This is a genomic window from Embleya sp. NPDC020630 (assembly GCF_044334985.1).
Lineage (GTDB): Bacteria > Actinomycetota > Actinomycetes > Streptomycetales > Streptomycetaceae > Embleya.
On the sequence record NZ_JBIRUB010000005.1, the window covers coordinates 1 to 57,671 of the forward strand.

The 57,671-nt window shown below is 70.5% G+C and carries 47 protein-coding genes (1 of these 47 running past the window's edge); 20 read left to right on the top strand and 27 right to left on the bottom strand.

The genetic code is table 11. From position 1 onward, the window contains the following. Positions 1 to 349, bottom strand: a 349-nt coding sequence (locus ACH4XV_RS18850; protein ID WP_395791129.1) for a transposase, incomplete at its 3' end; no start/stop codon positions are given. A gap of 333 nt (positions 350 to 682) precedes the next feature. Here ACH4XV_RS18850 and ACH4XV_RS18855 point away from each other — a divergent pair. Next, positions 683 to 955, top strand: coding sequence for a hypothetical protein (locus tag ACH4XV_RS18855; protein WP_395791980.1), 273 nt, complete (start codon positions 683 to 685; stop codon positions 953 to 955). Between the two features lie 92 nt (positions 956 to 1,047). After that, entirely contained in the window at positions 1,048 to 2,685 is a 1,638-nt protein-coding gene (locus ACH4XV_RS18860) for a BCCT family transporter (RefSeq protein ID WP_395791131.1), read from the top strand. A gap of 198 nt (positions 2,686 to 2,883) precedes the next feature. On the opposite strand, the gene ACH4XV_RS18865 is transcribed toward ACH4XV_RS18860, so the two are convergent. Continuing rightward, positions 2,884 to 3,384, bottom strand: a complete 501-nt coding sequence (locus tag ACH4XV_RS18865; RefSeq protein ID WP_395791133.1) for a hypothetical protein — start codon at positions 3,382 to 3,384, stop codon at positions 2,884 to 2,886. Positions 3,385 to 3,586: 202 nt separating this feature from the next. On the opposite strand from ACH4XV_RS18865, the gene ACH4XV_RS18870 reads away from it, so the two are divergent. Continuing rightward, complete coding sequence (locus ACH4XV_RS18870) at positions 3,587 to 3,964, top strand: peptidase inhibitor family I36 protein (RefSeq protein WP_395791135.1); 378 nt, start codon at positions 3,587 to 3,589, stop codon at positions 3,962 to 3,964. Between the two features lie 19 nt (positions 3,965 to 3,983). Here the strand turns inward: ACH4XV_RS18870 and ACH4XV_RS18875 are convergent, their stop codons facing one another. Together ACH4XV_RS18875 and ACH4XV_RS18880 are read right to left on the bottom strand one after the other, a co-directional pair. Next, positions 3,984 to 4,349 (bottom strand): hypothetical protein, encoded by a 366-nt coding sequence (locus ACH4XV_RS18875; RefSeq protein ID WP_395791137.1) that lies wholly within the window; start codon positions 4,347 to 4,349, stop codon positions 3,984 to 3,986. 901 nt (positions 4,350 to 5,250) lie between these two features. Then, entirely contained in the window at positions 5,251 to 5,772 is a 522-nt protein-coding gene (locus ACH4XV_RS18880) for a hypothetical protein (RefSeq protein ID WP_395791139.1), read from the bottom strand. 69 nt (positions 5,773 to 5,841) lie between these two features. On the opposite strand from ACH4XV_RS18880, the gene ACH4XV_RS18885 reads away from it, so the two are divergent. Continuing rightward, entirely contained in the window at positions 5,842 to 6,381 is a 540-nt protein-coding gene (locus ACH4XV_RS18885; RefSeq protein ID WP_395791141.1) for a hypothetical protein, read from the top strand. On the opposite strand, the gene ACH4XV_RS18890 is transcribed toward ACH4XV_RS18885, so the two are convergent. Further along, positions 6,343 to 7,905, bottom strand: coding sequence for an MDR family MFS transporter (locus tag ACH4XV_RS18890; RefSeq protein ID WP_395791143.1), 1,563 nt, complete (start codon positions 7,903 to 7,905; stop codon positions 6,343 to 6,345). The two genes, ACH4XV_RS18885 and ACH4XV_RS18890, sit on opposite strands and share 39 nt — an antisense overlap. Before the next feature lie 83 nt (positions 7,906 to 7,988). Next, complete coding sequence (locus tag ACH4XV_RS18895) at positions 7,989 to 8,483, bottom strand: hypothetical protein (protein ID WP_380042770.1); 495 nt, start codon at positions 8,481 to 8,483, stop codon at positions 7,989 to 7,991. Positions 8,484 to 8,725: 242 nt separating this feature from the next. Here ACH4XV_RS18895 and ACH4XV_RS18900 point away from each other — a divergent pair, with 242 nt between their 5' ends. The 3 genes from ACH4XV_RS18900 to ACH4XV_RS18910 all read left to right on the top strand — a co-directional run bounded on the left by ACH4XV_RS18900 (position 8,726) and on the right by ACH4XV_RS18910 (position 12,817). Beyond that, the gene (locus ACH4XV_RS18900; RefSeq protein WP_078974902.1) at positions 8,726 to 9,148 is read left to right on the top strand and encodes an ATP-binding protein; all 423 of its coding nucleotides are present in this window, start codon (positions 8,726 to 8,728) and stop codon (positions 9,146 to 9,148) included. Between the two features lie 764 nt (positions 9,149 to 9,912). Beyond that, a complete protein-coding gene (locus ACH4XV_RS18905; protein WP_395791145.1) occupies positions 9,913 to 11,838 on the top strand; it encodes an IucA/IucC family protein in 1,926 nt (641 codons plus the stop codon). 34 nt (positions 11,839 to 11,872) lie between these two features. Beyond that, entirely contained in the window at positions 11,873 to 12,817 is a 945-nt protein-coding gene (locus tag ACH4XV_RS18910) for a hypothetical protein (RefSeq protein ID WP_395791147.1), read from the top strand. A gap of 137 nt (positions 12,818 to 12,954) precedes the next feature. Here the strand turns inward: ACH4XV_RS18910 and ACH4XV_RS18915 are convergent, their stop codons facing one another. Then, on the bottom strand, positions 12,955 to 14,160 hold the full coding sequence (locus ACH4XV_RS18915) for a DUF4073 domain-containing protein (RefSeq protein WP_395791149.1): 1,206 nt from the start codon (positions 14,158 to 14,160) through the stop codon (positions 12,955 to 12,957). 340 nt (positions 14,161 to 14,500) lie between these two features. On the opposite strand from ACH4XV_RS18915, the gene ACH4XV_RS18920 reads away from it, so the two are divergent. Further along, positions 14,501 to 15,286 carry a hypothetical protein gene (locus tag ACH4XV_RS18920; protein WP_395791151.1) on the top strand — a complete coding sequence of 262 codons (786 nt, stop codon included), beginning with the start codon at positions 14,501 to 14,503 and terminating at the stop codon, positions 15,284 to 15,286. Between the two features lie 38 nt (positions 15,287 to 15,324). Here ACH4XV_RS18920 and ACH4XV_RS18925 read toward each other — a convergent pair whose 3' ends face one another. From ACH4XV_RS18925 to ACH4XV_RS18945, 5 genes are all read right to left on the bottom strand, one after another. Beyond that, on the bottom strand, positions 15,325 to 15,879 hold the full coding sequence (locus ACH4XV_RS18925) for a methylated-DNA--[protein]-cysteine S-methyltransferase (RefSeq protein WP_395791153.1): 555 nt from the start codon (positions 15,877 to 15,879) through the stop codon (positions 15,325 to 15,327). Beyond that, complete coding sequence (locus ACH4XV_RS18930; RefSeq protein WP_395791982.1) at positions 15,876 to 17,336, bottom strand: AlkA N-terminal domain-containing protein; 1,461 nt, start codon at positions 17,334 to 17,336, stop codon at positions 15,876 to 15,878. Before ACH4XV_RS18930 ends, ACH4XV_RS18925 begins: the two co-directional genes overlap by 4 nt. Before the next feature lie 87 nt (positions 17,337 to 17,423). Beyond that, on the bottom strand, positions 17,424 to 18,794 hold the full coding sequence (locus ACH4XV_RS18935) for a DUF2252 domain-containing protein (RefSeq protein WP_395791155.1): 1,371 nt from the start codon (positions 18,792 to 18,794) through the stop codon (positions 17,424 to 17,426). Between the two features lie 181 nt (positions 18,795 to 18,975). Next, the gene (locus ACH4XV_RS18940; RefSeq protein WP_395791157.1) at positions 18,976 to 20,070 is read right to left on the bottom strand and encodes a hypothetical protein; all 1,095 of its coding nucleotides are present in this window, start codon (positions 20,068 to 20,070) and stop codon (positions 18,976 to 18,978) included. A gap of 89 nt (positions 20,071 to 20,159) precedes the next feature. Next, complete coding sequence (locus ACH4XV_RS18945) at positions 20,160 to 20,669, bottom strand: SigE family RNA polymerase sigma factor (RefSeq protein WP_078974894.1); 510 nt, start codon at positions 20,667 to 20,669, stop codon at positions 20,160 to 20,162. A gap of 239 nt (positions 20,670 to 20,908) precedes the next feature. Between ACH4XV_RS18945 and ACH4XV_RS18950 the strand changes: the two genes are divergently transcribed. Beyond that, positions 20,909 to 22,009, top strand: coding sequence for a PLP-dependent cysteine synthase family protein (locus tag ACH4XV_RS18950; RefSeq protein WP_395791159.1), 1,101 nt, complete (start codon positions 20,909 to 20,911; stop codon positions 22,007 to 22,009). Between the two features lie 48 nt (positions 22,010 to 22,057). Beyond that, positions 22,058 to 22,432: a PH domain-containing protein gene (locus tag ACH4XV_RS18955; RefSeq protein WP_078979150.1), complete on the top strand. Its 375-nt coding sequence runs from the start codon at positions 22,058 to 22,060 to the stop codon at positions 22,430 to 22,432. Between the two features lie 9 nt (positions 22,433 to 22,441). Here ACH4XV_RS18955 and ACH4XV_RS18960 read toward each other — a convergent pair whose 3' ends face one another. Further along, a complete protein-coding gene (locus ACH4XV_RS18960) occupies positions 22,442 to 23,467 on the bottom strand; it encodes a Gfo/Idh/MocA family protein (protein WP_395791161.1) in 1,026 nt (341 codons plus the stop codon). 353 nt (positions 23,468 to 23,820) lie between these two features. On the opposite strand from ACH4XV_RS18960, the gene acnA reads away from it, so the two are divergent. Beyond that, entirely contained in the window at positions 23,821 to 26,538 is a 2,718-nt protein-coding gene (gene acnA / locus ACH4XV_RS18965; protein WP_395791163.1) for an aconitate hydratase AcnA, read from the top strand. A 445-nt stretch (positions 26,539 to 26,983) separates the two neighbouring features. Here acnA and ACH4XV_RS18970 read toward each other — a convergent pair whose 3' ends face one another. Further along, positions 26,984 to 27,982 carry an asparaginase gene (locus tag ACH4XV_RS18970; RefSeq protein WP_395791165.1) on the bottom strand — a complete coding sequence of 333 codons (999 nt, stop codon included), beginning with the start codon at positions 27,980 to 27,982 and terminating at the stop codon, positions 26,984 to 26,986. 131 nt (positions 27,983 to 28,113) lie between these two features. Between ACH4XV_RS18970 and ACH4XV_RS18975 the strand changes: the two genes are divergently transcribed. The 4 genes from ACH4XV_RS18975 (at position 28,114) to ACH4XV_RS18990 (ending at position 33,886) form a co-directional block, all read left to right on the top strand. Then, on the top strand, positions 28,114 to 28,581 hold the full coding sequence (locus tag ACH4XV_RS18975) for a hypothetical protein (RefSeq protein ID WP_395791167.1): 468 nt from the start codon (positions 28,114 to 28,116) through the stop codon (positions 28,579 to 28,581). Positions 28,582 to 28,932: 351 nt separating this feature from the next. Next, entirely contained in the window at positions 28,933 to 30,063 is a 1,131-nt protein-coding gene (locus tag ACH4XV_RS18980; protein ID WP_395791984.1) for an ROK family transcriptional regulator, read from the top strand. 121 nt (positions 30,064 to 30,184) lie between these two features. Next, positions 30,185 to 32,134: a 1-deoxy-D-xylulose-5-phosphate synthase gene (gene dxs / locus ACH4XV_RS18985; RefSeq protein WP_395791169.1), complete on the top strand. Its 1,950-nt coding sequence runs from the start codon at positions 30,185 to 30,187 to the stop codon at positions 32,132 to 32,134. Positions 32,135 to 32,416: 282 nt separating this feature from the next. Further along, a complete protein-coding gene (locus tag ACH4XV_RS18990; protein ID WP_395791171.1) occupies positions 32,417 to 33,886 on the top strand; it encodes an amino acid permease in 1,470 nt (489 codons plus the stop codon). 98 nt (positions 33,887 to 33,984) lie between these two features. Here the strand turns inward: ACH4XV_RS18990 and ACH4XV_RS18995 are convergent, their stop codons facing one another. The 3 genes from ACH4XV_RS18995 to ACH4XV_RS19005 form a co-directional block, all read right to left on the bottom strand. Next, positions 33,985 to 34,779, bottom strand: coding sequence for a hypothetical protein (locus ACH4XV_RS18995; RefSeq protein WP_395791173.1), 795 nt, complete (start codon positions 34,777 to 34,779; stop codon positions 33,985 to 33,987). 106 nt (positions 34,780 to 34,885) lie between these two features. Continuing rightward, positions 34,886 to 36,004, bottom strand: a complete 1,119-nt coding sequence (locus tag ACH4XV_RS19000) for an LLM class flavin-dependent oxidoreductase (protein WP_395791175.1) — start codon at positions 36,002 to 36,004, stop codon at positions 34,886 to 34,888. 140 nt (positions 36,005 to 36,144) lie between these two features. Further along, a complete protein-coding gene (locus ACH4XV_RS19005) occupies positions 36,145 to 36,954 on the bottom strand; it encodes an SDR family NAD(P)-dependent oxidoreductase (RefSeq protein ID WP_395791177.1) in 810 nt (269 codons plus the stop codon). 982 nt (positions 36,955 to 37,936) lie between these two features. Between ACH4XV_RS19005 and ACH4XV_RS19010 the strand changes: the two genes are divergently transcribed. Then, entirely contained in the window at positions 37,937 to 40,888 is a 2,952-nt protein-coding gene (locus tag ACH4XV_RS19010; RefSeq protein ID WP_395791179.1) for a hypothetical protein, read from the top strand. Between the two features lie 4 nt (positions 40,889 to 40,892). Here ACH4XV_RS19010 and ACH4XV_RS19015 read toward each other — a convergent pair whose 3' ends face one another. Beyond that, positions 40,893 to 42,011 carry an LCP family protein gene (locus tag ACH4XV_RS19015; RefSeq protein ID WP_395791181.1) on the bottom strand — a complete coding sequence of 373 codons (1,119 nt, stop codon included), beginning with the start codon at positions 42,009 to 42,011 and terminating at the stop codon, positions 40,893 to 40,895. 49 nt (positions 42,012 to 42,060) lie between these two features. Then, positions 42,061 to 42,567 (bottom strand): GNAT family N-acetyltransferase, encoded by a 507-nt coding sequence (locus ACH4XV_RS19020; protein ID WP_395791182.1) that lies wholly within the window; start codon positions 42,565 to 42,567, stop codon positions 42,061 to 42,063. A gap of 2,056 nt (positions 42,568 to 44,623) precedes the next feature. Here ACH4XV_RS19020 and ACH4XV_RS19025 point away from each other — a divergent pair. Further along, positions 44,624 to 44,851 (top strand): hypothetical protein, encoded by a 228-nt coding sequence (locus tag ACH4XV_RS19025; protein ID WP_395791184.1) that lies wholly within the window; start codon positions 44,624 to 44,626, stop codon positions 44,849 to 44,851. 87 nt (positions 44,852 to 44,938) lie between these two features. Here ACH4XV_RS19025 and ACH4XV_RS19030 read toward each other — a convergent pair whose 3' ends face one another. From ACH4XV_RS19030 to ACH4XV_RS19045, 4 genes are all read right to left on the bottom strand, one after another. Next, positions 44,939 to 47,056 carry a 3-hydroxyacyl-CoA dehydrogenase NAD-binding domain-containing protein gene (locus tag ACH4XV_RS19030; RefSeq protein ID WP_395791186.1) on the bottom strand — a complete coding sequence of 706 codons (2,118 nt, stop codon included), beginning with the start codon at positions 47,054 to 47,056 and terminating at the stop codon, positions 44,939 to 44,941. Further along, positions 47,053 to 48,300: a thiolase family protein gene (locus ACH4XV_RS19035; RefSeq protein ID WP_395791188.1), complete on the bottom strand. Its 1,248-nt coding sequence runs from the start codon at positions 48,298 to 48,300 to the stop codon at positions 47,053 to 47,055. The genes ACH4XV_RS19030 and ACH4XV_RS19035 overlap by 4 nt, the downstream gene beginning before the upstream one ends. A gap of 61 nt (positions 48,301 to 48,361) precedes the next feature. Then, a complete protein-coding gene (locus ACH4XV_RS19040) occupies positions 48,362 to 48,535 on the bottom strand; it encodes a hypothetical protein (protein ID WP_395791190.1) in 174 nt (57 codons plus the stop codon). Then, positions 48,532 to 49,872 (bottom strand): amino acid permease, encoded by a 1,341-nt coding sequence (locus ACH4XV_RS19045; RefSeq protein WP_395791192.1) that lies wholly within the window; start codon positions 49,870 to 49,872, stop codon positions 48,532 to 48,534. The genes ACH4XV_RS19040 and ACH4XV_RS19045 overlap by 4 nt, the downstream gene beginning before the upstream one ends. A 326-nt stretch (positions 49,873 to 50,198) precedes the next feature. On the opposite strand from ACH4XV_RS19045, the gene efeO reads away from it, so the two are divergent. Together efeO and efeB are read left to right on the top strand one after the other, a co-directional pair. Continuing rightward, a complete protein-coding gene (gene efeO / locus ACH4XV_RS19050; protein WP_395791194.1) occupies positions 50,199 to 51,338 on the top strand; it encodes an iron uptake system protein EfeO in 1,140 nt (379 codons plus the stop codon). A 98-nt stretch (positions 51,339 to 51,436) separates the two neighbouring features. Further along, positions 51,437 to 52,717 (top strand): iron uptake transporter deferrochelatase/peroxidase subunit, encoded by a 1,281-nt coding sequence (efeB, locus tag ACH4XV_RS19055; RefSeq protein ID WP_395791196.1) that lies wholly within the window; start codon positions 51,437 to 51,439, stop codon positions 52,715 to 52,717. A 111-nt stretch (positions 52,718 to 52,828) separates the two neighbouring features. Here the strand turns inward: efeB and efeU are convergent, their stop codons facing one another. The 4 genes from efeU to ACH4XV_RS19075 all read right to left on the bottom strand — a co-directional run bounded on the left by efeU (position 52,829) and on the right by ACH4XV_RS19075 (position 56,877). Further along, positions 52,829 to 53,680 carry an iron uptake transporter permease EfeU gene (gene efeU, locus ACH4XV_RS19060; RefSeq protein ID WP_395791198.1) on the bottom strand — a complete coding sequence of 284 codons (852 nt, stop codon included), beginning with the start codon at positions 53,678 to 53,680 and terminating at the stop codon, positions 52,829 to 52,831. Between the two features lie 226 nt (positions 53,681 to 53,906). Beyond that, a complete protein-coding gene (locus tag ACH4XV_RS19065) occupies positions 53,907 to 55,187 on the bottom strand; it encodes an HRDC domain-containing protein (RefSeq protein ID WP_395791200.1) in 1,281 nt (426 codons plus the stop codon). A gap of 245 nt (positions 55,188 to 55,432) precedes the next feature. After that, positions 55,433 to 56,101: a response regulator transcription factor gene (locus tag ACH4XV_RS19070; protein ID WP_078974877.1), complete on the bottom strand. Its 669-nt coding sequence runs from the start codon at positions 56,099 to 56,101 to the stop codon at positions 55,433 to 55,435. A gap of 179 nt (positions 56,102 to 56,280) precedes the next feature. Beyond that, positions 56,281 to 56,877: a DUF3000 domain-containing protein gene (locus ACH4XV_RS19075; protein ID WP_395791202.1), complete on the bottom strand. Its 597-nt coding sequence runs from the start codon at positions 56,875 to 56,877 to the stop codon at positions 56,281 to 56,283. A 92-nt stretch (positions 56,878 to 56,969) separates the two neighbouring features. Here ACH4XV_RS19075 and hemE point away from each other — a divergent pair, with 92 nt between their 5' ends. Next, on the top strand, positions 56,970 to 57,671 hold the 5' portion of the coding sequence (gene hemE / locus ACH4XV_RS19080; RefSeq protein WP_395791204.1) for a uroporphyrinogen decarboxylase. Its footprint extends 363 nt past the window's final position; the window shows 702 of its 1,065 coding nt (coding positions 1-702); its start codon is at positions 56,970 to 56,972; its stop codon lies off the right edge, out of view.

The window sequence follows — 57,671 nt, forward strand, 5'->3', positions numbered from 1 at the left end:
GGAGCGCGGGGTCCAGGGCCATCCCGGCCGCGTGGTGGTGCGCGCGTGCGGTGGTCGAGTCGACGCCGACCAGGCCCAGGTCCACGTCGCCGCGGGCCGCGGCCTCCGCGATCATCGCGTCCATGACGGACTGGAAGATTCCCGTGCGGGCCCACATCCGGAACCGGTCGTAGATCGTCGACCAGGAGCCGTAGCGATCCGGGACGTCCCGCCACGGGCTGTTGGTCCTGAACCGCCACATCACCGCGTTGAAGTAGCTCCGCAGGTCAGGGATCGGTCCGGACACCCCCAGTGGCAGGTGCGGCTCGACCAACTCCCATTCGCCATCCGACAGATCACCCCGGGTCATGCCGTCCGGTCTACCGCATTTCCCCGGACGCCGAGGCCGGAATGACCCGATCGTGATCCGAACTCAGAACAGGCCCTAAGCGCGGGGGTCGGGGTGTGCGCCTGCGAGCGCGTGGGGGTGGATGCCGTTGTCGATGGGCGCGGAACCCGCGACCGACATCCGACCGCAGCCACCAGCGCATCTTCCACAGCCCCTCCCGCACGCGCAGGCCCGCCTGCGGGCGCCGGCGGCTGCCTCGGAGCCCGCCTCGGCGACACCCCTCATGTGGGTGAGGACGCGGTCGAGGCCGCGCGCGCCGGCGCGCCTGTGTCCGCAGGCGCAGGCGCAGATTCGGTGAGATCGACGGACGCGGTCGCAGGGTGCGGACGGCGCTCGCGACGGATGCTCGTCGCGATCGAGACGGATCGCAGCACGGTCTACCTCGCGACGCCATCCGCGCGCGAGCGCGAGTGGCTGCGGACAGCCCGCCTGGAGCGGCGTGGTTGGGCTGTGTACCGCCTCTGGAGCGGGGACTGGATTCGCGACCCGGACAAGCAGGTTCGCAACATCGTGGCGCTTCACCGGTCGACGGCGGAGGCCGTGCGGATGGCTGCGACAAAGGAGTGACACCGGCGTTCGACCCGGCGCGTCCCCCTCCTCCCGATTCGTGAGCCCGCACGATGTGATGCGAGGCATACGCGGACGAAAAGGATGACTCAGTGAGCGGATCGAGCCGGGACGCCGCAGCCGCGCCGCGCGTGGACCCGGTCGTCGCGGGCATCGGCTTCGCCGCTGTTCTCGCCGTCGTCCTCTGGGGCGTCTTCGCGAAGGGTTCTCTCGATACGGCGGCATCGACCGGCCTCGACTGGACGATCCGCAATTTCGGTTGGTTGTTCGTCGTCGCCGCCGACCTCTTCCTGGTGCTCGCGGTGTTTATCGCCCTGTCGAAGTACGGCCGGATCCGCCTGGGCCGAGACGACGACGAACCGGAGTTCGGCACGGGAGCCTGGGTCGCGATGATGTTCAGCGCGGGCATGGGCATCGGGCTGATGTTCTACGCGGTGGCCGAGCCCATCCAGCACTTCACCACGCCGCCACCGGCCTCGGGAGCGGTTCCGGAGACCCCGGGCGCGGCCGGGGCGGCGCTCGAATGGACTTTGTTCCACTGGACGTTGCACCCGTGGGCCATCTACGCGATCGCCGGCCTCTCCCTCGCGTACGCGACCTTCCGGCGTGGTAGGGGAAATCGGGTCAGCGCGGCGTTCGTACCGCTCCTGGGCCGGCACGCGGACGGTGCGGCGGGCCGGGCGATCGACCTGCTCGCCATCTTCGCGACCGTGTTCGGCTCGGCCACGAGCCTCGGTCTCGGTGCCCTTCAGGTGGGCAAGGGCCTCGACCTCACCACCGACATCGAGGACACCTCCACACTGCACGTGGTGATCATCGTGGCCCTGACTGCCGCGTTCGTGGTGTCCGCGTTCAGTGGGATCCATCGCGGCGTCAAGTGGCTCAGTACCGCGAACGTGCTGCTCGCGCTGATGCTCATGTTGTTCGTCTTCGTGGTCGGCCCGACGGTGTACGTCCTCGGCGTGTTGCCGGCCTCGGTCGGCAGCTACCTCAACGACCTGCTGACCACGGCGACCCGCACCGGAACCTTCGGCGGCGACGCGTGGATGGGCTCCTGGACGATTTTCTACTGGGCATGGTGGCTTTCCTGGGCCCCCTTCGTAGGGACGTTCATCGCACGCATCTCGCGCGGCCGGACCGTCCGCCAGTTCGTGATCGGCGTACTACTCGTACCCAGCGGGGCAAGCACCGTCTGGTTCGCGGTGATGGGCGGGACCGCGCTGCGGATGCAACAGACCGGCACGGCCGACTTGGTGGCCAAGGTCGCCGAGGGGCCCGAATCGGGGCTGTTCGCGATGCTGGACGCACTGCCCCTGTACGGCGTCACCGCGACCGTGACGATGGTCCTGGTCGGGCTGTACTTCGTCACCGGGGCCGACTCGGCGTCGCTGGTGCTCGGTTCGCTGACCAGCCGGGGCTCGCTCAGGCCGGGCCGTCTGCTGGTGGTCGTATGGGGCACCCTGATCGGCGCGGTCGCGGCCGTACTCCTGGTCGCGGGCGGGCTCAAGTCCCTCCAGCAGGCGACCATTCTGGTCGCGTTGCCGTTCGTGTTGGTGATGATGGCGTTGTGTGTCGCGCTGTTGAAGGACCTGAACAGCGATCCGATGGTCGCCGCGGGTCCGCGACGGATGCGGGCGCGCGGTCTGTCGGACGCGGTACGCACGGCGGTGGGCGCCGAAGACGACGGTGTCGAGGCGGAGGCATTCCATCGACACCACGGCGGGATCTGAGCGCGCCCGATCCGACTTGAGGGCGGGGCCGTGGCGGGCACGCGGGCACCGTCCGCCGAGACGTGGATCCGCTCGCGGTGATTCGCCGCTGGTGCCGACCGCCGCCGAACCGGCGGCGGTCGAACGGCGGATGACCACACGATCGGGGGTCGGTCGCGGCGACCGAGCGGCCGACCTCCGATCGGTGCCGGATGTCGATCAGCGCTGGACGTCGATCACGATGCGGCTCGGGTTGGTCAGAACGGACGTGACCACCTGGTGCACATTGCTCTTGTAGCCGATGCCGACCTTGAGCTTGCCTTCGAAGTCGCAGGTGATCGCGTATCCGGTGAGCGAGGGCAGGTTGGTCGTCACCTGGCGTGGGCCCGTATAGGTGGGGTTGCCGTTGTCGTCGTGGGCGGCGCTCGCGATGTCCAACTCGAGGTATTCGGCGCTGTTGGGAAAGCTGATCGGCTTCCCGCTCGCGCACTGGTAGAGCTCGCTGCTCGTGGTGCTCCCGTAGGCGGGCACGCCGGCGGAGAAATCGAGGACCACGCGGTCGTAGGTGGCGTGTTCCCCGGCGCGGATGTTGGTGAGGTAGGTGGCGCCGGCGGCCTGCGCCGTTCCGGACAACACGGTCGTCGCGGCGATGCCGACGACGGCGGCGACACCCAGCGCGGAGCGGACGAGATGGCGACGAGGGACGGACACAACAGCCATGACAGCCTCCCAGTAAAGCCGATACCTACACTGACGAAACGTTTCGCACCTCGGTTCCCGGATGCGGGATATTGATATTCAGTGCACTCTTTAGAGCTAATTCACCGCCATTCGCGTGCGTTCTCCCCCTCCACGAGCGACCGTGGAAGCACGTCGGAACCGGGGCACGGATTCGACGAACGGGGAACATCCCATGAACCGCATGCGACGTCGTTTCGTCTGCGCGCTGGCCTTGACCACGAGCCTGTTGACCGCGATGGGAGCGCCCGGAGCATCCGCCGACACCGCTTCCGTGTCCGAGTGTGCGCCCGGGCAGGTGTGCTTCTGGCCCTCTCCGGGCTTTGCGGGCGCACCGATGGCGAGCTTCGAGTTGGCCGATTCCAACGTGGAGCAGTGCGTCTCCCTCCCCGAGGGGGTCGACGCGCGGTCCTTCGCGAACCGCATGGATCGCTACGTGACGATGTATCAGAGCCGGGAATGCGCCACGGAAGGCGACTTCAGCACCTATCCGGGTGAGGGCGTCTTCGTCCCCGATGTGCCGTTCACGGTACGGGCGTTCGAGATCTGGGAGAAGCCGTGAGCGCGGTCGGGACCGCCGGTCACCCCCGGGTGCCCGAGTAGCTCGAGAAGTCGAAGGACGCGGCGATCCGATCGACCGTCGCGTCCAACCTCGGCGGCATCGCGAAAGTCTCGATCGAGAGCTTCGTGACCGGCAACCACCACACACGCGGGTGATAGGCGGAGCCGTTGTGGCAACCGGCCGTCCAGCGCCGGTAGTCGGCGGACTTGCCCCAGGCCGGGCGCAGACCTCGTTCCACGATCGTCGAGGACGTGGTCCAGGCGCTGCCGTGAGGGATGGTGTCCCGACGCCACCCGTCGCCCTGCCAGACCCACCCGGAGCCGGATTCGAGGTCCAGCGCCCGCCCCCATTCGTCACCGGGCGGGTCCGGCAAGCGGATCTCCATACCGTCCACCGCGCACCCGTCGTTGGGGCGACCCAGAAGCGCGGGTGGGCGGCAACACGCACACCACGTTCGGGCCGTCCGTCCCCTGCTCGACGGTCCAGCCCGCAGGCACGGCGAAGGTGATGCCCTGGAGGCTGTGCCGCGTCTCAACGCCACAGTTCGGCGGGGCCGCCGCGGCGCGGGTCCCGGCGGTCGGGGGCACGGCCGCGGCGATGGGAGCGGTACCGCCGGGGGTGCCGCCGCCCGATGACACGCGCCCTGCGGCGGAGGGCCGGGTCGAGGGGGCGTCCGTGGCCGGCGGGTCGGTCCGATGGGTGGCGGGGGAGTCGTCGTGGACAAGCCCGGGCACGGCCACCGCCGTGCTCACGGCCGGCCGGCAGGTCACGACGGCGGTCGCGATCGGACCCGCGCGACCACGCCTGCGGGGGTCGGCGCAGGGCACCGCCCAGGGTGAGGACGCGTAGGTCGGTGCGTGGCTCGACAGCGGTGCGGGGACGGCCGTGTCGTGCGGTGGGTGCGCGGGCAGCGAGTGGGTGGCCGACGGGCGCGAGTCGTCGGCAGGGGGAGCTGGATGGGGCGGGGCGGCGGCGGACGGGGGAGTCGGCGTGGGCGGGTCGGACGGTGCGGGAGCGGGCAAGGAGCCGGCAGGGGCTTGGTGGGCGGGAAGCATCGTGGTGACGGCTTCGGGGAGCCGTGTGTCCGGGGCCGAGTGCGCGTCCACGCCGAGTGCTTGGAGGTAGGTCAGTACCCGTGCGGCGGGTGGGCGGCCCTTGGGATCCTTGGCCAGATACGACTGGATCAGACCCCATAGACCCGCCCCATACCGCTCCCCCTGCGTCGATGGGTGACCCTGCTCCCGCGACGTCGATTCCCCGGCCGACCACCTGCCCGGCGACCGCCGTCAGCGCGGCACGTGTGTTACGAGGTCGAGCAGGTCCTGCCAGCGCATGACCGCCTGCGGGTCCTGAATGCGCAACGCGACGGCGGCGCGGGTGAGATGCTCCCGAGCCCGGCCGGGTGCGGACACGGGATCGTCGGCATACCCGGATTCGGCGTTGGATGCCGACTCCCGCTCTTCGGCGGCGGGTTCGGCGGTGTCCCACGCGGCGCGGAACACGGCCGCGATGGTGTCGGGCTCCAACCGACCATCGTTTTGCAACGATTCGCCGACTCGCCGAAACGCGGCGAGAAACGCGGCGGCCGACGGCTCCGGAGTCGCCGACAGCGCCTGGATCAGGTCTGCGGCATCGGCCGGCGTCGGGCAGGTCGGGACGCGTGGCCCGGCCACCCAGTACACCTGTTTGTGCGGCATTCCGGACTCGATCACCAACCGCCCGGCGATCGCGCCGACCCGGTCGGCGTAACCCCGGATTCGGAAACGTGCGCCATTGTCGTCCTGGCGCCACAGCTCCCACTCGTTCATACGACACAGTGTCCCTCGTACGAGTAATCGCAGGGTGCGGCAACGCGACCCTCCGCTCCAATTCATCGCATGACGACGATGAATGTGACGGCCGCCGAGCAGGCTCGGGACACCGACCGACTGCCCTCGCCGCATCCCGAGTTGGAGGCCGCGGTCGACGCGGCTCTCGAACGGTTGATGCGCGCCGGCTCCTCGTGCTCCACGTCCCCGCCGCCGCGCCGTAGCGCCTTCGAGGCCCGTGCGACCACCGAGCCGGAGGCATGGGCGCGTTGGTGGCTTCGGTTCGAACCGGCGCGGGAGCGGCACGACCTACCGGCCATACGCGGCATGATCCTGGGCCTGATGGCCGGCTACGGTCTGTCCCGGCTGATCGAGGGTGTGCCCGAACGCAGCCTTACCCGACGCGTGTGCGACGTGGTGGCGGTGCTGCATCGACTGAACGGGCGGGGCCGGCACGACCTGGTCCCGGACCTGGCCGGACTCGCGTTGCGCCGGCTGGAGACCGACGAGACGCTCGTCGCCAACCCCAACCACTGGGCCTGGGACGCGGCGGAGGATCTGCGCGATCTGTCAGCCGGCCTCGGAGAGCTTGCGCTCGGTGTCCGCTGACGCGGCCGTCAGACGCTTCGGTCCTCGGCGCAGCGGAATTTCCCGCAGCAGCAGTGCCAGTACGAAGCCGAGCACCGCGATCGGGATCGCGGCCAGGAACACCGCGTCCAGAGCGTCCGCGAACCCGGTCAGTGTCGCCTCCCGTTGCCCCGCCGGCAACGCGTCGATCGCCTGCCGCGTCACGCCCATGCCGCTCTCGCCGGCCCCACCCGCGACGGCGCCGTCGGCGAGCCCGTGCGCGAACACCGCTCCGAGCACGGCCGCGCCCAGCGCCGAACCGATCGAGCGCGCGAACGAGTTGAGGCCGGTGGCCACGCCGATGTCGGCCTGGTCGACCGAGTTCTGCACCGCGAGTGTGGTGACCGGTCCGATCGTGCCGAGGCCGAATCCCAGCACCATCAGTCCGATCAGCAGATGCCGGTACGGGCTGTCGGTGCCGAGCAGTGACAACACCGCGAGCCCGGCCGCGGCGAGCAGGGTGCCGATCAGGGGAAAACGCTTGTACTTGCCGATCCGCGAGATCAACCGACCCGTCAGTGTCGAACAGACCATCATCGAGAGCATCATCGGCGCGAGCAGCAGCCCCGACTCGGTCGGCCCGTGACCGCGCACGATCTGCTGGTAGATCGGCAGGAAGGTGCTCATCCCGATGGTCAGGCACCCGGTGACCATGGTCAGGGGGCACGCGACGCGCACGATCGTATTGCGCGAGAGCAGCCGCAGAGGGATCAACGGATCGGCCGCGCGCCGCTCGACCAGGACGAACGCCGCGAGCATGGCGACCGCCGTGCCGGCCAGGGCCAGGCTTGGCGCGGAGATCCAGGCGTACTGCGTTCCGCCCCAACTGGTGAACAGGATCAGGGCGCTGGTCCCGCAGGTGAGCAGAGCGAGCCCGCAACGGTCGAACGGACGCTTGGTATACGCCTTGCGCGGCAGCCTGAGCACCACCGACGTGACCATCAGAGCCACCGCGCCCAGTGGGATGTTCACATAGAACACCCACCGCCACGACAGTGCCTCGGTGAAGAAGCCGCCGATCAGGGGCCCACACACGGTCGAGAAGGCGACCGTAGACGCGATGAACCCCTGGTAGCGACCGCGCTCCGCAGGTGGCACCAGATCGCCGATGATGGCCTGCGCGTTGCTCATGAGCCCGCCGGCGCCGAGCCCCTGGATCACCCGGAAGGCGATCAGAGTCCCCATCGACTGGGCGATTCCGCACAACATCGAGCCCGCGAGGAAGACCACGATGGCGAACTGGAAGAGCCGCTTGCGACCGTGTACGTCACCGAGCTTGCCGTACAGCGGAATCGAGACGGCGGTGGCGAGGGTGTACGCGGTGGTCACCCACGCCAGATGTTCGAGCCCGCCGAGGTCGGCGACTATCGTCGGCATCGCCGTCGAAACGATGGTCGCGTCGAGCGATGCCAGCATGACGCCGAGCATCAACCCGCAAAAGACCAGCAAGATCTGGCGATGCGTCAGAGTGGGTGGGGCGGCGGTACCCGCCCCCGAATCCTTCACATCGCTAAAAGCTAGGCTGGGTAATGAACCATGTCAATGATCATCCCCGGTCCGGGCCTGCGATGTGCCTCGATGCGGCCCGCCTACGCGGCACCGCTGCGCAGCAGCGCCACCACCCCGTCGACGCCCTCGCTGCGCAGTCGCTCCACCACGCGTACGCCCTCGAGGCGGGTCTTCATGTCCTGCGGGGTCAGGCCTCGCTCCAGGCACGCGGCCGCGAGCTTGTACTCGGTGGGCAGGATGCCGGCGGTCAGCCAGGCCAACACCTGGGCCGCCGTCAGGTCCAGCTGGGTCCAACTCGTCGCCATCGCGTGGCGTTGCTCGGGGGTGGTCCGAGGGTCGATCTGCTTGATCACCCGACCGATGTCGAGTACGCGCGTAGCGTCCCGATTGGGAGCCGCTGTGGGCGCCGGCGCCGGGATGACCGCGCGCGGCACCGACTGCGCCTGACGGCGCTGCTGCGGCGGCTGGTGTTGTCGATTGGACCGGGTCGGCGTTTCCGAACTGCGCCGACGAGGCCGCCGACCGTCGAGGAGATTGGCCAGCATGGCCTGTTCGACGGCATCGAGATCTTCCACCACAGGTAGTCACCCTTCTGGAATCCGCACCGTGCACAATCCGGTCATTCGCGAAGGAATGCCGTTGTTCGGCGCTCACAATCACACGCCGGGAGGGACGTGGACTGCGATGGTCTTGCCCATGTCGACCTTCGCTCACACACGCGACCGATCATCGAATCGTAGCGATATGACGAATCGTCAACCGTGCGCCCGCAAGCGCGCCGGTCAGTACGCTGAGGCGCGGTGCCGAAAGGGGTGACATGGGAACGGGATACGAGCGATCCTGCTGGTTCACCCTGCCCGCCCAACCCGCCTCCGTCGCACAGGCCCGGCGTGCCCTCGCCGACCATTTGACCTACTGGGGACTGCCCTACGGGCACGACCTGGGCTACGCCCTCAAGTTGGTCGCCTCCGAACTGATCACCAATTCCGTCGAACACGCGGCCGTACTGTCGCCGGAGGTCTCGGTGACGTGCACCGTGCACGACGGCTGGCTGTGGCTGGGTGTTCGCGATCGCCATCCCTACCGTCCGGTCGCCCTGTTGGAAACGGTCGACGACACGTCGGGCCGCGGCCTGCTGATCGTCCGCAACATCGTCACCGAACTCGCCGGTCAAATTCACATCGAGGCCCACCCGGACGGCAAGACGCTGTGGGTGATTCTGCCGTGGCCGGTCGCCTGATCCCCTCGCGGCGGGTGCGGGCGCACCCCGTTCACGGAGGCCGCGTGCGGTCGAACTCGTCGTAAGGGCACGTGAGATCGGCAGAGTCGGACGGTGACGGAACCCCTGCGGGTGCGGGCTCCCGCGCGGACGCGCGGAATGGCCCGGGAGATTCCCTTCGCATGCGACCCTCGGCGCCTGCGGGACAAGGGCGTTCGTATCGTAACCGCATGACGGCGATGCGTGATGGTGATCGGCGGATCACGCGATCGTCGTAGGGATATCCTCCACAAGTGCCCCGAGCCGTCCCGAAGTGGTGCAAGCTCCTTGTGGAAGTGAGGGGTGCGCCACGTGGTTTCCCCTCGTCCGTCCCGATCGCCACGCCGGCGGATGGGTGGATCCGCCCCCAGACCCGCCGGCATGTTCACGGGCCGGCGGGGGCGGACGGAAAACCGGCTCGGAGCCGCCTGTTCCGGCCGTTGACGTCGCTCTTACCGGGAGGTTCGTATCGTGCGGAGGAGTCCTCCGGACCGCTCGGTGACGACGTTTCGGGTAGCGGTTCGCATCCGCCGTCGATGCCGTGCCCACCGGTGTCGCGGATCATGACGAGGGGCCGCCATCGCGCAAAGCCCGCACACGCGGCCCCGTTGCGGGACATGATTCTGATAACCGACGGATTGCCGTACGGTGAACGTCCCTCGGAGCGGTGGCGAATGGACCGCGTCCACGATCCGAACCGTAGTCCGACCCACGGCCGTGCAGACCAGGGGAGGTACGTACCGCACATGTCGACATCCGCGGAGGCGCTTCCGGAGCCGGCGCGACCGGGCAGCCCTCGAAAGCCCATCCCGGGGCCCGCCGGCGACGAATCCTCGCCGGCGCGTGACCATCCGGCCCACGTCGAACCCGAACACCCGCGCACCGGCGCGGTACTCGGCGCCGCGCGGCACTCCGGCCCCGGTGACCGGGTCTCGACCGATTCGCTGCTCGATCCGCTGCTCGATCCCGTGCCGGCGCGCGCCGCCGATCACGCGGCCATCGAAAATCTGCTGCGCTGCCGCATCCGCGAGAGCGGAACGGTGGTACCGGCGGACGGCCCGTTACGGCTTCCGTTGCCCGCGACCGCCAGCACCGTCGTCGCGCCGATCCTGTATCGATCCGAGACCGGCATGCACCGATTCGGCCCGGTCCGACTGAGCAGCGGCGTCGCACTGGACGCCACCACGCTCGCGGTCCTGCTCGCGATCGAGGCCGCGCACGGTCGCGTCGGCTCGATCACCGCGATCGCCGACATGACGGATCGGGTCATCGACTCGACCCGGCGGATCGCACACCACCTCTCCGAGCGTCGCAAGTCGCCCGAGGACGTTGCCGGGAACACACCGTTCCTGAGCACCGAGCAGTCGATCGTGCTCGGTCACCCGATGCACCCCTCGCCGGCATCCCGGCAGGGCATGTACGGACCCTCCTCGCCGCGCTACTCGCCGGAGCTCCGTGGCTCCTTCCCGTTGCACTGGTTCGCCGTCGACCCCTCGGTCGCGGTTCACGACGGCGACCTGGGGCGGCCTGTGCCGGTCGTCCTCGCCGGCCTCGCCGAGGGCGACGTGAACCTGCCTCCGGGCATGGTCGCGTTGCCGGCGCACCCGTGGCAGGCCCGGGACGTGCTCGCCCGCCCGGGTGTCGCGGCCCTCCTGGATCGCGGCCTGCTGCGCGACCTGGGACCCGGCGGTCCCGCCTGGTCGGCGACATCCTCGCTGCGCACGGTCTACCGCTCCGGCGCGCCCGTGATGCTCAAGACCTCGCTCGGTGTCGAGATCACCAATTCCCGGCGCGAGAACCACCGCAGTGAACTGCGCCGCGGTCTCGCGGTGCACCGGATGCTCGATGCCGGCCTCAAGCGGGTCATGCATTCCGCCCATCCCGGCTTCGACGTGCTGCGCGACCTGGGCTGGATCGCCGTTGACATCCCGGGTGGGCGTGGCGAGTCGGGGCTCGAACTCGTGGTGCGGGACAACCCGTTCGGCGCGCGCGATCGGGTGCACTGCATCGCGGGCCTGTCCGCTCCGCGCCCGGATCTGGCGCGGAGCAGGTCGATGCTCGCCGACGTGCTGTACACGCTCGCCGCGCGCACCGCGACACCGCTGCGGGAGACCGCGGAGTCGTGGTTTCGGCGCTATCTGGACGTGTTGGTCGCGCCGATCCTGTGGCTGCACGGTGAATACGGTCTGGGCCTGGAGGCTCATCAGCAGAACACGATGGTCGTGCTGGACACCGACGGCCGTCCCATCGGCGGTCGTTATCGGGGCAACCAGGGTTACTACTTCTCCGCCGAACGGGGCGCCCGTCTGGCGCGATGGCTCCCGGGCGCGGGTCGGGATCTGGGCACGTGGTGTCCCGATCATGTGATCGACGAACGTCTCGGCTACTACCTGGCGATCAACAACGTGCTCGGTCTGGTGGGCGCGATGGGTGCGCAAGGACTGGCGGACGAACAGGCGTTGATCGCGATCTTCCGTGACCGACTGGTGCGCACCCGCACCGATCACCCCGCCGGACGCCCGCTGGTGGACCGCCTCCTCGACGGTGCCACACTGCGGTGCAAAGCCAACCTGCTCACCCGCGTCGCGGGTCTCGACGAACTCGAAGTCCCGTTGGAGACCCAGTCCGTCTACGTCGACATCCCCAACCCGATCGCGGACGTACGCGGCTGAGAGGTTCTCGTACCACCACAGAGGAGACGGCACGGTGCGCGCGAACGTCACGGTCCTGGCGCTGCACCGGCACGAAGGCGAACCACTCGAGTACGAGGACGCCGTCTGGATAGGTGACGGCGCCGGTCGGGGGTTTTTGACCCCGGCCGGGCCCGCCTGCAGAAGAGCCCGGGTGGACCGACCCGGCGCCCTGCGCGTCGCGCTCGCGGACGGCGCCGCGGAGAGCCTGCTCGCACGGCGCTGGGCCGAACTCCTGGTCCGCGCCTGCGGGGCGGCGCCCACACCGCTGCTGTGCGGAGGTACGGGCTTCGCGGACGTGTTGGCGCGGGCGGCGGACCGATGGCCCAACCTGACCAGGCGCTACCTGGTCGAGCGGGACCGGCGCGGGATGCCGGTACAGCCGTACGAACTCCGCAAGTTGACCCGCGGGGCACACGCGTCCGCAGTCCTCGCCGCACACCTCGCACCGCACCCGTGGCTGTCGGGACGGGGCCAGTGGGCCGCGGCGGTGCTCGGTGACGCGTACCTCTTCCAGGTCCGTGGCGACCGGCTCTGGCGCGTGTTCCCGACCTCTCGGCGGATGGATGTCGCGACCAGCAACGGCGCGGATCCCGCGGCGGTCGCCCGACGGGTGCGGTGCGCGCGGGGCACCTGGACCGACCGCGACCTGCTCTACGTCGCCAACGACACGGCGGGCGCGTGGTTCCTGCGCACGGCGCTGGCGGGCGGCCGGCCGTGGGAGGAACTGCGGGAACCGGCGGCAAGCGGCCCGTCGGAACTCGCCCGATGGGTGGCCGCGCGCCGGCGGGCGGGTGTGCTCGCCGACGGCGACCTCACCCTCGTGCGAGTCGATCCCACGATCGGGCCGCCTCCGCTGCCGGAGACCTCGACCTCCGACACGGAGCCGGCGCTCGCGGCGGATGTCCTGCCCGCGCCGCCCGGCTCGACAACGGCCGGACCTCGTGCCGGGGCCCGGTAGCGCTCGCGTGCGCTCGCCCCGACGCGCAGAGCACGTGGCCCGCGCCGCCGTCGCGCCGCTGTCCGCGGATTCGGCGGCACGGATGGGGGGTGGGACCGCGGCTCGGTCCCACCCCCCATCGGCTCGGTCGCAGCTGATCAGCAGGCGCCCTGGTCCTCCCACACGCCCCACGGGCCGGTCGTGCCCGGTGTCTCGCCGCGCGTCCACCACTTGGCGCGCCAGGTGCGGTTGTTCCACACCACGGTGTCGCCGTTGTTGTACGTCATCGACTCCGTCCACGGCTTGGCCGCCGCGCACTTGGTGTGGAGCTGGACGTTCAGCTCCTTGATCCACTGGCTGCGCCGGAAGTCGCGCGCCTTGATCGTCACCCGGTCGTTCGCGACCTCGACCTGAAGCCCGCTGTTCTCCAGCCCGTCCAGCGCGCTCTCGCCGCCGGAGCCGTTGTCGGTCCACTGGGTCTGCACGGCGCCGGTGTTGACGACCGTGAAGCCTTCGAGGTTGCCGGTCCCCGGCACGACCTTGCGCACGGCCCAGTCGGACAGGTTCAGATCCCAGTGCGTGTGGGACGTGAACAGCACGGCGTCCTTGTGGGCGCCCAGGATGTTCATGAGCCGGTCGGCCTGGAGGTAGTCCGACTTGTAGAGCTTGTTGCGCGTGCCCGACACCGTGTCCGGGAGGACGTGGTGCGAGAACACGAACGTGGGCTTGCCCTGCGCCTCCCAGTAGTTCATCCGCTGCTCGAGCCAGGTCAGCTGCTCCTCGCTGAACCACACCTCGTCCCACTTGGACGGGTCGCTGTACTTCATGTACTTCTCGGTGCCGAGGAACAACATCGGCACACCGTCGACGACGCGCTCGTAGTAGACCTTGTCGAGGCCGGTGAAGTCGTAGAAGTTCTGGAACAGCGACTGCTCGGTCGTGCCGTTCGGCCAGGTCTCCTGGCACAGCTTGTCCGGGTTGCAGTACTTGGGCACGTAGAACTCGTGGTTGCCGATCGTGAAGTACGTGTTCGCCGGGTGCGGGCGCGAGTTCAGGACCTGCTTCACCTGGTCGTACTCGGCCTTGTAGCCGCGCGGCGTGATGTCGCCGTTGACCACGAGCGCACGGCTGTCGGGGTTGACGACCTTCATCTGGTCGAGCGCCCGGCCGAAGTCCGCCAGGTCGCCCTGTACGTCGCTGACGACGTTGAAGGACACCTTGGCGGGCGTGGCGGGGGCCGCGCCCGCGGGGGCGGCTGCGCGGGGGGTGGGGCGGCTCTCGGCGTACGCGGCGCTCGCGCCCGCGGTGAGGGCGAGTGCGGCGCACACGGCGGCGATGCGCCGGTGCTTGCGGATGTCGGGCATGGCGATCCTCGGGACGGGAGGCAGCGGGGACGTGCCCATCACACCGGTTGGGGCCGGCCGTTCGGCGGCCCTCGATGATCATGAAGGTGTCGAACAGCTGAAGATCATCCGCGAATCCGGCAAAGCGTGCCTCAAGTTGTCCACAAGTGCCCGGTTGTCCACAGCTCCCCGTCGCCGGCAGCACACGGCAGGCCGCACGGACCAGGATCCGGGAATGCAAGAGGCCCTACGAGTCCTGCGGGAGCTGGCATGGCAGTACGACGGAGTGGTGACACGGGAGCGAGCGACATCCGCCGGAGTATCCGGACAGGTGTGGCGAAGGCTCGTGAACGCTGGGAAGGTGCGCGAGATCGCACGCGGCGTGGGGCACGTCGATGCCGATCGATGTGGGCTCTCCTCGCGCGGGTTGTTGCGCGCCGGGCTCGCGGCGTATGGAGAGCGGGCCGTCGCCGTATTGCACAGTGCGGCCCGTATGCACGGGATGCGTGGCGTGCCACACGAGGCATGTGTGCACGTGGCGACGCCCGACACCGCCTCGCGTCGTGGTGGGCCGGGGATCGTGGCGTATCGCCGCCGGCTGAGAACCGACGAGGTCGTGACGGTGGACGGCCTACCGGTGACGACGCCGGTGCGCACGCTCGCCGACCTCGTCCCGAGGTTGTCGCCCGAGGAAGGTCTCGCGGTGCTCGACTCGGCGCTGCACCTGGGGCTGGTGGAGGAGGCGGACCTCGCGGGGATCGAGCGGGCGTCGGCGGGCCGTCCCGGCGCGGGCCGGGTGCGACCGCTGCTCGCGATCGCGGACGGGCGAGCCGAGAGCCCGTTGGAGTCGCGGGTACGGCTCGACTGCGTGCGCGGCGGGGTCGCGCCGGACGAGTTGCAGCACGAGGTCGCCCTGCCCGGCGGCGGTCGGGCCCGGGTGGACCTCGCGTGGCTCACGGGCTTGCGGCCCGTTTTCGCGGAGGCGGACGGCATGGACGTGCACTCGCGACCCGACGCGCTGTTTCGCGATCGGGCCAGGGCCAACGAACTCGCCCTCGTGGGCGCCCTGGTGCTGCGTTTCACCTGGCACGACACGCTCCGCCGGGGACGGGTGGCCGCGCTCGTGCGGCGAGCGTTCCAGTCGTGAGTCCCGTAGCCGCGGTGGTGTCGTCGAAGGCGGCCTCGCTATCCCGTGACGCGGACGTTTTCCAGGGCCAACAGGCGTTGCTTGCGCGGCAGTCCGCCGGCGTAGCCGGTCAACGTGCCGTTCGCCCCGATCACCCGGTGGCACGGGATGATGATGCTGATCGGGTTGCGACCGTTGGCGAGCCCGACGGCTCGGGAGGCGGTCGGTTGGCCGAGGAACCTCGTCGCCAGGCCGCCGTAGGACATGGTATGCCCGAACGGGATGGTGGTCAGGGCCGACCAGACCTTGAGCTGGAAGGCCGTGCCGACCGGCGCCAACGGCAGGTCGAACTCGCGCAGTTCGCCGGCGAAGTAAGCGCTCAACTGCGCCTTCGTCTCACCGAACGCACCGGGATCGTGTACCCAGTCCGCTTGTGGCGTCGCACCCATGAACAGGGCGGTGAGCGAGTGGCCGTCGCCGATCATGAGCAGCTCGCCGACGGGGGAGTCCATCGTCGCGTATCGACGAGGGCCGTCGAGGGGGGTGTTGAACACGGCGGGCGGCACGTTGGGGTCGGGCGCTTCGACGGCCTCGAACAGGGCGTCCTGGTTCATGCGACTTCCTTCACCGAGACGGTGGACGTTGCGGACAGGCTCGCCCACAGGTGGTGCAGTGCGTACGAGCGCCACGGGGACCACGACTGCGCCGCCGAGATCGAGAGGTTCAAGCCCGCGAGCGCGTGCTTGACGCCCAGATCCGTCGGCAGGAACACGTCCGGATCGCCGAGTGCCCGCAGTCGAATGTACGACGCGGTCCAGGGGCCGATGCCCGGAAGGGCCAACAAAGCCGCCTCGGCGGACCGACGATCGACCCCCGGGTCGAGGCGAACGGCGCCGGACGCGAGCGCGCCGGTGAGTGCGAAGAGCGCCTTCTTGCGCGCGTTGGGCATCGGCAGATCGGCCGGATCCGCGTCCGCCAGCGCGGCGGCCGTCGGGAAGGCGTGAGTGAGCGTGCCCTGAGGTGCGGGCAGCGGCTTGCCGTACAGGGAGGTCAGCCGACCCGCGATCGTGCGCGCGCCCGCAACCGAGACCTGCTGGCCGAGCACCGCCCGCACGGCGAGTTCGTCGGGGTCCACGTGACCCGGCGAGCGCAGCCCGGGCGTGGCCCGCACCAGGGCGGCCAGAGCGCCGTCGGCGAGTTCGGCGTTGCCCAGTGCCTCGTCCACAGCGAGCGGGTCCGCGTCCAGGTCGAGCAAGCGGCGGCAGCGCTGCACGGCGGCGCCCAAATCGCGCAGATCGGCCAGGACCAGCCGGCACCACACCCAGGAGGGGCCGGGGGAGAGTTCGACCACTCCAGTGCCGTGCGGGAGCGACAGCACCCTGCGGTAGACGCCGTCCACGTACTCCTCTACGCCGGGCACCGCCCGCAGACCCAGGAAGTCCAGCGCGTGTTCGAGCGCGATCGGCTCCCGGTAGGGCAGGCGCAGCCGGATCTCGCCGGGCTCGACGCCTCGCGCGCCGGCGCGTCCGCGCACCTCCGTCGGAGTGCGCCCGAACACTTCGCGCACCGTGTCATTGAACTGGCGCACGCTCGCGAAGCCGGCCGCGAACGCCACCTGTGCGATCTGGAGATCGGAGGTCTCCAACAGGACCCTGGCCGTCTGCGCCCGCCGGGCCCGGGCCAGCGCGAGGGGACCCGCGCCGACCTCGGCCATCAGCAGGCGGTTGAGTTGGCGGTCGCTGTAGCCGAGGCGGCCCGCCAGGCCGCCCACGCCCTCGCGGTCCACGACGCCGTCCGCGATCAGGCGCATCGCCCGGCCGACCACGTCGGCACGCACGTCCCACTCCGGTGATCCCGGCGAGGTGTCCGGACGGCAGCGCTTGCACGCCCGGAAACCCGCTGCCTGCGCGGCCGCCGCGGAGGGGTAGAACCTCGCGTTCTCCCGCTTCGGCTTGACCGCGGGGCAACTCGGCCGGCAGTAGATGTCGGTGCTCGTGACCGCCATGTAGAACCAGCCGTCGAACCGACTGTCCCGGCTGCTGCACGCTCGGTAGCACTGCTCGTCGTCCATCACGTCGACCAGTGTCACCCGTTCCCGACCCGGGGGCCGGCGGGAATCGGACGCCGGCGTGGCGCCCCTCCGGGCCTCGAGACGGGACTACAGACCCCGGATCAGACCGTTGCGGAAGAGGTCCACGAAGATCGCGTGGTCGGCCCGGGCACGTGCGCCGTAGGCGTGTGCGAAGTCCACCAGCGCCGTGATGAAGCCGTCCTCGTCGCGCTCGATCGCCGTGCGGATGGCGTCCTCGGTCGAGAAGGGTACGAGCGTGTGACCACTCTCCTCGTCCGCGACGGCGTGCATCGTCGCGGTGGCGCGGCCCAGGTACACCACGACCTCCGTGATCGTGTCCACCTCGTTGAGGTCGGACCAGTCCAGGTCGTTCGCGTAGGGCGAGACCTCGGCGACCAGTTGCCCGACCCCGTCGATGTCGGTGTAGCCGAGCCACGGGTCCGCGTGCGCCTGCAGGGCACGCTGGGAGATGACCGTGCGGTGTCCCTCGTGCTCGAAGTAGGAGCGCACCTCGGGGTCGGTGACGTGATGGCTGACCGAAGGCGTCTGGCCCTGCTTCATGTACAGGATCACGTCGTTCTCCAGCGCCTCCGTGTTTCCCTCGATCAGCAGGTTGTACGAGGGCAGGCCGGCGCTGCCTATGCCGACTCCGCGCCGACCCACGACGTCCTTGACGTCGTACGTATCCGGCCGCTGCCGAGTCGCGGGGGGCAGCGTGTCGAGGTAGCGGCCGAACGCCTCCAGGACCGTCGCCTTGACGTCGTCCGGCAGCTCGAACGCGCCGCCCGACATGGCGAACCGCCGTTCGTGGTCGGCCACGACCGTCTCTGAGCGCAACAATCCGATGCGGGTCTGCAGGCGGGCCCGGCGCAGGACCTCCAGCAGCGGACCCTCGGTCGTCGCCAGGGTCAGCGCGCAGTCCTGTGGCGTGGTCTTGTCGGTCAGCAGGCGCAGCTGGTCGAGGTAGGCCGCGCCGTAGGCGGCGACCAGGGACGCGATGGTGTCGTCGCTCAGCGCCTTGCCGTGCCCGATCAGCGCGAGGCTGGCGGCGAACCGCTTGACGTCCCAGGTCCAGGGGCCGACGTAGGCCTCGTCGAAGTCGTTGACGTTGAACACGAGTTTGCCGTCCGCGTTCATGTACGTGCCGAAGTTCTCCGCGTGCAGGTCGCCGTGGATCCACACCCGCGAGGTGCGCTCGTCGAGGAAGGGATCCTCGCGGCCGTCCAAGTCGGCGTAGAACAGGCAGGCTGTGCCCCGGTAGAACGCGAACGCCGAGGCGGCCATCTTGCGGAACTTCACCCGGAACGCCGCCGGGTCGCCGTCGATCAGCGCGCCGAAGGCGCGGTCGAAGACCTGCAGGATGTGCCGGGCGCGCTCCTCGGCGTCCGTCGGGCCGTACTGCGCGTAGCCACCCTCGAACCCCACGCCGCCCAGACCGATACCTATGCCCCCGGTCATCGCGACCGCCTCTCTCGAGTATCCGCGGGGTCGGCAGGACCCCGCGTCAGGATCCCAGACGTGCGGCTGCGGGCGGCATCGAGCCCCCGAAGCGTGAGGGGGAGTCAGAGGCGCTCGGGGGCTCGACGTCCGGCGCCTGCCCGGACGACGCCGGGTCATGCCCGACAGGCGGCGGAGATCTTCAGCCGCCGTTTCCGGGGCCGGGGGTCGACGTGCTGGGAGACGCGGACCCCGGCGCGGTGCCGCGGGTGTGTTCCGACCAGGTTCCCGCGAACGGGTCCGCAGGCGGAACGGCCGTCCCACCGCCGCCCGTCGGACCGGACGGCGCGTTCACCGGCGGTTGCGGCTCGTACTTCGCGCCCGAGGAAGAAGTGCGCACGAATACCGGCAGGGCGCTGTCGGCGATCTTGTTGATCTCGGGCGGGATCCATACCCTCCAGACCGGATCGAGTGCGAACCCGCGCAACGTGTCCATCTGGAAGATCGGCGTCTCCCGGCTGACGGCGCCCTTCTCCTCCCGGGAGGCGATCTCCCTGATCTCGACCACGACGCCGTCGGGGCGCTCGACGCGCACGGACCAGTCCTTCGGTCCTCTTCCCGACGGACCGGCCTTGCCGTCGGCACGGTTTGCCGGGGTGTCCGCCGACGCGGGGTAGACCCAGTCCTGACGTTCGACCACGCGGGTGCCGTTCCCCGTCTTGCGGTCCGTGCACGTGGCCTTGGTGCTGCCGTCCTGTGGCGGGCAGTGGTCCTCGTCGGATTTCTCGGCGTCCTGCCGCACCGTCACGGAGAACAAGGTGGGGCCGGACGAGTCGTCGAGGACCAACGACACCGACGCGCCCGCGCTGAGTATGCCCGCGGAGGTTTTGACTGTTTGATCCGACCCGGTGACTCCGGAGCGCACGAGGCCCTGCGGCACACGCTGCAGGAGGTTTTGCAGCAGTACCGGCGGCAGGACGGGCACCAAGCCGGTCGGTGCGGACAGGGTCGGCCCGGGTTTGGGCGCCGTCGTGGTCGGTGGGGCGGGGATCTCCGTCGCGATGCCGGCCGGGCCCGTGACATGCCGGTCGCCACCCTTGTCCCCGCCGGAGACGGCGAGGACGGTTGTGCCCGCCACAGCGAGCACCGCCGCGGCGGACGCGCCCACTTGGAGACGGCGGACCAGCTTCATCCGTCTGCCTCGGGCGATGCCGCCCGCGACCAATCCCGTCGGGGGCACCAGCCCCGACGCCGACGTCCGCATCGCGGCCGCCAGTTCCTTTTCCTCGGACCCCATAGACGTACCGTCTCCTCGCCATCCGTATGAACCCGGGTCGTCTCGTTCACCAGCCGTACGGCCGTGCCGGCGGTGCACTCGTCGACCCCTCATGCGGCGGAAAGCCAGCCGGACTCGCTCCCGAGCAGGCTCCGCAATTTCTCCAGCGCCCGCATTGACCTACTGCGCACGGCTCCCTCGGACACGCCCATCTGCCGTGCCGTCTGCTCCACGCTCAGATCCTCCCAATAGCGCAGGACCAACACCGCCCGGTCCTTGGGCGGCAGTTCGGCCAGGCTCTTCAGGAGGGTCAGCCGCAACGCCTGGTCCTCCTCGGGACCGGCGCCCTCCGGCAGGTCCGCGTACGGCTGCTCGGTGCTGCTCAGCCTGCGTCGATGGGACAGATACGTGCGCGTGAGCACGGTGCGCGCGTACGCCTCCGGGCTGTCGGCCCGGCTGACCCGCTTCCAGGCCCGGTACAGCTTGCCCAGCGTCGTCTGCACGAGGTCCTCGGCGAGATGCCAATCGCCACACAGGAGCCACGCCGTTCGGAACAGCCGACCGCTGCACGCGTTGGCGAACTCCAGGAAATCGGCCGGCTCAGCGTCGAAGCCCGCCATAGGCCCTCCTCGTCCCTACGCGCCCTCGCGCGTACCCACCCCATAGACGCGGCGGACCCCCCGACACGTCACACGTTCCGGCCGAGAATACGTATGCGCAGCTCATAGGCCTTTCAGGGGGTTGGTCCCGCAGATGGCGGCCCGACCCGTAGCCTGGGCGGCGATCGATGACCCTCGATCCCACAGCCCTCGTCATCCACACCCGGCACGGGGGACAGGAACCAGCCAGGGGAGTGGACGTGACGCCGGTGGGTAACGATGTGGACCGTTTCAGCGCGAAGACCCGGGACTGGGTGGACGAGGCGATCCGCAAGGTGAGCGCCGATGCGAACCGCTCCGCCGACACCCACCTGCTCGCCTATCCGCTGCCCGGCGAGTGGGGCATCGACCTCTACCTCAAGGACGAGTCCACCCACCCCACGGGCTCGCTCAAGCACCGCCTCGCGCGGTCGTTGTTCCTCTACGCCCTGTGCAACGGGTGGATCGAGGAGGGCACCACCGTGATCGAGGCGTCCTCGGGCTCCACCGCCGTCTCGGAGGCGTACTTCGCCAACCAGGTCGGCCTGCCCTTCGTCGCGGTCATGCCCGCCACGACCAGCCCCGAGAAGATCGAGCTGATCGAGTTCCACGGCGGGCGATGTCACCTCGTCGACGACGCCGCCACCGTCTACGACGTCTCGCGCTCGCTCGCGGCGGAGACCGGCGGCTACTTCATGGACCAGTTCACCTATGCCGAGCGCGCCACCGACTGGCGGGGCAACAACAACATCGCCGAGTCGGTGTTCGAGCAGATGTCGGAGGAGCGGCACCCCATCCCCGAGTGGATCGTCGTCGGGGCCGGCACCGGGGGCACCAGCGCGACGATGGGCCGCTACGTGCGCTATCGCCGACACCACTCCAAGATCTGCGTCGTGGATCCCGAGAACTCGGCCTTCTTCGAGGGGTGGCGCACGCACGACCCGGCGTACGCCGAGGCGTGCTCGTCGCGGATCGAGGGCATCGGCAGGCCGCGGGTCGAGGCCAGCTTCATGCCGAACATCGTCGACCGCATGATCAAGGTCCCCGACGCGGCGTCGGTGGCGGCGATGCGCGAACTGCACCGCCGCACCGGCCACAAGGCCGGCGGCTCGACCGGCACCAACCTCTGGGGCGCGCTGCGCCTGGTCGCCGAGATGCGCGCCGCGGGGCGCACCGGCTCGATCGTGACGCTGCTGTGCGACGGTGGTGAGCGCTATGCGCACTCGTACTACTCGGACGAGTGGTTGGCCCGCCAGGAGTTGGATCTCACCCCATACGAGGCAACCTTGACCCACTTCCACGACACGGGCGAATGGCGCTGATCCGGCGGCCTTAGGCTGGTGTCGCAGGTCCACCGGGAGGAGCACGGGATGAGCGGGGCGGGAAACGTCGTCTTCGACAAGCGCGAGCAGTTGGAGAAGATCCAGAGCGGTCTGCTCCCGGGCGAGCAGATCATCGCGGTCTACGACGCGAAGGGTGTCGGCACCGGGTTCATCGGCCTGACCGATCGGCGCGCGATCATCCAGGACAACAGCTTCGTGGGCAAGAAGGTCGCGATCACGTCGCTGCCCTACTCGAAGATCAGCAGCGTCAGCATGGTCTCCAACAAGAGCTTCACCGGCTCCTACCTGAGCTCCAGCGAGATAGCGATCCACGTCGGCACGCAGACCTACAGCGTGGAGTTCCGCAGCGACGACAAGGGCCGGCACGTGCACGACGTCATCCTGCACTACATCATGCATTGAGCCGCTCGCTCAGCGTGTGGCGCCGGCCTCCCCGCGCAGGGGCAGGCCGGCCGCGCGGTAGATCGCGTCCATGATGCGCAGGGTGGGCACCGCGTCGGCCGCGGGCGTCAGGGTCGGCCGACCGAGTCGGATCGCGTCCGCGAACGCCTGGAGTTGCAGGCGGTAGGTCGGCATCCTCGCGGCCTCGCCCAGGTGTTCGTGCCGCCGGCGCTTGCCCACGCTCACGGTGAACCGGTGTGGCAGGTGCGGCATCAGGTAGTTGAATACGCGCATCTCGCCGCGCGTGCCCACCACGTGCGCACGCATGTCGAGCAGGCGTCGCGACCACATCGACGCGTGCACCGCGCCCACGACACCGCCCGGCAGCCGCAGCCGGGCCGACATCGCGCGGTCCACCCGGCGGTCGCGGGGTACGGTGAGCGCCCGCGCGCCCAGGACCTCGATCGGGTCGCCGTCGTCGTCGCCCGCCAGTACCCGCATCAGGTGTACGGCGTAGCATCCGGCGTCCATCAGCGATCCGCCCGCGAGGTCATAGCGGTAGCGGATGTCGCCCGGCAGCGGCAGCGGGAAGCACATCGAGGTGTCGATCCGGCGGATCTCGCCCAGTTCGCCGTCGTCGACGATCTCCCGCATCCGCCCCGCGAGCGGGTGGTAGCGGTAGTGGAACGCCTCCATCGCGACCAGGCCCGCGCGCTCCGCCGCGTCGGCGATCTCCCGCGCCTCGGCCTCGTTGGCGGCCATCGGCTTCTCGCACAGCACGTGTTTGCCGGCCGCCAGCGCTCGGGTCGTCCAGTGCGCGTGCAGTGCGTTGGGCAACGGGATGTAGACCGCGTCCAGTTCGGGATCCGCGATCAGATCGGCGTAGGTCGCGTGCACGCGCGGGATGCCCTGGCGCCGGGCGAAGGTGTCGGCGCGGGCCGGGTCGCGCGCGGCGATCGCGGCGACCCGTACCTCCGGGATCAGCCGCGCGGGCCTGACCAGTGCGGCCGGCGCGATGCGAGCCGCGCCCAGTATCCCGATCCGGATCCGCTTCATGGCGTCATTCCCCTCGTCGCCATCACACCCGATGCGCCCATGCCTCGGGCGTGTTTCCGAGGCCACGCTGCGGACCCACACGGTGGGTCGTACCGGACTCGCTGTCCCGCATGGTAGGGGTGCACGCGCGTGCGTGGGAGAGATCGTCGGGACGAATCCCGGCCGACCTTTCGGCGCGCCGGAGACGGGTACCCGCACGGGGGAGTCGGCGCCTGGGCTAGACTTGTCTTGACATCAAGATATCTGCGGGGCGTAGACCCCGGCATCCCCTACTTAGGGTCACCTTGCTTGGCGAAGGTCGAGTAGGTGTCGGCAGGATGCGGGAGAAACGCACAAGATCAAGGGAGACCGTCGTGTCCGCGAACAGCTTCGACGCTCGCTCCACCCTGAACGTGGGTGACGAGTCGTACGAAATCTTCCGGCTGGACAAGGTGGAGGGCAGCAAGCGCCTCCCCTACAGCCTGAAGGTCCTGCTGGAGAACCTGCTCCGCACGGAGGACGGCGCGAACATCACCGCCGATCACATCCGCGCCCTGGGCGGCTGGGACGCGAAGGCCGAGCCGAGCGAGGAGATCCAGTTCACGCCGGCGCGCGTGATCATGCAGGACTTCACCGGCGTGCCGTGTGTGGTGGACCTCGCCACGATGCGCGAGGCCGTGAAGGCCCTCGGCGGCGACGCCTCCCGGATCAACCCGCTCGCGCCCGCCGAGATGGTCATCGACCACTCGGTCATCGCCGACGTGTTCAACCGTCCGGACGCGTTCGAGATCAACACCGACATCGAGTACAGCCGCAACAGGGAGCGCTACCAGTTCCTGCGCTGGGGCCAGACCGCGTTCGACGAGTTCAAGGTCGTACCCCCCGGCACCGGCATCGTGCACCAGGTCAACATCGAGCACCTGGCCCGCACGATCATGGTCCGCAACGGGCAGGCCTACCCCGACACCTGTGTCGGTACCGACTCGCACACCACCATGGTCAACGGCCTGGGCGTGCTCGGCTGGGGCGTCGGCGGCATCGAGGCCGAGGCCGCGATGCTCGGCCAGCCGGTCAGCATGCTGATCCCGCGCGTGGTCGGCTTCAAGCTCTCGGGCAAGGCGCAGCCGGGCGTCACCGCCACCGACGTGGTGCTGACCATCACCGACATGCTGCGCAAGCACGGTGTGGTGGGCAAGTTCGTCGAGTTCTACGGTGAGGGCGTCGGCGCGGTGCCGCTGGCCAACCGCGCCACCATCGGCAACATGTCGCCGGAGTTCGGCTCGACCTGCGCGATCTTCCCGATCGACGCCGAGACGATCACCTACCTGCGCCTGACCGGCCGTGACGACAAGCAGCTCGCGCTGGTCGAGGCGTACGCCAAGGCCCAGGGGCTGTGGCACGACCCGAGCCACGAGCCGGAGTACTCGGAGTACATCGAGCTCGACGTCTCCACCGTGGTGCCCTCCATCTCCGGCCCCAAGCGCCCGCAGGACCGGGTCGTGCTGGCCGAGGCCAAGTCCCGCTTCCGCGGCGCGCTGCCGGACTACGTCACCAACGGCGACGAGTCGGGCAAGGAGTCCTTCCCGGCATCGGACGCCCCCACCGGTTCGAACGGTCGCGTGCACAACCCGACCAAGGTGGTCGGCGCGGATGGCGTCGAGTACGAGATCGACCACGGCGCGGTCGTGATCGCCTCGATCACCTCCTGCACCAACACCTCGAACCCGTCGGTGATGCTCGGCGCCGCGCTGCTCGCGAAGAAGGCCGTCGAGAAGGGCCTCACCCGCAAGCCGTGGGTCAAGACCACGCTCGCGCCCGGGTCCAAGGTCGTCATGGACTACTACGAGAAGGCGGGTCTGATCCCGTACCTGGAGAAGGTCGGCTTCGCGCTGGTCGGCTACGGGTGCGTGACCTGCATCGGCAACTCCGGCCCGCTGCCGGAGGAGGTCTCCAAGGCGGTCAACGACGCCGACCTCGCGGTCGTCTCGGTGCTCTCGGGCAACCGCAACTTCGAGGGTCGGATCAACCCCGACGTCAAGATGAACTACCTGGCCTCGCCGCCGCTGGTGATCGCGTACGCGCTCGCGGGCTCGATGGACATCGACATCACCACCGAGCCGCTGGGCCTGGACCCCGAGGGCAAGCCGGTCTACCTCGCGGACATCTGGCCGAGCGACGAGGAGATCGCCGAGGTCGTGGCCTCCTCGATCGACCAGGACATGTTCATCGACCGCTACGCCGACGTCTTCGCGGGCGACTCGCGCTGGCAGTCGCTGGAGATCCCGACGGGCGCCACCTTCGAGTGGGACCCGCAGTCCACCTACGTGCGCAAGCCCCCGTACTTCGAGGGCATGCAGATGCAGCCGGCGCCGGTGGTCGACATCGCGGGCGCGCGGGTGCTGGCCAAGCTCGGCGACTCTGTCACCACCGACCACATCTCGCCGGCGGGCTCGATCAAGGGCGACAGCCCGGCGGGCAAGTACCTGGCCGAGAACGGTGTCGAGCGCAAGGACTTCAACTCGTACGGCTCGCGCCGGGGCAACCACGAGGTGATGATCCGCGGCACGTTCGCGAACATCCGCCTGCGCAACCAGATCGCGCCGGGCACCGAGGGCGGCTTCACGCGTGACTTCACGCAGGCCGACGCCCCGGTCTCGACGATCTACGACGCGTCGGTGAACTACCAGGCCGCGGGCATCCCGCTGGTGGTCCTGGCGGGCAAGGAGTACGGCTCGGGCTCGTCCCGCGACTGGGCCGCCAAGGGCACCTCGCTGCTGGGTGTGCGTGCGGTGATCGCCGAGTCGTACGAGCGCATCCACCGTTCGAACCTGATCGGCATGGGCGTCATCCCGCTGCAGTTCCCGGCGGGCCACAGCGCCGCGTCGCTGGGGCTCACCGGCGAGGAGACCTTCGCGTTCGAGGGCATTACCGAACTGAACGAGGGCCGTACGCCCAAGACGGTCAAGGTCACCACCGACACCGGTGTCTCGTTCGACGCGGTCGTGCGCATCGACACCCCCGGTGAGGCGGACTACTACCGCAACGGCGGCATCATGCAGTACGTGCTGCGTTCGCTGGTGAACAAGGGCTGATCGCACCCCGATCGAGGGCCGGGCGCCGCTTCGCGGTCGCGGCCTCGCGGTGGTCACGCACCGGGCCGGGCTCCCTCGGGAGCCCGGCCCGGTGTTCGTGTTCCGCCGCGGGTTTTGCCGGCGCTGTTCGGCGCGTCATCGGGGTCGCCCCGCAGGCGTGATCGGCCCTCGCGCTCGACCGCCCCGTCCGCCGGCGGGTGGCCTCGGCGCGGGTGCCCTGGCGGCTGCACCGGCGTGAGCCTGCGCCGGCGGGCGCACCGGCCCCGCAGGCGCAGGTGTACGAGCGCGGCCAGGCTCACTGGCCCCGCAGGCGGAGGTGCACGAGCGCGGGCGCGGGCGCACCGGCACGAGGGTCAGGTGCCCGGGGGCAGGCAATGGTGCGGCCGGTTGGTTTCCCAACCGGCCGCACGGTCAGTGTTGCGTTCGGCCCATGGGGGCGACAGGGCTACCGGGCCGGTTCACTCAAACGAGGGAAGGCGCGGATCGCGCCGACGACCTCGCCGGCGCCGTACACCGGCGACTGCGTGAACGGGGCGAGGGTTTGCTCGTCCGCGCCCATGCGCCACAGCAGGGCCGCGATCGCGACGATGTGCGCCCGCGTCGCCCCGTCCGCGATCTTGACCGCGGCGCCGCGGCCGTCCGGCAGGCCCACCGCGTACACCGCCTCCGCGCCGTCCTTGGCGAGCAGTCCCGGGATCGCCCGCATCAGGTCCGTCACGTCGCGACCGGTGCCCGCGACCCACTGCGGGTGTGCCCGCATCGCGTCCGCGATCCGCCGTTCGGGGGTGCCCTCGGCCGCCCCCGCGAAGCGCCCGAACGAGCGGGCCAGGCCGGCCAGCGAGATGGCGAACAGCGGCGCCCCGCACCCGTCCACGCCGACCGCCGCGACCGGCTCGCCGGCGACGTCCTCCACCGCCCGGCGGACGGCCTTTTGCAGCGGGTGCTCCGGTGCCAGGTAGTTTTCGGTCGACCAGCCGTTGCGCACGCACGTGAGCAACATCGCCGCGTGCTTGCCCGAGCAGTTCATCGCGATGCGCTCGGGACCGCGACCGCCCGCCAGCCACGCGTCGCGCTGCGCCGCGCCCAGGGGCAGGTCCGGTACACACCGCAGCGCGGTCTCCGACAGGCCCGCCCGGGCCAGGATGCGCCGGGTCCCTTCCAGGTGGAACGCTTCGCCGGAATGGCTCGCGCACGCGAGGGCGAGCAGTTCGCCGTCCAGGTCCAGTCCGTTGCGCAGCATCGCAAGGCCCTGGAACGGCTTGTTGGCCGAACGCGGGAACATCGGCGCGTCGACCGCGCCGTGCCCCTCGACCACCGACCCGTCGGTGCCGGTCAGTACGGCCGTGCCGTGGTGTACCGATTCCAGGAAGCCGTTGCGCCACACGCCGACCAGCGGTATGTGGGCGAAGGCGGCCTCGTCGCCGGAGCGGGCGGCCTGAATCACGGGTCCTCCGTAGGTTGGCGGGCGGCCCGAAGGGGCCGGGGTGCGGCGGTGTCGGTCGAACGTGGGTGCGGGTGTACCCCTCCATGATCCACATGTGCATTCTCGGCCGACCACCGCGCATAATCGAACATATGTACGGCAATGGCGATCGAGACACCCCGGCATGGGAGCGGCCGGGTCGTTTCGCGCGTGCGGCGACGGGAGACGGGGCGCAGGCCAGGCCCCGCGGGAAGGACGGAATCGCGCCGGCGGGTTGGCCGCGGGGTGTTCGACCGCCCGGGGTACCGGGGTGGGAGGACACCGCCGTCGCATGGCTGTACGACCTGTGTCCGCCCGGTTATCGAAGCCATGAGGTACTGCGCAAATACCCGGTGATCCTGGCCCGGATGGCCCGCCAGCACGTGGAGGCGGCGCTGGCCGCGGCACGGCACGGCTACGGCACGGCGCGCGTCGACCTCAAGGAGGCGGTGCCCGTGCACGCGCTGGAGGCGACGTTGCGGATGTACGAGTACGAGGGCTCGCGCGCGGCGGCCACCGAGCGCGCGGTCCGCCTCGTCGAGGAGGCGCTGGGCGGCGAGCGGTGGGAACCGAGGCTGTGACGCCGGTGACCACCCGGGGCGGCCGGCGGCCGGGCGAGGCGGGGCGGCCGCCCGAGCGAATGGGGTGTTTGCCGTCTTCCCCGCACCGCGTGTGCGCGGAGTGGCGAATAGAGGCCCGATCGTGACGCCTGTGTTCAGGTTTGACTCTTCTGTGCAAGCAGAAGGCGCATTAGAGTTCAGGACTTGCACACAACACGTGCTTACAGATGCACCGGGGCGAGGGGAACGCAGATGTCCGACGGCACGACGGGGGTCCGCTTTCCGGAGGTCCAGTCGCCGGGGCCGCTCTCGTCGGGGTCCCAGTCCTCGCTGCATCGGGGCAATCTCGACCGGGTCCTGCACGCGGTGCGGATGGCGGGGGCACTCACCCAGGCCGAGATCGCCAGGAGCACCGGCCTGTCCGCGGCGACGGTGTCGAACATCGTACGGGAGTTGAAGGCCCTCGACATGGTCGAGGTCACCCCCACGTCCTCCGGCGGACGGCGTGCCCGCGCCGTCTCGCTCAGCCGGGCGTCGGGCGTGGTCGTCGGCATCGACTTCGGACACCGCCACCTGCGGGTCGCGATCGGCGACTTCGCGCACCGTGTGCTCGCCGAGGAGCATGTCCCGATCGACGTCGACTCCTCCGCCGACGAGGGCTTCGCCCTGGCCGACCGGCTGCTGGGGGTGCTGCTCGACCGGGCGGGCGTGGTGCGCTCCGAGGTCACCGGGGTCGGCCTCGGCGTGCCCGGCCCGATCGACATCGACACCGGCGCGCTCGGCTCGACCACGATCCTGCCGGGCTGGGTGGGCTGCCACCCGCGCGAGGCGATGGGCGAGCGCCTGGGCCTGCCGGTCCTGGTCGACAACGACGCCAACCTCGGCGCGCTCGGCGAGTCGGTGTGGGGCGCGGGCGTGGGATGTACCGAGATGGCCTATCTCAAGGTGTCCGGCGGCGTGGGCGCGGGGCTGGTGATCGGGGGCCGGCTCTACCGCGGTCCCGGCGGCACGGCGGGCGAGATAGGTCACATAACGCTGGACGAGTCGGGACCGGTGTGCCGCTGTGGCAACCGGGGCTGCCTGGAGACCTTCACCAACGCCTCCTACCTCCTGGACCTGCTGCGCGGCAGCCACGGCACCGACCTGACCATCCAGCGCATGATCGAACTCGCCAGAGCCGGCGACGCGGGGTGTCGGCGGGTGGTCGCGGACGCCGGCCGGCACGTCGGGGTGGGCGTGGCCAGCCTGACGAACCTGCTCAATCCGCAACGGATCATCCTCGGCGGCGACCTCGCGGGCGCCGGCGACCTGCTGATCGCGCCGATCGTCGAGTCGGTAGGCCGCTACGCCATCCCCAGCGCTTCGCGCCGATTGTCCGTGGTCACCGGCTCGCTCGGCGAGCGCGCCGAGGTGCTGGGCGCGATGGCGATGGTGATGAGCGAGATGACCCCCTTCGCGATCGAACGCACGCCCGAGCCGCAGATCGCGGGTGCCGCGATGTGAGCCGTGCCGCACGGATGGCGCGGCGTGGTGGGTCGATGCGAACCATCCGCCGGCACCGCCGCGTCTAGACTCGATGGACGCCTCTCCCGCACGCACACCCGTGGGGGCGGTGACGGATCCGATGAAGGAGGAACGGGTGGCCCTGCTGGACGGCATTCGAGGACCCCGTGATCTCAAAGCCCTTTCGCCCGAGCAACTCGCACAGCTCGCGGACGAGATCCGCACCTTCCTGGTGGAGTCCGTCGCCAAGACCGGCGGACACCTGGGTCCCAACCTCGGTGTGGTCGAGTTGACCATCGCGATGCACCGGGTGTTCGAGTCCCCGCGCGACAAGATCCTCTTCGACACCGGACACCAGAGCTACGTGCACAAGATCGTGACCGGTCGCAAGGACGGGTTCGATCGGCTTCGTCAGGCCGACGGCCTGTCGGGCTACCCCAGCCGCGCAGAGTCCGAGCACGACGTGATCGAGAACTCGCACGCCTCCACGGTGTTGTCCTGGGCCGACGGCCTGGCCAAGGCCTACCAGGTGCGCGGCCAGACCGACCGGCACGTGGTCGCGGTGATCGGCGACGGCGCGCTCACCGGCGGCATGGCCTGGGAGGCGCTGAACAACATCGCCGCGGCCAAGGACCGCCCGGTGATCATCGTCGTCAACGACAACGAGCGCTCCTACGGTCCCACCCAGGGCGGTCTCGCCGACCACCTCGCGACGCTGCGCACCACGCGCGGCTACGAGCGGTTTCTGGAGTGGGGCAAGGGTGTCCTGGGCCGCACCCCGGTTGTCGGCGGCCCCGTCTACGACATGCTGCACGGCGCCAAGAAGGGCCTTAAGGACGCGGTCGCGCCGCAGGGCCTGTTCGAGGACCTGGGCCTGAAGTACGTCGGCCCGATCGACGGGCACGACGTCGAGGCGGTGGAGAACGCGCTGCGCCGGGCCCGCGGCTTCGGCGGGCCGGTGATCGTGCACGCGATCACTCAGAAGGGCAAGGGTTACGCGCACGCGGTCAACGACGCGGCGGACCAGTTCCACGCGGTGGGCGTGATCAACCCCGAGACCGGGCTGCCGGTGAAGAAGTCGGGCGCGTCGTGGACGTCGGTGTTCGCCGACGAGATCGTCGCCGTCGCCGACGAGCGGGAGGACGTCGTGGGCATCACCGCCGCGATGCTGATCCCGGTCGGGCTGCACAAGTTCGCCGCGAAGTATCCCGAGCGGGTGTTCGACGTCGGGATCGCCGAGCAGCACGCCGTCACCTCGGCGGCGGGCCTGGCCACCGGCGGGCTGCACCCGGTGGTCGCGGTGTACGCGACCTTCCTCAACCGCGCCTTCGACCAGGTCCTGATGGATGTCGCGCTGCACAAGTGCGGGGTCACCTTCGTCCTCGACCGGGCCGGGGTGACCGGGCCGGACGGGGCCAGCCACAACGGCATGTGGGACATGTCGATCCTCCAGGTCGTCCCGGGGTTGCGGCTGGCCGCGCCGCGTGATGCCGCGCAGGTGCGGGCGCAGGTGCGCGAGGCGATGGACGTCGACGACGCGCCGACCGTGGTGCGCTTCGGCAAGGGCGCGGTGGGCCCCGACATCGAGGCGATCGGCCGGATCGACGGCATGGACGTACTGCGCCGTACCGGCCCCGAGCGCAACGGCGGCGGCGAGGGCGGCGACGTGCTGATCGTGACCGTCGGGCAGATGGCCGAGACCGGGATCGAGGTCGCCGACCGGCTCGCCGACCAGGGCATCGCGGCGACCGTGGTCGACCCGCGCTGGGTCAAGCCGGTACCGGCCGGTCTCGCGCCGCTCGCGGCCCGGCACCGGCTCGTGGTCACCATCGAGGACAACGGCCGCGCCGGCGGTGTCGGCGCGGCGATCGCCCAGTCGATGCGCGATGCCCGGGTGGACGTACCGCTGCGCGACTTCGGCATCCCGCAGGAGTTCCTCGACCACGCCGAACGCGACGAGGTGCTGGCGCGGATCGGGCTGAACGCCCAGGACATCTCGCGCCAGGTGGTCGAGGAGATCGCGTCCAAGACGGCCGACGCCGACGCCGAGCAGCACGAGACGACGGCCTGACCGAGGGCTCGCGCCACGACGGCCCCGGGGCGCGGGACGAGAGGGGTACACCTTCGCGTCCCGCGCCCCGGGGCCGTTTGCGTACCCGGGTGCGAGCGGGGTGACTTCGAGGTGCGAACGCGGGCGATGACTTCGAGATACGAGCGCGGGCGATGCCTTCGGGGCGCGAGTGCGACGGCGACGAATAGCAAGATCACCCTGACGCGCCGAGGATCGATCCCCCGTAAACAGGAGTGAAAGCCCCGATCATGGCAACGGTCTCCGCCACCAGGAGGTGTTGCCATGGCCAACGCTTTGTTTCGGACCAAGAACATCGAACAGTCCATCCAGGACACCGACGAACCCGAAGGGCACGGTCTGCGCCGGGAGTTGTCCGCCCTGGACCTGATGGTCTTCGGGGTCGGCGTGGTGGTCGGCACGGGCATCTTCGTGCTCACCGGCACGGCGGCGAAGGACTACGCCGGCCCCGCGGTCGCGCTGTCCTTCGTGCTGGCGGGGGTCGTCTGCGGGCTCGCCGCGCTGTGCTACGCCGAGTTCGCGTCCACGGTCCCGGTGGCGGGTTCCGCGTACACGTTCTCCTACACCACGCTCGGCGAATTACCCGCGTGGATCATCGGATGGGACCTGATCCTCGAACTCGCGCTCGGCGTCGGGGTGGTCTCGATCGGCTGGTCGGGGTATCTGAACTCGCTGCTCTCCCAGGCGGGTCTCGAACTGCCGGAGGCGATCACCGCCGCGCCGGGCGACGGGGGCAAGGTCAACCTGCCGGCGCTGCTGCTGGTGCTCGGCGTCGCGGTGATCCTCGTGTTCGGGGTCAAGTTGTCGGCGCGGTTCAACCTCGTGATGGTCACCATCAAGATCGCGATCGTGCTGCTCGTTATCTTCGCCGGGCTGTTCTTCGTCAAGTCCGGCAACTACCACCCGTTCGTGCCCGATTCGCAGCCGCCGGCGTCGGGCCACGGCGGGCTCAAGGCGCCGCTGGTGCAGACCCTGTTCGGGTTCGAGCCGCAGATCTACGGCGCGATGGGGATCTTCTCCGGCGCGGCGCTGGTGTTCTTCGCGTACATCGGCTTCGACGTGGTCGCCACCGCCGCCGAGGAGACCCGCAAGCCACAGCGCGACATGCCGATCGGGATCCTCGGCTCGCTGGTGATCTGCACGATCTTGTACGTCTCGGTGTCGCTGGTCGTGGTGGGGATGCAGCGCTACGACATGTTGTCCTCCGCCGCGCCGTTGGCGGAGGCGTTCCGGTCGGTCGACAAGGGCTGGATCGCGACGATCATCAGCATCGGCGCGGTGGCCGGGCTGACCACCGTGTGCATGATCCTGATGATGGGGCAGAGCCGGGTCTTCTTCGCGATGAGCCGGGACGGGCTGCTGCCGCCGTTGTTCGCCAGGGTGCATCCCAAGTACGGCACGCCGCACGTCAGTACGATGCTGATCGCGGTGGTGGTCGCGGCGATCGCCGGGTTCACCCCGATCCACGAGATCGACGTGATGGTCAACATCGGGACGCTGTTCGCGTTTTTGGTGGTCGCGGCGAGCGTATTGATCCTGCGCCGGACCAGGCCGGAGTTGCCCCGTGCGTTCCGGGTCCCGTTCGTGCCGTGGTTGCCGATCCTGTCGATACTGGCCACGTTGTGGTTGATGATCAACCTGAGTGGCGAGACGTGGCTGCGGTTCCTGGTGTGGATGGTGGCCGGGTTCGCCGTCTACTTCTTCTACGGGACCAGGCACAGCCGACTGCGTTGACGTGTGGGTCGGTTGCCGTGCCGTCGACGGGTCGGGTCCGGGTTCGGGCCGGGGTTCGTTCGGGTCCGAGCCCGTCGACGGCGTGGTGATGGGGCCGGTCAGTCCCAGAGTCGGTCGGTGTACGTGTCGGTGCCGACCACGGTGGGGATCCACGGGGCGCAGTAGGTGACCCGGCCGATGCCGGAGGCGTCGATGCGCGCGGCCCACTCGCGGAAGCCGTCCCAGCTCTCGCGCGGGTCGCCCTCGAGGAAGTAGAGCTGCATGCTGCGCGTGGCGGCGTTCGGGTCACGCGGGACGAAGGCAGGTGCGTCGTCCTTGAGCGGGACCGCGGTCCAGGCGGCGACCGAGGCGATCGGGGACTCGCGGAGGAATTCCGGCAGGTGGGTGGAGAACCACTTCTCCAGGTCCTCCTGCGAGACGCCCTCCTCGCGCTGCACGGCGAGCGAGACCAGGCCCTGATAGTTGCGGTCGAGCGCGAGTTCCAGCGGGACCGGGTCCTCGTCCCGGTACCAGCGGTTGTCGTGCAGGTACATGGCGGTGTGCGCGTGCACCCGGTGCTGGAAGCCGCGGTCGTTGCCGTAGAGCCAGTTGACCTGGTCGACGGCCCACGCGTTCCACTCGTCGAACTGGCCGTCGTTGATCCAGTAGATCGCGACGTAGGAGCCGGCGCCGATGGCGGGTACGACGTCGCTGTCGGCCGGGAAGCGCAGCGCCTTGAGGTCGGCGGTGGCCACCCAGCGGCTGCCCGCGAGCAGGCCGGGGCCGATCATGCAGCCGGCGTAGTAGTGGTCGCGCTCGTACCAGCGGTTGTAGCTCACCTCGTGGCCGCGCTCGGGGTCCACGGCGGTGAACAGCATGCTGCCCACCCGGATCGGGTATTCGGCGAAGCTCATGACGTGACTGCCTTTCGGGTCGTGCGGTGACTCGTGTCGGGGACGGGGTGGGGTCGGTCGGGGGACCGGGGGTGGGTGGTCGGGTGGGGGCCGCTTTCGCCGGCGGTCAGGCCTGCCGGCGGAAGCGGGTGGTGCGGTGTTCGGGGTCGGTGTCGAGTTTGGGGATGACGTGCCGGCCGAACAGTTCGATGGTCTTGAGCGTGTTCTCGCGGTCGTCGCAGCCGAGGCCGAGGACGAGCTGGTCGACGCCGACCGATTCGTACGCGCGCACCGCGTCCAAAACGCCGTCCGGGTCGCCGCAGATCAGCGCGCCGGCGTCGGCGGCGAACTCGACCAGCTCGGGGGTCAGGTCGGGCATCGTCTCGGGCCAGTAGGGGACGCCCTCGGGGTGCGGGAAGGTGTCGTGGTAGCGGAAGACGTTGCTGGTGAGGTACATCGGCCGGGCGGCGACGGCGTTGGCGATGGCGCGTTCCTTCGTTTCCGCGACGAAGCCGGTGCTGACCGCGAGTACGTTGTCGTTGACGAAGTCGGCGATCGGTTCGGCGTTGACGATCTCGCGCTTGTAGCCGGCGACCAGCTGCTCGGCGCTCGCCGGGTCGCCGATGGAGAAGCCGAGGACGCCCAGGCCCATGCGCGCGGCCATCCCGTAGGAGGGCGGGCTGCCGGCGGCGTACCACATGGCCGGGTGCGACGTGCCGTACGGTTTGGGCAGGATCCGGCGCGGCGGAAGTTGCCAGTAGGTGCCCTGGTAGCCCTCGTAGACGTCTTGGAGGAACATCTTCGGGAACTCGCGGATCACGTCCTCCCAGATCGCCTTCGTCTCGGACATGTCCTCGATGCCGGGGAGGAAGCCGAGGATCTCGTGGCTGCCGGCGCCGCGTCCGGTGCCGAACTCGAAGCGGCCGCGGGTGAGGTGGTCGAGCATCGCGACGCGTTCGGCGACCTTGGCCGGGTGGTTGACCTGGGGGAGCGGGTTGAAGATGCCGGAGCCGATGTGGATGCGCTCGGTCGCGTGTGCGAGGTAGCCGCACATGACGTCGTTGGCGGACAGGTGCGAGTACTCGTCGAGGAAGTGGTGCTCGCTCAGCCATGCGTACTTGAATCCGGCCCGGTCGGCGGCGATCGCGAAGTCCATGTCGTTCATCAGGGCTTCGTGTTCGGCGTTCGGGTTTCCCTCGCGTCGGAACGCCGGGTTGTAGCCCTGAAGAAAGATGCCGAATTCCATTGCACTCCCAGTTCCGCGGTCGGGGCGGGTGGTCGGTCGGTGCGCTCGGGTGGTTCGGGGCGGGGCGGGCGGGGTGGCGGTCGCGAGGGGCCGCCGGCGGGCTCTGGCGGGCGCCGGCGGGTGTGGGCGGTGGGGCGGGGTCAGGGGGTGAAGGTGCCGTCCGGGCGGCGGACCCAGCCGGAGGCGGCCATGGTGCCGCCGTCTACGTGCAGGGTGGTGCCGGTGACGAAGCGGGCGAGGTCGCCGGCGAGGAAGACGATCGGGGCGGCGCAGTCGTCGGCCTCGCCGAGGCCCAGGGGCACTTTGGCGCCGTAGTCGTACGCGCCCTCGGCTGTTTCGAACGTCTCCGCGAGATCGGCGTCGCCGGGGGTGGGGATGGCGTCGGGGGCGACGCAGTTGACCCGGATGCGGCGGTGCGAGAGTTCGAGTGCGAGCGACTTGGTGAGCTGTTCGACGGCGGCCTTCATCGCGGCGTACACCGCGAAGCCGGGCGCGGCGCGGAACGCCTCGATGCTGGTGACGTTGACGATCGAGCCGCCGTCGCGCATGAGCGGGGCGCCGTGTCGGATCACGTGCGTGACGGAGGTGAAGTTCTCGTCGACCAGTGCGCTCTGGCCCTTGGGGCGGACATCCAGGAACGGTGACCAGAAGCCCCCGCCGGCGTTGTTGACGAGGATGTCGAGCGGGCCGAGGGCGGTGTGGGCGTCGTGGAGGAAGCGCTCGACGCCGTCGCCGTCGCGGACGTCGAGTTCCATCGCGAAGGCTCGCCGGCCGGCGGCCTCGATCGCTTTGGCGGTCTCCCGGAGACCGGTGGGCTCGCGGTCGCAGACGGCGACGTCGGCGCCGAACCTGGCGAGTGCGAGGGCCGTCGCCGCGCCGATGCCCCGGGCCGCGCCTGTGACCACGGCCACTCGATCGGTGAGCAGGGCGGCGGAAGGGTCGAGCAGCACGGGGGCACCTCACTGTGGATCGCGTACGTTGTCGCCTCGGCGCGGGGCCGCCCGTCGCGGGCCGTGCTCTGCGCTGGGGTCACCATGCCACCTGACGACCCGTCACCTGAAGGGAGACAGGCGTCTTTTTCCGTTCCGGGGCACCGGTGTCGCCGCAGGCCCGCAGGTGATCTGACGGCACGTCAGCCAAAAGTGGCGGACATCACCGGCAAGAACCACCCCCGATCGTGCCCGAGGTCGGTGCCACCGGCCCCCGCGGGCGTGGGTGACCACAAGCGTCCGCGTCCGCCCCCGCACGTGCCGGCAGCCCGAGGCCGCTCACCGCAGACGCCGGAGTCCGAGGTCGCCGTCGCCGCCTTCTCCTTCCTGCCCGCACGCGCAGTCGCCGGCCACCCAAGGCCACCCGTGCGGGTGCAGGCGCAGGCGTAGGTGCCGCGGGCCGGCGGGCCAGCGGGCCGGCGAGCGCAGGTGGCAGCGCCCGCGAGCGCGTTGCCGCTCGGCCGAGGTTGCCTCCGCAGGCGCAGGAACCAGTGGACCGAGGTCGTCCCTGCCGGCGCGGTTGCCCCGGCCTGTGATGCAGTCGCCACGTGTTTGCGGTCGTCCCGCACGCGCTATCCGCCTCCAAGTGCTGGTGGACCGAGGTTGCTCCCGCGGGCGCGGGGAGTGTGGGCGTCCGGCCGTTGCTGTACGACGCAGGTCGCTCCCGCGGGCGCGGGCGCCGGTGCAGGCGCGATCGACATCGCCCGCGGGCATCGGCGCCGACTGCCCGAGGTCGCCCCCATGGGCGCCGGCGTGGTCGGCGGCTGGTTGAGGTGTTTGGGGTTGTGTCTGTGGGTGTGTGGTTGTTCGGTTGTGTGTAGGGGGCCGGTGCTTGGGGCGTCGTTGTTGCTTGTTGCCGGTGGGGCGGGGGCTGGGTCGGTGGTTCGCATGGATTGTCCGAAATCCATGCGGACCGGGGACGGTGCTCACTACGCTCTGCGACGTGGCGCTATCTCCCGATTCCTGCGGCATCGTGGCCGACTTCGGAACGTGGCTCGCGCGGGTCGGTCGGCCTGACCGGGATGCCGAGCGGATGGTCGATGTCCTCGGCACCCTGCTCGATCTGCGGGTCGCGTGCCTGCGGCTCGACGATCACACCCGCTGGCGGGCCGGCGACCTGAACGCGCTTCTCGAGACGTTGGTGCCGGCGCATGTCGCGCTGCCCTGCGAGGACACGGTGGCGCTGGTGGTGCCCGCGCTGCGGTTGTTCCTGGAGTTTTTGCGTGAGCAGGGTCCGCTGCACCCGGACAGCGATCGGCTCGTCCCGTTGTTCGAGGTGCTGGATCGGCACGAGGACGAACTGCCGGCGAGGATGGCCGACTCGCGACGATGGGGCTCGGCGAAGAAGTTGTTCGTGGCGGGCTATGCGACCGGGCCCGGGCGAGGGCGGGCGTTGCCGGCGGTGCGGTTGCCGGACGAGCGGGAGTTGGCCCGGGCCGCCTCGGCCGCGCCGTCGTTCGCCGCCGCCCTCACCCTCGCCCGCTGGGTCGGTCGCGGGCGGCCGGTGACCGCGACCGGGGTTTTGCGACTGGCGCCCGCGGCCGAGGCGGTGCGGCTGCTGGGCATCGACGAACCGGTCGCCGGCGTTCGCAGTGCACGCGACGTGGAGCCGTTGCACCAGGTGTGGTCGATCGCGTGTACGGCCGGCCTGATCGAGGTCGGGCGCACCGTCGCGACCGCCGGGGAGATGGCCCGGGCGCTGGCGGTCGGGCGGCCCGGCGACGTCCTGCGGGTGTGGTCGAGCCTGTGGGAGGGCGTCGCGGTCGGCGAGGCCACCGGGCGACCCGAGGTGCGGCGCGCCGCGTATGTGCTGCGCGGCGGAGATGTGATCCGTGAGTTGTTGCGGGAGTTGTACGACCACGCGGGTCGGTGGGTGCCGATGGGTGGGTTGTTCGAATTGCTCTCGTATACGCCCGACGGGCGGCCCCGGTCGCCCTCGGTCGCCGACCCGGCGCTGTTCACGGGACTGTCGTTGGCGCATCAGATGGACGACCTGCGGGCGTTCGGCGTGCTGGAGATCCGTGAGCTGGTGGGTGGCGGGGCGCCGTTCATGGCGGTGCGGCTGACGCCGCTGGGGATGTACGGGCTGCGCACCCGCTTCCTGGAACTGGGCGTGCCCGCCCCGCTCACCGGCCCGGGTGGATGTGACGAACCCGCGCTGCCGCCGCTGTACGTGCCGCCCCGATCCGAGTGCGCGTTGGCCGCGCGGATGTCGCCGCTGGTGGCGCAGGCGGCGGCGCTCGCGGAGTACGTCGAGCGGCACGGACCGTTGCCGATCACCCACGAGGGGGTACTGGCGACCGCGGTCGCCGACTGCGTCATGGCCGAACTCGGCATCCCCCGGCAGCCGTCGCGGGCCGAGGGGCCGCCCCGTACCGCCCGGGACGAGCATGCGCTGCACCGGCGGTGGACGCTCGCGATCGGCATCGGGCTGCTGGTGCCGAACGACGGTGCGGTGCGGGTTGCCGACGGCCTGCGGGTGTGGCGTGAGGGGGACGATGGCGAGCTGATCGCGCTCGCCGCGCGCGCGATGGTGGTGGTGGCCGAGGACAACGCGACGTTCGGGGAGGCGCACGACGAGCGTTGGGACGTCCCCGAGGGGCTGGCCGCGTCGCTGTTCACCGGGCTGGTGCAACTCGGCGGGCCGCTCCCGGTGTCGCTGTTCGTCGGCCTCGCGGTGCGTCGCGACCTCGACCACGTGGTTCGGATGTTGCCGCCCGAGCCGCCCGCCGACGACGAGGCGTTCGCGCTGGGACGGATCCTGGACGCGCCCGACCTGGTCCGCGAGATGGGTCGCCTGTGCGGGACGGATGGCCCCGGCACTGCCCCGACCCCACCGTCGCCCGAGTCCGCGACCGTGCCGACCCCACCGTCGCATTCGCACTCGCATCCGTCTGTGTCGGGGTCTGCGCCCGCGACCGGGGCGCCCCCGCATCCGTCGGGGTCTGCGCCCGCGACCGGGGCGCCCCCGCATCCGTCGGGGTCTGCGCCTGCCACCGGGGCGCCCCCGCACCCGCCGGCGATCGCGTCTGCGCCGGCGACCGGGTCCCCGTCACCCGCGCATCCGCCGGCGCCTGCGACCGCGCCCGCCTCCCCGTCGCCGGCGCCCCCGCACCTGCACTCGCACTCGCCCGCGCCGGGGGTGTCCGCCTTCTCCGGCGAGTGGTCCGGGGAGGTGTTGGGCCGGGTGCGGGCGGGGGTGATCCTGCTTGCCGATCGGCTGGCCGCGCTCGGCATCGTTCGGCGCACCGCCGAGGGCATAACCCTCACCGGCCTGGGCGGCACCCTCGTGCACCGGATGTTTCGCGAGCAGGGCCTACCGGTCGCCACCGTCGACGACTACACCGCCGCCTCGGGCGCCCGCCTGCTCGGCGCGATGGGGGCGTGGCCGCGACCGATCGCCACGCGTACGTTCGCGAGCTGGATCGGCTGCCGCCCGATCGACGCCGCGCTGTCCGAGCTGTGTGCGGTCGCGGGCGCCGCCGGCCCCACCGAGCGGCTGATGCTCTTCGCCCACGTGGGTGACGCCGACCTGCCCGAGGCCGCCGTCGAACAGGCCCTCGCCGACGCCGGCGCCGACCCCACGCTGGCCCCGCACGTGTGGAACTGGCGGCTGACCCACGACCGCGACGTACCGCCCGCGACGCTGCGCACACTCGCCTGGCTGACCGCCGACAACGCCGCCGCAGCGCTGCTCGGCCGACACGAGGCGGCGGTGCTGGGCCTGCTCACCGAGGTGACGGGCAGTCAGGGCCCGGGCGCCGACGTGGTCTTCGGCGAGTTGGCGACGATGGGCCACCCCTGCGCCGAGGACGTCCTGCGCTTCGCCGAGACCACCCACCCCGACCCCGCGGTCGCCGGCGCCGCCCGCCGCGCCCTGCACCGCCTGCGCTGAACGTTCACGGTCGCCAGAGTTCGCCGGGGGCGGGCTCCGGCCACGGGATGTCGGCGCGGACGGCGGCGAACAGCTCCCGGCAACGTTTGTCGTCGAGCAGGACCACGCTCTGCCCACCACCACGCTCGGCGAAGCCGGCCACGGGCGCCGTGCGAAAGGCCAGGTCGGTCTCGTCGATGCCCTTGAGGTCGGTGGCCAGGTCGAGCAGCGCCTTGAAGTTCAGATTGTCGTCCACGGTCAGCGACTTGGTCAGCGCCTGCAACAGGTTCTCGGTGCGTAGCGGACTGCCGAGCACCCCATCCGCGGTGATCTGCTTCGCGATCGCGCCCAGGAGTTGCTGCTGGTGTGCCACCCGGTCGAGGTCGCCGCGCTGCAATCCGTAGCGCTGCCGGACGAATTCCAGCGCCTTGGTGCCGTCCAGCCTGGTCCGGCCCTGGTCGGCGTCCACGGACACGCCGCCGAGCGCGTCGACCATGCCCTTGAAGCCGCCGAAGTCCACCGCGGCGTAGTGGTCGATCCGCACTCCGGTCAGATTTTCGATCGTGGCCACCAGCAGTGCCGGCCCGCCCCACGAAAAGGCCGCGTTCAGCTTGGCCTCGCCGTGACCCGGGATGGACACCCACGCGTCGCGCGGCAGCGAGATCGCCGAGATCGACGCCCGGCCCGCGGGCAGGTGCAGGATCATCATGGTGTCGCTGCGCCGCCCCTGCAGCGCCTCGGGGTCGGCGCCGGCGGCCGCCGCGTCCATGCCCACGAGCAGGATGTTCAGTGCCCGGCCGGCGGCGGGATCGGCCGGCGGACGTGGCCCTGCGGCGGGGATGCCCGACCGGTCGAACACGCCGTCGATGCGCTTGATGTTGGAGTTCAGCGAGTACAGCAGCCAGGCCGTACACCCGCCGACCACCAGCAACGACAGGGTCAGCAGACCGACCAGGGCGACGGCCGCCTTGCGCCGGCGCGACCACGGCTTGCGCGCGGGTGCCGGGGCCGGCTCGAAGTGGGCCTCGGTTCCGTCGGCCGAAGCGTTCGTTCTGTCCGCTTCGTCGGCGTCGGCCGACTCACTCGCTCTGTCCGCTTCGTCGGCCTCGGCCGACTCGCCCGTCGCATCCGGCGTATCTTTCATGCGCAGAAGTTAGCGGACCAACTGTCGGAAATGGCAGGGGATTCGCGGATCAGTGCTGATCCGAGATCGGCCGGCGCATGCACACCCGGGGCCAACGATCGAGTCCGAGCGCGGCCTCGTGTGCCCGGATCGCCGCCAAACCCGGCGTCACTTCGGCCGGGTCGAGCGCGCGGAACCCGATCCGCGCGTAGTACGGGGCATTCCAGGCCACATCCCGGAACGTGGTCAACGTCAACGCGAGCCCGGTGTGCGCCTGCACCCGATCGATCATCGCCCGCCCCAGCCCGCGCCGCGCGCCGTCGGGATGTACCGAGACCTGCTCGATGTGCGCGGCGCCGTCCACGAGGTCCCAGATCACGTAGGCCAGCGCCGGTTCGCCGGCCACCAGGCAGCGTCCGCCGGTCCGATACGCGTCCAACTCCTCGACGGAGAACGGCTCGTCCGCCGCGATCTCCAGCATCCCCACATCCAGGAAGCGCGCCCCGGCCGCGACCTCGATCTCCCGCAACCGCTCCAGATCGCGCACCGAGGCCCCACGCATCATCGCATCACTCATGATCACCATTGTGGCCTCCGCCGAAGCCCCGCCGCCCGAACCGGGGACGGTGCGAGCCGGCGACCGCGGACCGCCCGAAACCGCGGCCAACCGATTGCTTGACGGTGTTCGCGTGCTCGCTTAACGTGACCCGATCGGCGTCGAGGCCCACCTCCGAGGCGTGGGCCGATCGCCGGCGGCCTCACGGGGGTGGGCACCATGACCGATTTCGTCATCGATCTCGCCTGGCCCGAAGGCGTGTCCGGCCGATGGGCCGAGGCAGCGTCCGTCTCCAGGACCACGCTGGACGCCCTGGAGGAGATCGGTCCCGAACGTATGGGGCACAAGGATCTCGACAAGGCGTGCTCGGAGTTCCACGAGAAGTGGGACGAACGTATCCGCGGCTTCACGCAGGGCGTGGACCACATGCGTCAGGGTGTGGCCGCGGCGAAGGCGAGCTACGGAGCGGCGAAACCGCCGTCGGCGCGTCCTTCACCGCACCAGGCGCGCCCGGCGCACCGGCTACCACGACGACCGCGTCCGCCGCGCCCGCGACGACGACCGTCCCCGCCGCGCCCGCCGACGCGAGCGCCCCGACCGCCCCCGCCCCTCCGGCCAAGAGCCGCGTCGAGCAGGTGATGGGCTGATGTCGGACGCGAAGGACTTCCCGGGGCTCGGCTTCGATTCCGCACCGGGCATCGTACCGTCCGTGGACGGGCTGCTCGGTCAGGTGCGCGACGCGGTCAACCGCCTGGGGCAGGTGGAACAGGAACTGGACTCCGTCCTGAAGGACCCCGCCAGGTGGCGCGGACGCAGCGCCACCGAGTTCTACACGGTCGTCCGCCGGATGGCGGCCAACGCCGGGGTGACGAAGGGCAGTGTGTTCGGCGTGCAGGCCGCGTTGAGCGAATGGTCCGCGCTGCTCGCCGAGTATCAGCGCAACGGACAATCCCTGGAGCAGCAGGCCCGGCAGGCGCGGGATCGATTACATCGGGCGACGGACCCCCCCGGACCTGCACCTCGATCCGCTGTCCATCGGCATGACGGGCGGGGACGCCACGGGTCACCCGGATCGGGTGCAGCGAAGTCTTGCCGCCAAGGCCGAGTTGGAGGCCGCGGACAACGAACTGGACGGCATCATCCGAGCCGGCCGGAACGTGAAACACATGCACGGCGAATCCGCGAAGTCCTCCGCCGGCGAGATCAAGCGCGATCAAGGCACTCACCGGCGACGAGTGGCGCGGCGGCCACATATATCCGAATCCGGCGGTGGTTTACCCGGGTGCGATCCCTGGGGCGCCGGCGTTCATGGATGATCCCGACTGGGATTACAAGATGGCGGGCGACATCTACTTCGGCGATGGTCCGCCGCGGCCCGGACACTCACGGGTCGAACTCTCGGGACCTGTCGTACCGGGCAACGGGATCACGGTGCTGCGCTTTTTCATCCCCGGCGATCAGGCGGCGTTCAGCCTGCTGGAGGCGGACGCCCGTGGCTTCGATACGACGCCCGGGGCTCCCTCCCGGATGACCCTGGCCTGGGACTCCGACACCGGTCGCGTGGTATTCGACGTGGCACCGTCCACCACCACCGGTCCGGTCGTCGACCAGGGGAAGATCGATGCGCACGAGGTGAAGCCCGGCGGGGCCAACGACATCAGGCTCCGTCCGAACAACGCGGGTACGGGCGGGATCTGGAATGGGACGGCGGGCAGCAGGTGGGTCAGCCTCGATACGAGGCCGATCTGGCTCCGAAGAGCCTCCCGGACCGGATACCCGTGGACCTGTGCGAGGTCGTCACCCCGCCCAAGCAGCCCGCCGATCCGTGATGAGCGGTGTTCGGGGTCGGGTGTCGGTTGTAGCCGCAGGCATCGTTCTGGTCGCCGGGTGCGGCGGGTCGCCCGAGCGGCCACCCGATCCCGCGGCGGTTTCGGAGGCGAAGAGCGCGGTCCTCGCCTGGTTCACCCCGACGTGGCGCAACGATTTCGAGGCCGCGTGTCCCAACATCAAGGCGGGGAACGTCGCGACTCCACCTTTCGGTGGTTGTGGCATGGCGGCCACGAATTTGTGGAGATCGATGAATCCCGATGCCGAGACGCTGATCTCGGTGGACATCGCCAAGCTCGAACTCCGCGACAACCGGGCCAGGTTCGATTCGGATCACGTGAGCGTGAACGGCCGGCCGTTGGCGGATTCCGTGAATCGTGGCGCCGGCGGCCGGGCGCACGTCCGCTATACGTATATGTTCCGGCGTATTCAGAACCTGTGGTACTTCCAGAAGGCCGACTCCGAGGCCACGTTCTGATCCCGCCGGACACGAACGCCGACGGGCGGCCCCATTGATCGGGCCGCCCGTCGGATGTTCTCGACTACCGCTATTGCGGAACCGAAGCTACCGCGGAACCGAGGCCGTGCCTGCCGGCAGGAAGCGCTTGCCGAGGGTTTTCTCGGTGACGCCCGCGCGGTCCAGGTACGGGGTGATGCCGCCCAGGTGGAAGGGCCAGCCGGCGCCGGTGATCATGCACAGGTCGATGTCCTGCGGGGCGGCGACGACGCCCTCCTGGAGCATGCGGTCGATCTCGTCGGCCAGGGCCGCCAGCGCGCGGTCGCGGACCTGCTCCTCCGTGGACGGCGAGTCGCCCACCTCCAGGAGCGCGACCACCTCCGGGTCGACCTCCTGCGCGCCCGAGGCCCAGGTCAGGAACGAGCGCTTGCCCGCCTTGACCACCCGCTCCAGGTTCGGCGACACGCCGAACCGGTCCGGGAAGGCGCCGTGCAGGGTGCCGCCCACGTGGGCCGCGATCGCCGGGCCGACCAGTTCGAGCAGCACCATCGGCGACATCGGCAGGCCCAGCGGGGCAAGCGCGTTGTCGGCGACCTCGATCGGGGTGCCCTCGTCCACCGCGGCCAGCACCTCGCCCAGGAAGCGGGTCAGCACACGGTTGACCACGAACGCCGGGGCGTCCTTGACCAGGACCGAGGTCTTCTTCAGCTGCTTGGAGACGGCGAACGCGGTGGCGAGCGCACCGTCGTCGGTCTGCTCCGCGCGCACGATCTCCAGCAGCGGCAGGACCGCGACCGGGTTGAAGAAGTGGAAGCCGACGACCCGCTCGGGGTGGGCCAGCTTCGAGGCCATCTCGGTGATCGACAACGACGAGGTGTTCGTGGCCAGGATGCAGGTCGGCGAGACCACCGCCTCCACCTCGGCGAACACCTGCTGCTTGACCGCCATCTCCTCGAACACGGCCTCGATCACGAAGTCGGCGTCGGCGAACGCGTCCTTCGTCAGCGAGCCGGTCACCAGCGCCTTGAGCCGGTTCGCGGCATCCGGCGAGACGCGCCCCCGCAGCAGCAGCTTGTCGACCTCGTCGTGCACGTAGCCGACGCCCTTGTCCACCCGCTCCTGGTCGATGTCGGTCAGCACGACCGGCACCCGCAGGCGGCGCGCGAACAGCAGCGCGAGCTGGGAGGCCATCAGCCCGGCGCCGACCACGCCGACCTTGGTGACCGGGCGGGCGAGGCTCCGGTCGGGGGCACCCGCCGGTCGCTTGGCACGTTTTTGCACCAGGTTGAACGAGTACAGCCCGGCGCGCAGCTCGTCGCCCATGATCAGGTCGGCGAGCGCGTCGTCCTCGGCGTCGAAGCCGGCCTGTACATCACCGTCGCGGGCCGCGTCGATGATCTCCAGCGCGCGGTACGGCGCGGGGGAGGCGCCGTGCACCTTCGAGTCGGCGATCGCCCGACCCCGCGCGACGGCCGCGTCCCAGCCGGCGCCGCGGTCGATCTCCGGGCGCTCGACCACGATCTCGCCGGAGACGACCTTGCCGGCCCACACCAGCGACTGGGCCAGGAAGTCGGCCGAGTCCACCAGCGCGTCCGCGATCCCGAGCTTGAAGGCCTTGGGGCCGTTGAGCTGACGGTTCTGGTTCAGCGCGTTCTCGATGATCACCGTGACCGCGTTGTCCGGACCGATCAGGTTCGGCAGCAGTACACAGCCGCCCCAGCCCGGGACCAGGCCCAGGAAACACTCGGGCAGTGAGAAGGCGGGCACCGCGGTGGAGATGGTGCGGTACGTGCAGGCCAGGCCGATCTCGACGCCGCCGCCCATCGCCGCGCCGTTGTAGAACGCGAAGGTGGGCACGGACAGCGCGGTCAGCCGCTTGAACGTGTCGTGGCCGGCCTTGCCGATGGCGTGCGCGTGCTCGCGGTTGGTGACCTTCTCGACGCCCTTGAGGTCGGCGCCGACCGCGAAGATGAACGGCTTGCCGGTCACCCCGGCCGCGACGATGTCGCCCGCCGCGGCCAGTGCCTCGATCGTGTCGATCGCGGCGCCGAGCTCGGCCAGGCCCGCCGGGCCGAAGGTGTTCGGCTTGGTGTGGTCGAAGCCGTTGTCGATGGTGATCAGCGCGAACTTTCCGGCGCCGTTCGGGAGGTCGAGTACACGCACCGGGAAGTGCGAGACCAGCTCGTCCGGGAAGACCTCGGCGGCCAGTCGCGTCAGGTCGCTCACTTGTCGTTCCCCTCGGAGTTCGCGCCGGCGGTCGAGGTGTCCGCGTCGGCCCCGGTCCAGTTCGGGTTCTCCCAGATGACGGTCCCGCCCATGCCGAGCCCGATGCACATCGAGGTCAGGCCGTAGCGGACCTCGGGGTGCGCCTCGAACTGGCGCGCGAGCTGGGTCATCAGCCGCACGCCGGAGGAGGCGAGCGGGTGGCCGAAGGCGATCGCGCCGCCGTACTTGTTCACGCGCGGGTCGTCGTCGGCGATCTTGTAGTGGTCCAGGAAGGACAACACCTGCACCGCGAACGCCTCGTTCAGCTCGAACAGGCCGATGTCGTCGATGCTCAGCCCGGCGCGCTCCAGCGCCTTTTCGGTGGCCGGGACCGGGCCGATGCCCATCACCTCGGGCTCGACGCCGGCGAACGCGAACTGCACCAGGCGCATCTTGATCGGCAGGCCCAGCTCGCGCGCGGTGTCCTCGGCGGCGAGCAGACACGCGGTCGCGCCGTCGTTGAGGCCGGCCGCGTTGCCCGCGGTGACCCGGCCGTGCGGGCGGAACGGGGTCTTGAGCGCGGCCAGACCCTCGAGGGTGGTGCCCGGGCGCATCGGCTCGTCCGCCGTGGCCAGGCCCCAGCCCTGCTCCACCGAGCGGGCCGCGACCGGCACCAGGTCGGGCTGGATCAGGTTGTCGGCGTACGCCTTGGCGGCCTTCTCCTGGCTGCCCACGGCGAACCGGTCCGCGCGCTCCTTGGTGAGCTGCGGGAAGCGGTCGTGGATGTTCTCCGCGGTGTTGCCCATGACCAGCGCGGAGGGGTCCACCAACTGCTCGGAGATGATCCGCGGGTTCGGGTCGGCGCCCTCGCCCATGGGGTGTCGGCCCATGTGCTCGACACCGCCGGCGACGACCACGTCGTAGGCGCCGAACGCGATGCCACCGGCGGCCGTGGTGACCGCGGTCATCGCCCCCGCGCACATGCGGTCGATCGCATAGCCGGGCACCTCGCGCGGCAGCCCGGCCAGCAGCGCCGCGGTGCGGCCGATGGTCAGGCCCTGGTCGCCGATCTGCGTGGTGGCCGCGATCGCGACCTCGTCCACGCGCGCCGGCGGCAGCGACGGGTTGCGGCGCATCAGCTCACGGATACACGCGATGACGAGGTCGTCGGCTCGCGTCTCGTGGTAGATGCCCTTGGGGCCGGCCTTGCCGAAGGGGGTACGGACGCCGTCTACGAAGACGACGTCCCGGACGTTACGAGGCACGAGCGCACACTCCTCCACCGATGGGTACGGGCCCCATGCTACTCATGGGTAACCACGTGGCCTAGCCCTCGGTCCCCATCGGCCCGTCGGCGCGTCCCGAGCGCGGTCGCCGGCGGGTCAGCCACAGGTACACCGGACCGCCTGCCGCGAGCAGTACCGCGCCCTGCCAGATCACCGTCCAGCCGGACCCGACCACCGCCCAGATCGAGTACGCCGCGGCGAGCACCGCGATCATCCGTACCTGACCAGCGCCGAAGCGTCGAACGCGGCCCGATCGGTGCGCAGCAGTCGCAGCAGCGCGATCGCGGTCAGGCCGTAGGGGACGAGCGAGATGGAGGTGGCGATCAGGATGATCCGCTCGAACTGATCCCCCGGGCCGCCGCCGGCGGTGGTCAGGATCAGGACGGTGACCAGCACGTTCGAGGCGATCAGGCCGAAGGCCGGGGTGCCGCCCGCGTCCAGGCGCGCGAAGGGGCGGGGAAACAGCCCGTCCCGGGCGGCCGCGAGCGGGATCTGGCCCTGCATCATCACCCAGCCCACCATCGCGCCCAGACAGGCGATCAGCCCGCCGGCGGCCACGATCCAGCCGCCCGCGTCGCCGACCACCACCCGGGCCGCGGCCGCGAACGGGGCCGGCGAGTCGGCGAGTTCGGCCGCCGGGACCAGGGTCATGACCACGAACGTGGCCAGGATGTACACGCTCGCCGCGAGCGCGACGCCGAGCACGGTGGCGCGTGGGATGGTCCGGCGCGGGTCGCGCACGCTGTCCGCCGGGACGGTGGCGGACTCCATGCCGATGAACGCCCACAGGGTGAGCGTGGCCGCGCCGGTGACCCCGGCCAGGGGCGAGCCGCCGCTCGGGTTGAACTCCGGCACGCTGCCCCGGTCCAGGAAGAACAGGCCGACCACGGCGATGCCCACCAGCGGGATCAGCTTGAGCGCGGTGAGCACGATCGACACCACGCCCGCCGCGCCCACCCCGCGCACGTTCGCGAGCGTGGCCGCCCACGACAGTGCGACGGCGATCAGCGCGCCGGCGAACCGGTGGTGCGCGAGCGGCTCGACGAAGTAGGCCAGGTAGCTGACCGCGGCGATGGCGATCGCCGCGATGCCCACCCACACCGCGATCCAGTAGCCCCAGCCGGTGAAGAAGCCGATCCGGTCGCCGAACACGCGCTGCACGTAGGCGTAGGGGCCGCCGGTGTCGGGATACATGGTGCTGAAACGCGCGAACACCAGCGCGAGCAGGAGCGCGCCGGCCGAGGTGAACCCCCAGGCGACCAGCGCCAGTCCCCCGTAGCGGGCGAGCGGGCCCGGCAGCAGGAAGACCCCGGAGCCGATCATGTTGCCCACCACGAGCGCGGTGCACGCGAGCAGACCCAACTCCTTGGGCGCGGGCCGCCGGGTCGAGGGCGACGCGGACGCCGGAGCGCCCGACGCGGGTGCGGGTACGGATGCCGACACGGTCGCGACGCCGGGATCGGTGGTGGTCGCGTTCGCGGTGACGGCGGACGCGGTGGCGGAGCGAGCCCCGGGCGATGCGGCGGAGAGACGGTCCTCCGAGGTGGTCACGGGTGCTCCAGGTTGAACGGACTTGGCACGACCCTACGTATATATCGGGTTTGCCATGCTTTGCCGCGCCAAAGGTCCCGAGCGGGACGTGATGTGATCCACGTTCGCCGCGCCGGGCCTTTACTCCGTCTTGACTGTATGGGGTCATTCGGCTGACAAAATAAGCCAAGCCTAGGCTTGGTTAGCCTTGCCTAATAATTGCTTTTCGTCCGTTTTGCACAGCACTGCCATGCCCTTCCGCGTGTCCCACGCGTCTCATACGTCCTGCTTCTGCTCGTCTGCCGGGCTTCGACCCGTCTTCGCCTGTCTCGTCCCCGGGAGAGTTCATGTCTGTCGTCCGTCGTCGCCCCGCCGCCACCCGTGCGCTGGGTGTCGGGTTGTTGCTGGCCTTGCCGCTCGCGTTGACCGCGTGCAACAGCGACGACTCCTCCGGCGACGCGGTCAAGGTGACCGCCAAGGACAAGTCCTGCGACGTCGCCAAGAAGGACTGGCCCGCGGGCAAGAACAGCATCAAGGTGACCAACAAGGGCAGCCAGGTCACCGAGCTCTACGTCTACGCGCAGGGCGACCGGATCGTCACCGAGCGGGAGAACATCGGCCCCGGCACCTCGGCCACGCTGAACTTCGAGATCAAGGCCGGCACCTACGAGGTCGCCTGCAAGCCCGGCATGAAGGGCGACGGCATCCGGCAGAAGGTCACCGTCGCGGGCACCCCCGTCGAGAAGCCGATCGACCCCAGGCTCGCCCAGGCCGTCGCGCACTACCGGACCTTCACCAACGACACGGTCGCGCAGATGATGCCGATCGCCACCGAGTTCGTGAAGGCGGTCAAGGCCGGCGACGTGGCCAAGGCCAAGGAGCTCTATCCGAAGTCGCGCCTGGGCTGGGAGACCATCGAGCCGGTCGCGGAGAGCTTCGGCGACCTCGACCCGCAGATGGACGCGCGCGAGGCGGACCTGGAGCCCGGTCAGGAGTGGTCCGGCTGGCACCGGATCGAGAAGGCGCTGTGGACCACCGGGCAGATCACGGACGTCGAGAAGGGCTACGCCGACCGCCTGATGGCCGACCTGAACACGCTCCAGTCCAAGGTCGGCACCGTCGACATCACCCCGACCTCGATCGCCAACGGCGCCAAGGGACTGCTCGACGAGGTGGCCACCGGCAAGGTCACCGGCGAGGAGGAGGCGTTCAGCCACACCGACCTGTGGGACTTCGCGGGCAACGTGGACGGTGCGAAGAAGGCCTTCGAATTGCTCAAGCCGTACGTGGCGGAGAAGGACGCGGCGCTGACCGCCACCCTCGACGGCGAGTTCGCCAAGATCCAGGGCCTGCTGTTCAAGTACAAGCAGGGCGACGGCTACGTCTCCTACGACACGATCGACGAGGCCAAGCGCAAGGAGCTCTCGGACGCGGTCAACGCGCTCGGCGAGCCGCTGTCGAAGCTTGCCGGCGTCGTCGCCCAGTGACGCCGACGCGTGACGGCGCCCGCCATCGCGAAGCACGAACCGACCGAACCGACCGATCCCCACGAGCCGACCGCACCGCACGAGCCTAGGGAGGGCCCATGACCGAGACCGAACGTGTCGCCGAGGCGGTCGAACCGCCGTCGGCCGACGGATTCAGTCGGCGGGCGCTGCTGGGCTGGACCGGTGGCGCGCTCGTGGTCGGCGCCGCCGCGGCGGGCGGGGTGGCCACCGCGGTCACCGGGAGCGAGGACAAGTCGTCCACGCCGACCCCGGGCGCGGTGGACTTCCACGGCGTGAACCAGGCCGGCATCGCCACCCCGGTCCAGGACCGGCTGCACTTTTGCGTGTTCGACGTGATCACCGACGACCGCGCCAAGCTGGTGCGCATGCTCCAGCAGTGGACCGCCGCCGCGGCCGCGATGACCGCGGGCAAGGCGATCGGGACCGGCGCCGACAGCGGTGTGCCCGAGTCGCCGCCCGACGACACGGGCGAGGCGGTCGGGCTGCCGCCGAACAACCTCACGCTCACCGTCGGATTCGGCCCCACGCTGTTCACCAAGGACGGCCGGGACCGCTTCGGGATCGCCGCGAAGAAGCCGGAGGCGCTGGCCGAACTGCCCGCGTTCCCCGGGGACAAGCTCGACCCGCAGCGCTCCGGCGGCGACATCGCGGTCCAGGCCTGCTCCGACGACCCCCAGGTCGCGGTGCACGCGATCCGCAACCTGGCCCGGATCGGCTTCGGCGTGGTCTCGGTGCGCTGGTCGCAGCTGGGCTTCGGCAAGACGTCCTCGACCACGCCCGAGGCGATGACCCCGCGCAACCTGTTCGGCTTCAAGGACGGCACGCGCAACATCGCCGGCACCGAGACCGACCGGCTGCGCGAGCACGTGTGGGTGCCGGCCGGTGAGGGCCCGGCGTGGATGACCGGTGGCTCCTACCTGGTCGCGCGTCGGATCCGGATGCACATCGAGACCTGGGATCGCACCTCGCTGCAGGAGCAGGAGGACGTGATCGGCCGCAACAAGGGTGTCGGCGCGCCGCAGGGCGCGACCGGCGAACACGACGTGGTACCGCTCAAGGCGCTGCCGGAGAAGTCGCATGTGCGGCTGTCGCACCCCGACACCAACAACGGCGCGACCATCCTGCGTCGCGGCTACTCGTTCGTGGACGGCTCGGACGGCCTCGGCCGGCTGGAGGCGGGCCTGTTCTTCCTGGCCTACCAGCGCGACCCGCGCAAGGGCTTCATCCCGGTCCAGCAGCGGCTGGCGTCGAACGACGCGATGAACGAGTACATCCAGCACGTGGGCTCGGCCCTGTTCGCGTGTCCGGGCGGCGTGCGCGGCGCGGACGACTACTGGGGCAAGGCACTGTTCGCCTGAGTGCCCCGGCGACCCATGGACCGAAGGCTCGAGACACCGAGGGGCCCGACCCGAAGCACCGCTTCGGATCGGGCCCCTCGCCCGTGCCGTCCCGTCCCACCGCGCCCCGGATCAGGCGGCGGCCGTCGTCTCCCGAGGAGCCGCCGACGGAGCCTTCTTCGGGCCGCCCTTGGGGAGCAGGAAGAACAGCGCCATGACCGGGACCAGATAGGCCGCCCAGACCGCGACCTGAAGGACCGTGGGGTCGGGCTGGAAGTTGAGGATGCCCTTGAGGAGGGTGCCGTACCAGGTGTCCGGCGGGATGGTGTCGCTGATGTCGAAGGCCCGGTTCGACAGTCCGGGGAGGTAGTCGGCCTCTTGGAGGTCGTGGACGCCGTACGCCAGTACGCCGGCGGCGACGACGACGAGGCCGGCGCCGGTCCAGAGGAAGAACTTGGCGAGGTTGATCCGCACGGCGCCGGCGTAGAAGAGGTAGCCGAGCACGACGGCGCTGGCCAGCCCGAGGGCGACGCCGATCATCGGCTCGGTGTTCTCGCCGGTGGAGCGGGCCGTGCCCCACACGATCACCGCCGTCTCCAGACCCTCCCGCCCCACGGACAGGAACGCGGTCAACACCAGCGCACCGGTGCCCATCGCCAGCGCGTGGTCCAACTTGCCCTGCAACTCCGCCTTGAGCGCGTGTGAGGTACGCCGCATCCAGAAGATCATCCAGGTGACCAGCGCCACCGCGAAGATGGACAACGAGCCGCCGAACGCCTCCTGCTCCTTGAAGTCCATCTCCGCCGAGGTCAGTTCGAGGGCGGCCTCCAGGGCCACGCTCATCGCGACGGCCGCGCCGATCCCCACCCACACCGCCGGCAGCGCCTCGCGTCGACCGGTCTTGACGAGATAGGCGATCAGGATGCTGACCACCAGGGCCGCTTCCAGGCCCTCGCGCAGGCCAATCAGATAGTTGGCGAACACAGGCCACCCCGCAGGCTCGAACACATGGTGAGAAATTAGGCGAGCCTAACCAAACCATTCGGAGGGATCCGGCGTCAATGCGGACAAAGCAAAGCTCGGGTAAGGCGGTACGGGCGCCCGGCCGCAGGCTCGCCGGGCGTCCGCGGGCATCCGAAGACGCGCCGCGCCGGGACCGATGCGCTCGGCTCGCGGCGGTCGTACCGAGGCTTTCGCCCCGGTGTGTGACTCAGGTCCCGGCGGTGCCGTTGGCGGCGTGTGCGGCCAGGCGCAGGAACGCGCCGGACAGGGCCGGGGCGGTGAGCGCGATCTGCCAGGGCCGGGCGCCGAACTCGCGCAGTACCTCGGCGACCGCGTCCGCGGTGGGGGCCGACGGCGGTGCCCAGGCCAACCGGCGTACGTAGTCCGGCGCGAGCAGGTTCTCGGTGGGCAGCGTGTGCTCGTCCGCGATGGCCGCCACCGCGGTCTTGGCGGCGGTCAGGCGCTCGGCGGCGGCCGGGTCCTTGTCGGTCCACGCGCGGGCCGGCGGCGGGCCCTCGTGCGGCAGCGTGGACATCGGCAGCTCGACCTCGGGCAGGGCCCTGGCCTGCTCGATCGCGGCCAGCCACACCCCGGCCTGGCGTCGGCTGTCCCGGCCGGTGAAGCCGGGCAGCGCGAGCAGGGCGGCCACCGACGTGGGCCCGGCCAGCGCGGCCTCGACGATCGCGGTGTCCGGGATGACCCGACCCGGCGAGACGTCCTTCTGGCGGGCGACGGTGTCCCGGGCCTGCCACAACGACCGCACGATGGCCAACTGCCGGCGACGGCGCACCCGGTGCAGGCCCGACGTGCGGCGCCACGGGTCGACCCGGGGGGCGGGCGGCGGCGCGGCGACGATCGCGGCGAACTCCTGCAGCGCCCAGTCGAGCTTGCCCTGCTCGGTCAGCGTTGCCTCGAGCTCATTGCGCAGCTCGATCAGCACCTCGACGTCCAACGCCGCGTAGCGCAGCCAGGGCTCCGGCAGCGGACGGGTGGACCAGTCCACCGCCGAGTGCCCCTTCTCCAGCGAGAAGCCGAGTACGGCCTCGACCATCGCGCCCAGGCCCACGCGGGGGAAGGCGGCCAGTCGGCCCGCCAGCTCGGTGTCGAAGATGCGCCGGGGGACCATGCCGACCTCGGCCAGGCAGGGCAGGTCCTGGGAGGCGGCGTGCAGGACCCATTCGGCGTCGACGATCGCGGCGCCGAGCGCGGACAGGTCGGGGCAGGCCGCCGGGTCGACCAGGGCGCTGCCCGCGCCGGCCCGGCGCAGCTGGATCAGATACGCGCGTTGCCCGTAGCGATAGCCCGACGCCCGTTCGGCGTCGACGGCCACCGGTCCCGCTCCGGCGGCGAAGGCGGCGACGGTCTCGGCGAGCGCCTCCGGGTCCGCCACGACCGGCGGAACGCCCTCGCGAGGTGCCAGGAGCGGGACCGGCGCCGGGGGGACCGGCGCCGGAAGTTCGGATGAGGTTTCGAAGGAGGCGTCGGTCACCCCACCAAAATAACCCGCCCGGCCGGCCGACCGGGCGGGTCCCCGCCAAGGTGGGCGTGCCACGGCGGGTGTATGGCGGTCGGAACCGCACGAAATCGCGCGCGGAACCGGAAAGCCGACTCTCGGAAAAGCCGAATCCCGGCGGGTGGGTTCACCCGCCGGGATTCGGCTTTACCTGATGATGTGTCACCTGATGAGGTGTCCTGACGCTCCGCCGGCCCTGGACCGGTCGGTGCCGACCGGGGTCAGCTGATGATGCCCGCCCGCAACGCGAGGGCCACCATGCCGGCCCGGTCGCCCGTGCCCATCTTGCGGGCGATGCGGGCGAGATGGCTCTTGACCGTCAGCGCCGACAGGCCCATCGCCTGACCGATCGCCTTGTTGGACCGGCCCTCCGCGACGAGGCGCAGGACCTCGATCTCGCGCGCCGAAAGCTCCCGGACGCCGGAGCCGGGCTCCGTCCCGCGCTGTTCCGACGGACGCATGCGGTTTGCCTGGGGCATCCCGTGGTGCATTCCGGCTTGCCGTGCGTGTCCAGGGTTCAGTCCCGCTCGCGCGCCGGTCACGACGTAGCCCCGAACACCCGCGGCAAGCGCGGAGCGAACGGCACCGATGTCGTCGGCTGCGGAGAGTGCCAGGCCGTTCGGCCACCCGGACGCGCGCATCTCGGTGAGAAGCGTGAGTCCGGAGCCGTCCGGCAGGTGCACGTCGGCGACACACAGGTCGCGCGGCGTGCCGGCACGGGAGCGAGCCTCGGCGATGGTCGACGCCCCGACGACGTCGCGTACACCGAGGGCCCACAGGTGGCGGATGACGGCGTCGCGAACCCGGGGGTCCGCGACGACGACCATCGCCGTGGGCTTGGAAGGACGATAGGCAAGCAGGTTTGCAGGGTGATCGAGAAGTACCGACACCGGGCCTCCTGCGCAGTGATCGCGATTCCCGAAGAAGCGGCCCGACCAGCTACTCCTTCGGGGTGGTCACCCTGTCCTTCGGCACATATGGCGCCGGGCTTTAGAGGAAGATCCAAATCCGTTATGCGACGTTGACCCGGGTGTGTGACCGAGGGGTCTCGCGACGGTGATCCGGCGTGTCAGGAACCGGGTCGCGAGGGCCGGCGCGGTATGGCGACGACGCCCTCTCCGGCTGTCACCGGCGGCAAACCGGCGCAGGTGCACAGCAGTTCGGTCCACGCCAGCAGATGCGGCAACAACTCGTCGTCGGCCGGGGTCCATGACGCCCTGACCTCGATCTCGGTGCGGGCGATCTGTCCGGAGAGTCCGCCGAAGCCCTGCGAGGTGCTGCGGCTGACGGTGCCGCTGGGGACGCGGTAGGTCGCGCCGACCGCGTACAGCGACTCGGTCAGCCAGGTCCAGCCGACCTCGGGCAGCAGTGGGTCCATCGCCAGTTCGGGTTCGAGTTCGGCGCGGGTCATGGTGACCACGCGGAACGTGCCCTCCCACGCCTCGTGGCCCGCCGGGTCGTGCAGCAGCACGATCCGGCCGCCGGCGAGTTCGTCCTCGTCCTCGCCGAGCGCCACCTCGGCGGCGAACGCGGCGGAGTACGGCGCCAGGCCACGCGGCCGGGCCATCTCCTCCAGCACGATCTCCGGACGCAGGACCGCGGCCCGCCATCCGGCCAGTGCCTGCCGGAACTCCTCGGGCTCCTCGGTCTCGCCGACTCCTGCCATGCCTGGCAGCCTAGGCCGCATCGGGGGGGTCGGGCCCGGGCGACGCGCCGGGCGGGGTGCTCCGTCTGGGCCGCCCGCGTGCGTCTGGGACCATGGCGGATGTGACCGAAACGAGCCTTCCGCACGCCACCGTCCGCGACTCGGCCTTCCTGCGCGCCTGCCGGCGCGAACCCGTCCCGCACACCCCGGTGTGGTTCATGCGTCAGGCGGGCCGTTCGTTGCCCGAGTACCGCAAGCTGCGCGAGGGCATCGCGATGCTCGACTCGTGCATGCGGCCGGACCTGGTCACCGAGATCACGCTGCAGCCGGTGCGGCGGCACGGGGTGGACGCGGCGATCTTCTTCAGCGACATCGTGGTCCCGCTCAAGGCGATCGGGGTCGACCTGGACATCAAGCCCGGCGTCGGTCCGGTGGTGGCGAACCCGATCCGCTCGCGCGCCGACCTCGCACAGTTGCGCGACCTCACGCCCGACGACGTGCCGTACATCACCGAGGCGGTCGGGCAGCTCGTCGGCGAGCTGGGCGGTACGCCGCTGATCGGCTTCGCCGGTGCGCCGTTCACCCTCGCGAGTTACCTGGTCGAGGGCGGGCCGTCGAAGAACCACGAGCGCACCAAGGCGCTGATGTACGGCGACCCGGAGCTGTGGGCCGACCTGGTGGACCGGCTCGCGGAGATCACGTCGGCGTTTTTGAAGGTACAGATCGAGGCGGGTGCGTCGGCGATCCAGCTGTTCGACTCGTGGGCCGGGGCGTTGTCCGCGGCGGACTATCGGGCGTCGGTGCTGCCGGCGAGC

Coding starts and splice junctions, on each gene's coding strand:
- ACH4XV_RS18865 (WP_395791133.1), bottom strand. CDS start 3,384: ATGGCTGTTGTGTCCGTCCCTCGTCGCCATCTCGTCCGCTCCGCGCTG.
- ACH4XV_RS18870 (WP_395791135.1), top strand. CDS start 3,587: ATGCGACGTCGTTTCGTCTGCGCGCTGGCCTTGACCACGAGCCTGTTG.
- ACH4XV_RS18875 (WP_395791137.1), bottom strand. CDS start 4,349: ATGGAGATCCGCTTGCCGGACCCGCCCGGTGACGAATGGGGGCGGGCG.
- ACH4XV_RS18880 (WP_395791139.1), bottom strand. CDS start 5,772: ATGAACGAGTGGGAGCTGTGGCGCCAGGACGACAATGGCGCACGTTTC.
- ACH4XV_RS18885 (WP_395791141.1), top strand. CDS start 5,842: ATGACGACGATGAATGTGACGGCCGCCGAGCAGGCTCGGGACACCGAC.
- ACH4XV_RS18900 (WP_078974902.1), top strand. CDS start 8,726: ATGGGAACGGGATACGAGCGATCCTGCTGGTTCACCCTGCCCGCCCAA.
- ACH4XV_RS18905 (WP_395791145.1), top strand. CDS start 9,913: ATGTCGACATCCGCGGAGGCGCTTCCGGAGCCGGCGCGACCGGGCAGC.
- ACH4XV_RS18915 (WP_395791149.1), bottom strand. CDS start 14,160: ATGCCCGACATCCGCAAGCACCGGCGCATCGCCGCCGTGTGCGCCGCA.
- ACH4XV_RS18925 (WP_395791153.1), bottom strand. CDS start 15,879: ATGAACCAGGACGCCCTGTTCGAGGCCGTCGAAGCGCCCGACCCCAAC.
- ACH4XV_RS18930 (WP_395791982.1), bottom strand. CDS start 17,336: ATGGACGACGAGCAGTGCTACCGAGCGTGCAGCAGCCGGGACAGTCGG.
- ACH4XV_RS18935 (WP_395791155.1), bottom strand. CDS start 18,794: ATGACCGGGGGCATAGGTATCGGTCTGGGCGGCGTGGGGTTCGAGGGT.
- ACH4XV_RS18940 (WP_395791157.1), bottom strand. CDS start 20,070: ATGGGGTCCGAGGAAAAGGAACTGGCGGCCGCGATGCGGACGTCGGCG.
- ACH4XV_RS18945 (WP_078974894.1), bottom strand. CDS start 20,669: ATGGCGGGCTTCGACGCTGAGCCGGCCGATTTCCTGGAGTTCGCCAAC.
- ACH4XV_RS18955 (WP_078979150.1), top strand. CDS start 22,058: ATGAGCGGGGCGGGAAACGTCGTCTTCGACAAGCGCGAGCAGTTGGAG.
- ACH4XV_RS18960 (WP_395791161.1), bottom strand. CDS start 23,467: ATGAAGCGGATCCGGATCGGGATACTGGGCGCGGCTCGCATCGCGCCG.
- ACH4XV_RS18975 (WP_395791167.1), top strand. CDS start 28,114: ATGTACGGCAATGGCGATCGAGACACCCCGGCATGGGAGCGGCCGGGT.
- ACH4XV_RS18980 (WP_395791984.1), top strand. CDS start 28,933: ATGGCGGGGGCACTCACCCAGGCCGAGATCGCCAGGAGCACCGGCCTG.
- dxs (WP_395791169.1), top strand. CDS start 30,185: ATGAAGGAGGAACGGGTGGCCCTGCTGGACGGCATTCGAGGACCCCGT.
- ACH4XV_RS18990 (WP_395791171.1), top strand. CDS start 32,417: ATGGCCAACGCTTTGTTTCGGACCAAGAACATCGAACAGTCCATCCAG.
- ACH4XV_RS18995 (WP_395791173.1), bottom strand. CDS start 34,779: ATGAGCTTCGCCGAATACCCGATCCGGGTGGGCAGCATGCTGTTCACC.
- ACH4XV_RS19000 (WP_395791175.1), bottom strand. CDS start 36,004: ATGGAATTCGGCATCTTTCTTCAGGGCTACAACCCGGCGTTCCGACGC.
- ACH4XV_RS19015 (WP_395791181.1), bottom strand. CDS start 42,011: ATGAAAGATACGCCGGATGCGACGGGCGAGTCGGCCGAGGCCGACGAA.
- ACH4XV_RS19020 (WP_395791182.1), bottom strand. CDS start 42,567: ATGAGTGATGCGATGATGCGTGGGGCCTCGGTGCGCGATCTGGAGCGG.
- ACH4XV_RS19025 (WP_395791184.1), top strand. CDS start 44,624: ATGAATCCCGATGCCGAGACGCTGATCTCGGTGGACATCGCCAAGCTC.
- ACH4XV_RS19040 (WP_395791190.1), bottom strand. CDS start 48,535: ATGATCGCGGTGCTCGCCGCGGCGTACTCGATCTGGGCGGTGGTCGGG.
- efeO (WP_395791194.1), top strand. CDS start 50,199: ATGTCTGTCGTCCGTCGTCGCCCCGCCGCCACCCGTGCGCTGGGTGTC.
- efeB (WP_395791196.1), top strand. CDS start 51,437: ATGACCGAGACCGAACGTGTCGCCGAGGCGGTCGAACCGCCGTCGGCC.
- ACH4XV_RS19075 (WP_395791202.1), bottom strand. CDS start 56,877: ATGGCAGGAGTCGGCGAGACCGAGGAGCCCGAGGAGTTCCGGCAGGCA.